The sequence below is a fragment of the Pseudomonas serbica genome (assembly GCF_028823535.1).
GTDB classification, from domain to species: Bacteria; Pseudomonadota; Gammaproteobacteria; order Pseudomonadales; family Pseudomonadaceae; genus Aquipseudomonas; species Aquipseudomonas serbica.
The window spans coordinates 173,015-229,878 of sequence record NZ_JAQIYM010000012.1 but is presented as its reverse complement, the minus strand read 5'-3'; the positions used below and the strand labels follow the sequence as shown (position 1 = coordinate 229,878).

At 61.7% G+C, this 56,864-nt stretch carries 52 protein-coding genes (1 of these 52 cut by a window edge); 24 read left to right on the top strand and 28 right to left on the bottom strand.

Annotation, left to right across the window (positions count from 1 at the left end):
• Positions 1–473, top strand: the 3' portion of a protein-coding gene (locus NQL71_RS21085; protein WP_046817413.1) for a TetR/AcrR family transcriptional regulator. 148 nt of this gene lie to the left of the window's left edge; the window shows 473 of its 621 coding nt (coding positions 149–621); its start codon lies beyond the left edge, outside the window; it ends in the stop codon at positions 471–473.
• 141 nt (positions 474–614) lie between these two features.
• Here NQL71_RS21085 and preA read toward each other — a convergent pair whose 3' ends face one another.
• The 3 genes from preA to hydA all read right to left on the bottom strand — a co-directional run bounded on the left by preA (position 615) and on the right by hydA (position 4,850).
• Entirely contained in the window at positions 615–1,889 is a 1,275-nt protein-coding gene (gene preA / locus NQL71_RS21080; protein WP_046817414.1) for an NAD-dependent dihydropyrimidine dehydrogenase subunit PreA, read from the bottom strand.
• A complete protein-coding gene (locus tag NQL71_RS21075; RefSeq protein WP_274643215.1) occupies positions 1,890–3,257 on the bottom strand; it encodes an NAD(P)-dependent oxidoreductase in 1,368 nt (455 codons plus the stop codon).
• A 153-nt stretch (positions 3,258–3,410) separates the two neighbouring features.
• Positions 3,411–4,850 (bottom strand): dihydropyrimidinase, encoded by a 1,440-nt coding sequence (hydA, locus tag NQL71_RS21070; protein WP_077183825.1) that lies wholly within the window; start codon positions 4,848–4,850, stop codon positions 3,411–3,413.
• Between the two features lie 541 nt (positions 4,851–5,391).
• On the opposite strand from hydA, the gene NQL71_RS21065 reads away from it, so the two are divergent.
• Entirely contained in the window at positions 5,392–6,876 is a 1,485-nt protein-coding gene (locus NQL71_RS21065) for an NCS1 family nucleobase:cation symporter-1 (RefSeq protein ID WP_046817417.1), read from the top strand.
• A 140-nt stretch (positions 6,877–7,016) separates the two neighbouring features.
• A complete protein-coding gene (locus NQL71_RS21060; RefSeq protein ID WP_274643214.1) occupies positions 7,017–8,300 on the top strand; it encodes a Zn-dependent hydrolase in 1,284 nt (427 codons plus the stop codon).
• Positions 8,301–8,345: 45 nt separating this feature from the next.
• On the opposite strand, the gene NQL71_RS21055 is transcribed toward NQL71_RS21060, so the two are convergent.
• The 9 genes from NQL71_RS21055 to NQL71_RS21015 form a co-directional block, all read right to left on the bottom strand.
• Entirely contained in the window at positions 8,346–9,497 is a 1,152-nt protein-coding gene (locus NQL71_RS21055; RefSeq protein WP_274643213.1) for an XdhC family protein, read from the bottom strand.
• 139 nt (positions 9,498–9,636) lie between these two features.
• On the bottom strand, positions 9,637–11,025 hold the full coding sequence (locus NQL71_RS21050; protein WP_274643212.1) for an amidohydrolase family protein: 1,389 nt from the start codon (positions 11,023–11,025) through the stop codon (positions 9,637–9,639).
• A 12-nt stretch (positions 11,026–11,037) separates the two neighbouring features.
• Positions 11,038–12,399 carry a nucleobase:cation symporter-2 family protein gene (locus tag NQL71_RS21045; protein WP_166622752.1) on the bottom strand — a complete coding sequence of 454 codons (1,362 nt, stop codon included), beginning with the start codon at positions 12,397–12,399 and terminating at the stop codon, positions 11,038–11,040.
• A gap of 249 nt (positions 12,400–12,648) precedes the next feature.
• Positions 12,649–13,695 carry a CobW family GTP-binding protein gene (locus NQL71_RS21040; protein WP_274643211.1) on the bottom strand — a complete coding sequence of 349 codons (1,047 nt, stop codon included), beginning with the start codon at positions 13,693–13,695 and terminating at the stop codon, positions 12,649–12,651.
• A 75-nt stretch (positions 13,696–13,770) separates the two neighbouring features.
• Positions 13,771–14,409, bottom strand: a complete 639-nt coding sequence (locus tag NQL71_RS21035; protein ID WP_274643210.1) for a UbiX family flavin prenyltransferase — start codon at positions 14,407–14,409, stop codon at positions 13,771–13,773.
• On the bottom strand, positions 14,406–15,791 hold the full coding sequence (locus NQL71_RS21030) for a UbiD family decarboxylase (protein WP_274643209.1): 1,386 nt from the start codon (positions 15,789–15,791) through the stop codon (positions 14,406–14,408). The genes NQL71_RS21035 and NQL71_RS21030 overlap by 4 nt, the downstream gene beginning before the upstream one ends.
• A gap of 125 nt (positions 15,792–15,916) precedes the next feature.
• Complete coding sequence (locus tag NQL71_RS21025; RefSeq protein ID WP_008059304.1) at positions 15,917–16,822, bottom strand: amidohydrolase family protein; 906 nt, start codon at positions 16,820–16,822, stop codon at positions 15,917–15,919.
• A gap of 4 nt (positions 16,823–16,826) precedes the next feature.
• Entirely contained in the window at positions 16,827–17,756 is a 930-nt protein-coding gene (locus NQL71_RS21020; RefSeq protein ID WP_046817425.1) for an amidohydrolase family protein, read from the bottom strand.
• Positions 17,757–18,065: 309 nt separating this feature from the next.
• Complete coding sequence (locus tag NQL71_RS21015; RefSeq protein WP_274643208.1) at positions 18,066–18,956, bottom strand: LysR substrate-binding domain-containing protein; 891 nt, start codon at positions 18,954–18,956, stop codon at positions 18,066–18,068.
• A 118-nt stretch (positions 18,957–19,074) separates the two neighbouring features.
• Between NQL71_RS21015 and NQL71_RS21010 the strand changes: the two genes are divergently transcribed.
• From NQL71_RS21010 to NQL71_RS20985, 6 genes are all read left to right on the top strand, one after another.
• Positions 19,075–19,539, top strand: coding sequence for a (2Fe-2S)-binding protein (locus NQL71_RS21010; RefSeq protein WP_077183816.1), 465 nt, complete (start codon positions 19,075–19,077; stop codon positions 19,537–19,539).
• Entirely contained in the window at positions 19,539–21,743 is a 2,205-nt protein-coding gene (locus NQL71_RS21005; RefSeq protein ID WP_274643207.1) for a xanthine dehydrogenase family protein molybdopterin-binding subunit, read from the top strand. Before NQL71_RS21010 ends, NQL71_RS21005 begins: the two co-directional genes overlap by 1 nt.
• A 5-nt stretch (positions 21,744–21,748) precedes the next feature.
• A complete protein-coding gene (locus NQL71_RS21000; RefSeq protein ID WP_274643206.1) occupies positions 21,749–22,642 on the top strand; it encodes a LysR substrate-binding domain-containing protein in 894 nt (297 codons plus the stop codon).
• A gap of 145 nt (positions 22,643–22,787) precedes the next feature.
• Positions 22,788–23,420, top strand: a complete 633-nt coding sequence (locus NQL71_RS20995) for an RHS repeat-associated core domain-containing protein (RefSeq protein ID WP_343228882.1) — start codon at positions 22,788–22,790, stop codon at positions 23,418–23,420.
• Positions 23,421–23,989: 569 nt separating this feature from the next.
• Positions 23,990–25,486 carry a helix-turn-helix transcriptional regulator gene (locus NQL71_RS20990; RefSeq protein WP_274643205.1) on the top strand — a complete coding sequence of 499 codons (1,497 nt, stop codon included), beginning with the start codon at positions 23,990–23,992 and terminating at the stop codon, positions 25,484–25,486.
• 180 nt (positions 25,487–25,666) lie between these two features.
• Positions 25,667–25,918, top strand: coding sequence for a DUF1652 domain-containing protein (locus tag NQL71_RS20985; RefSeq protein ID WP_046817431.1), 252 nt, complete (start codon positions 25,667–25,669; stop codon positions 25,916–25,918).
• A gap of 493 nt (positions 25,919–26,411) precedes the next feature.
• On the opposite strand, the gene NQL71_RS20980 is transcribed toward NQL71_RS20985, so the two are convergent.
• The 5 genes from NQL71_RS20980 to NQL71_RS20960 form a co-directional block, all read right to left on the bottom strand.
• Positions 26,412–27,179 (bottom strand): SDR family oxidoreductase, encoded by a 768-nt coding sequence (locus tag NQL71_RS20980; protein WP_007976320.1) that lies wholly within the window; start codon positions 27,177–27,179, stop codon positions 26,412–26,414.
• Positions 27,180–27,255: 76 nt separating this feature from the next.
• Complete coding sequence (locus NQL71_RS20975) at positions 27,256–28,323, bottom strand: phosphotransferase family protein (RefSeq protein ID WP_046817432.1); 1,068 nt, start codon at positions 28,321–28,323, stop codon at positions 27,256–27,258.
• A 143-nt stretch (positions 28,324–28,466) separates the two neighbouring features.
• The gene (locus NQL71_RS20970) at positions 28,467–29,432 is read right to left on the bottom strand and encodes a 2-hydroxyacid dehydrogenase (protein WP_046817433.1); all 966 of its coding nucleotides are present in this window, start codon (positions 29,430–29,432) and stop codon (positions 28,467–28,469) included.
• 137 nt (positions 29,433–29,569) lie between these two features.
• The gene (locus tag NQL71_RS20965) at positions 29,570–30,163 is read right to left on the bottom strand and encodes a TetR/AcrR family transcriptional regulator (protein WP_274643204.1); all 594 of its coding nucleotides are present in this window, start codon (positions 30,161–30,163) and stop codon (positions 29,570–29,572) included.
• A 28-nt stretch (positions 30,164–30,191) separates the two neighbouring features.
• The gene (locus NQL71_RS20960) at positions 30,192–30,575 is read right to left on the bottom strand and encodes a tautomerase family protein (RefSeq protein WP_046817435.1); all 384 of its coding nucleotides are present in this window, start codon (positions 30,573–30,575) and stop codon (positions 30,192–30,194) included.
• Positions 30,576–30,931: 356 nt separating this feature from the next.
• Between NQL71_RS20960 and NQL71_RS20955 the strand changes: the two genes are divergently transcribed.
• Entirely contained in the window at positions 30,932–32,212 is a 1,281-nt protein-coding gene (locus NQL71_RS20955) for a serine/threonine transporter (protein ID WP_046815632.1), read from the top strand.
• Between the two features lie 74 nt (positions 32,213–32,286).
• A complete protein-coding gene (locus NQL71_RS20950) occupies positions 32,287–33,939 on the top strand; it encodes a SulP family inorganic anion transporter (RefSeq protein ID WP_166620022.1) in 1,653 nt (550 codons plus the stop codon).
• Between the two features lie 173 nt (positions 33,940–34,112).
• Here the strand turns inward: NQL71_RS20950 and acnB are convergent, their stop codons facing one another.
• The gene (gene acnB, locus NQL71_RS20945; protein ID WP_046815634.1) at positions 34,113–36,713 is read right to left on the bottom strand and encodes a bifunctional aconitate hydratase 2/2-methylisocitrate dehydratase; all 2,601 of its coding nucleotides are present in this window, start codon (positions 36,711–36,713) and stop codon (positions 34,113–34,115) included.
• Between the two features lie 406 nt (positions 36,714–37,119).
• Between acnB and NQL71_RS20940 the strand changes: the two genes are divergently transcribed.
• The gene (locus NQL71_RS20940; RefSeq protein ID WP_046815635.1) at positions 37,120–37,590 is read left to right on the top strand and encodes a DUF1289 domain-containing protein; all 471 of its coding nucleotides are present in this window, start codon (positions 37,120–37,122) and stop codon (positions 37,588–37,590) included.
• 93 nt (positions 37,591–37,683) lie between these two features.
• Here the strand turns inward: NQL71_RS20940 and uspL are convergent, their stop codons facing one another.
• Positions 37,684–38,547: a universal stress protein UspL gene (uspL, locus tag NQL71_RS20935; protein ID WP_274643203.1), complete on the bottom strand. Its 864-nt coding sequence runs from the start codon at positions 38,545–38,547 to the stop codon at positions 37,684–37,686.
• 165 nt (positions 38,548–38,712) lie between these two features.
• Here uspL and NQL71_RS20930 point away from each other — a divergent pair, with 165 nt between their 5' ends.
• Positions 38,713–39,327: a MiaE family protein gene (locus NQL71_RS20930; RefSeq protein WP_166620023.1), complete on the top strand. Its 615-nt coding sequence runs from the start codon at positions 38,713–38,715 to the stop codon at positions 39,325–39,327.
• Here NQL71_RS20930 and NQL71_RS20925 read toward each other — a convergent pair.
• Positions 39,316–39,804, bottom strand: a complete 489-nt coding sequence (locus NQL71_RS20925; protein ID WP_274643202.1) for a GFA family protein — start codon at positions 39,802–39,804, stop codon at positions 39,316–39,318. The two genes, NQL71_RS20930 and NQL71_RS20925, sit on opposite strands and share 12 nt — an antisense overlap.
• A 46-nt stretch (positions 39,805–39,850) precedes the next feature.
• Positions 39,851–39,994, bottom strand: a complete 144-nt coding sequence (locus tag NQL71_RS20920) for a hotdog family protein (RefSeq protein ID WP_274643201.1) — start codon at positions 39,992–39,994, stop codon at positions 39,851–39,853.
• Between the two features lie 185 nt (positions 39,995–40,179).
• Between NQL71_RS20920 and NQL71_RS20915 the strand changes: the two genes are divergently transcribed.
• The 3 genes from NQL71_RS20915 to NQL71_RS20905 all read left to right on the top strand — a co-directional run bounded on the left by NQL71_RS20915 (position 40,180) and on the right by NQL71_RS20905 (position 43,374).
• Positions 40,180–41,064 carry a LysR substrate-binding domain-containing protein gene (locus NQL71_RS20915; RefSeq protein WP_274643200.1) on the top strand — a complete coding sequence of 295 codons (885 nt, stop codon included), beginning with the start codon at positions 40,180–40,182 and terminating at the stop codon, positions 41,062–41,064.
• Between the two features lie 100 nt (positions 41,065–41,164).
• On the top strand, positions 41,165–42,274 hold the full coding sequence (gene aguA / locus NQL71_RS20910; protein WP_274643199.1) for an agmatine deiminase: 1,110 nt from the start codon (positions 41,165–41,167) through the stop codon (positions 42,272–42,274).
• Between the two features lie 2 nt (positions 42,275–42,276).
• Positions 42,277–43,374, top strand: a complete 1,098-nt coding sequence (locus NQL71_RS20905; protein WP_274643198.1) for an extracellular solute-binding protein — start codon at positions 42,277–42,279, stop codon at positions 43,372–43,374.
• An 85-nt stretch (positions 43,375–43,459) separates the two neighbouring features.
• On the opposite strand, the gene NQL71_RS20900 is transcribed toward NQL71_RS20905, so the two are convergent.
• The 4 genes from NQL71_RS20900 to NQL71_RS20885 all read right to left on the bottom strand — a co-directional run bounded on the left by NQL71_RS20900 (position 43,460) and on the right by NQL71_RS20885 (position 47,005).
• Positions 43,460–44,077, bottom strand: coding sequence for a DNA-3-methyladenine glycosylase family protein (locus NQL71_RS20900; protein WP_274643197.1), 618 nt, complete (start codon positions 44,075–44,077; stop codon positions 43,460–43,462).
• Positions 44,078–44,114: 37 nt separating this feature from the next.
• A complete protein-coding gene (locus NQL71_RS20895; RefSeq protein WP_046815643.1) occupies positions 44,115–45,197 on the bottom strand; it encodes a bifunctional transcriptional activator/DNA repair enzyme AdaA in 1,083 nt (360 codons plus the stop codon).
• A gap of 200 nt (positions 45,198–45,397) precedes the next feature.
• Positions 45,398–46,018 (bottom strand): LysE family translocator, encoded by a 621-nt coding sequence (locus NQL71_RS20890; RefSeq protein WP_046815644.1) that lies wholly within the window; start codon positions 46,016–46,018, stop codon positions 45,398–45,400.
• A gap of 90 nt (positions 46,019–46,108) precedes the next feature.
• Complete coding sequence (locus NQL71_RS20885; RefSeq protein WP_077183803.1) at positions 46,109–47,005, bottom strand: DMT family transporter; 897 nt, start codon at positions 47,003–47,005, stop codon at positions 46,109–46,111.
• 89 nt (positions 47,006–47,094) lie between these two features.
• Between NQL71_RS20885 and NQL71_RS20880 the strand changes: the two genes are divergently transcribed.
• Together NQL71_RS20880 and NQL71_RS20875 are read left to right on the top strand one after the other, a co-directional pair.
• Positions 47,095–48,426, top strand: coding sequence for an aminotransferase-like domain-containing protein (locus NQL71_RS20880; protein ID WP_166620029.1), 1,332 nt, complete (start codon positions 47,095–47,097; stop codon positions 48,424–48,426).
• Positions 48,427–48,507: 81 nt separating this feature from the next.
• Complete coding sequence (locus tag NQL71_RS20875) at positions 48,508–49,095, top strand: LysE family translocator (protein ID WP_046815647.1); 588 nt, start codon at positions 48,508–48,510, stop codon at positions 49,093–49,095.
• A gap of 27 nt (positions 49,096–49,122) precedes the next feature.
• Here NQL71_RS20875 and NQL71_RS20870 read toward each other — a convergent pair whose 3' ends face one another.
• Both NQL71_RS20870 and NQL71_RS20865 read right to left on the bottom strand, forming a co-directional pair.
• Entirely contained in the window at positions 49,123–49,956 is an 834-nt protein-coding gene (locus tag NQL71_RS20870) for a helix-turn-helix transcriptional regulator (RefSeq protein ID WP_248687742.1), read from the bottom strand.
• Between the two features lie 31 nt (positions 49,957–49,987).
• The gene (locus NQL71_RS20865; protein WP_274643196.1) at positions 49,988–50,491 is read right to left on the bottom strand and encodes a VOC family protein; all 504 of its coding nucleotides are present in this window, start codon (positions 50,489–50,491) and stop codon (positions 49,988–49,990) included.
• Positions 50,492–50,756: 265 nt separating this feature from the next.
• On the opposite strand from NQL71_RS20865, the gene NQL71_RS20860 reads away from it, so the two are divergent.
• The 6 genes from NQL71_RS20860 (at position 50,757) to NQL71_RS20835 (ending at position 56,402) form a co-directional block, all read left to right on the top strand.
• Positions 50,757–51,005, top strand: coding sequence for a hypothetical protein (locus NQL71_RS20860; protein ID WP_046815650.1), 249 nt, complete (start codon positions 50,757–50,759; stop codon positions 51,003–51,005).
• Positions 51,005–52,159, top strand: coding sequence for an NnrS family protein (locus NQL71_RS20855; RefSeq protein ID WP_077183894.1), 1,155 nt, complete (start codon positions 51,005–51,007; stop codon positions 52,157–52,159). The genes NQL71_RS20860 and NQL71_RS20855 overlap by 1 nt, the downstream gene beginning before the upstream one ends.
• A 371-nt stretch (positions 52,160–52,530) precedes the next feature.
• Complete coding sequence (locus NQL71_RS20850) at positions 52,531–52,986, top strand: (2Fe-2S)-binding protein (RefSeq protein ID WP_166620175.1); 456 nt, start codon at positions 52,531–52,533, stop codon at positions 52,984–52,986.
• 5 nt (positions 52,987–52,991) lie between these two features.
• Positions 52,992–55,160 (top strand): xanthine dehydrogenase family protein molybdopterin-binding subunit, encoded by a 2,169-nt coding sequence (locus tag NQL71_RS20845; protein WP_274643195.1) that lies wholly within the window; start codon positions 52,992–52,994, stop codon positions 55,158–55,160.
• A 13-nt stretch (positions 55,161–55,173) separates the two neighbouring features.
• Positions 55,174–55,755 (top strand): hypothetical protein, encoded by a 582-nt coding sequence (locus NQL71_RS20840; RefSeq protein WP_274643194.1) that lies wholly within the window; start codon positions 55,174–55,176, stop codon positions 55,753–55,755.
• 74 nt (positions 55,756–55,829) lie between these two features.
• Entirely contained in the window at positions 55,830–56,402 is a 573-nt protein-coding gene (locus NQL71_RS20835) for a GGDEF domain-containing protein (RefSeq protein ID WP_274643193.1), read from the top strand.
• A 35-nt stretch (positions 56,403–56,437) separates the two neighbouring features.
• Here NQL71_RS20835 and NQL71_RS20830 read toward each other — a convergent pair whose 3' ends face one another.
• Entirely contained in the window at positions 56,438–56,863 is a 426-nt protein-coding gene (locus NQL71_RS20830) for a VOC family protein (protein WP_046818044.1), read from the bottom strand.
• Position 56,864 lies beyond the last annotated feature (1 nt).

Below are 56,864 nucleotides of genomic sequence, written 5' to 3'. Positions count from 1 at the left end.
ACTACTTCAGCACCAAGACCGAACTGTACAGCGCCGTGCTGTTCGACCTGCTGGAAGTGTGGAAGCAGGACGCGCTGTGCTTCGAGATGTTCGACGACCCGCGCGTGGTGCTCAGCAGTTACATCCGCGCCAAGATGAACCACTCGCGCAGCCGCCCCTACGGCTCGAAAGTCTGGGCCAACGAAATCATCCACGGCGCGCCGACCCTCGGCGAGAAGCTGGACGCGAGCCTGTACGACTGGGCCAAGATGAAAGAAGCGAAGATTCGCCAGTGGGTGGACGATGGCCGCATCCTGCCGGTGGAGCCTTCAAGCCTGCTCTACATGATCTGGGCCTCGACCCAGCACTACGCCGACTTCGATCACCAGGTGAACATTCTCAATGATCACCAGCCGCTGTCGGATATGCAGTTCGAGCGGGCGGTGCAGACGGTGACGAGTGTGATTTTGCGCGGGATCGGGTTGGAACCTTGAGATTTGTGTAGTGGCGCAGGGCATCTTCGCGAGCAGGCTCGCTCCCACGTTGATCCCTGGTGTACATCCAAGTCATGTACGACCGCAATCCACTGTGGGAGCGAGCCTGCTCGCGAAGGCGTTGCTCAGGCACCGAAAGCTTCAAGGACTGACGTGGTAGGGATTCCTAGGATCATGATTCCAGTCCAGAAACGGCTTGCCGTTCTCCATCGGCACCATCTCGATGCAATCCTGCACCGGGCACGTGATCTGGCACAGGTTGCAGCCTACGCACTCATCCTCGATCACCTGATACTTATGCGTGCCATCCGCCTGCTTGACGCTCGCCACCGCCTGGTGCGACGTGTCCTCACAAGCAATATGACAGCGCCCACACCCAATGCACGCCTCCTGGTCGATCTTCGCGATCACCTGGTAGTTGATGTCCAGGTACTTCCAGTCGGTGGTATTGCCTACCGCCCGCCCGGAAAATTCGGCGATGCTGGCGTAGCCTTGGCTGTCCATCCAGCGTGACAGGCCGTCCTTCATCTCCTCGACGATCCGGAAGCCATGCAGCATCGCCGCCGTGCACACCTGCACCGAACCACTGCCCAAGGCCATGAATTCGGCGGCGTCGCGCCAGTTGCCGATGCCGCCAATACCGCTGATTGGCAAGCCATGGGTCTGCGGGTCGCGGGCGATTTCGGCGACCATGTTCAAGGCGATCGGCTTGACCGCCGAGCCGCAATAGCCGCCATGGGTGCTTTGGTTGCCGACGATGGGATTGGCGACCATGCGCTCCAGGTTGACGCTGGTGATCGAGTTGATCGTATTGATCAACGACACCGCATCCGCGCCGCCACGGTGGGCCGCGCGGGCAGCCACGCGGATGTCGGTGATGTTCGGCGTCAGCTTGACGATCACCGGCAGCGAGCAATAGGTCTTGCACCAGCGTGTGACCTGCTCGACGTATTCCGGCACCTGGCCGACCGCCGCACCCATGCCGCGCTCCGGCATGCCGTGGGGGCAGCCGAAGTTGAGTTCGATGCCGTCGGCGCCGGTGGCTTCCACCAATGGCAGGATGTGTTTCCAGGACTCTTCGACGCAGGGCACCATCAGCGACACGATCAGCGCGCGGTCCGGCCAGTCCTTCTTGACCTGGGTGATTTCCCGCAGGTTGATCTCCAGCGAACGGTCGGTGATCAGTTCGATGTTGTTGAAGCCGAGGACCTCCCGGTTGGCCCCGAAGTGCGCCGAATAACGCGACGACACGTTGACCGCCGCCGGGTCTTCACCCAGGGTTTTCCAGACCACGCCGCCCCAGCCGGCCTCGAAGGCGCGGACCACGTTGTAGGCCTTGTCGGTCGGCGGTGCGGAGGCCAGCCAGAACGGGTTGGGGGACTTGATGCCAGCGAAGACAATCGACAGATCGGCCATTTATGCAGCCTCCACATTGAGCATCAGTTGAGCGTTCATCGCCTCGGCAGCGAGTTTGCCGTGCTGCACCGCCTGCACGGTCAGGTCCTGGTCAAGACTGGTGCAATCACCGCCGGCATACACCCCGGGGATGCTGGTGCACAGTTGTTCATCCACCAGGATCCGGTCGCCCTGGCGCTGCAGTTCACGGGCCAGCGGATCGGCGAGGGCGCGGCTGTCGAAGGCCTGGCCGATGGCCTTGAAAATCCCGTCGGCGGCCAGTTCGAAGGTTTCGCCGGTGGTTTGCAGGCGGCCTTCCACCAGATGGGTGCGGGCGAAGCGCATGCCGCGTACCTGGCCCTGGTCATCGAGCAAGACTTCCTCCGGTTGGGCCCAGGTCAACAGGCGCACCTGATTGGCCTTGGCGATGTCCTGTTCATGGTGGGTCGCCCCCATGTCATCAAAACCGCGACGATAGACCAGGTTGACGTCGCGGGCGCCCAGTCGGGCCATCTGCACCGCCATGTCGATGGCGGTGTTGCCGGCACCGAGGACGATGCAGCGGTTGGCCAGGGGTAACTGGCTCAGGTCATCAGCCTGGCGCAGTTCGCGGATGTAGTCGGTGGCCGCCACCAGGCCGGGCGCGTCTTCATGGGGTAGGCCCAGCTGCTTGCTGGCCGCCAGGCCGATGCCAAGGAACACGGCGTCGAATTGTTGATGCAGGTCGCTGAGGCTGAGGTTGTCGCCGAGTTTGTACCCGTGGCGGATTTCGATGCCGCCGATGTCCAGGAGGAAATCCAGTTCCTTCTGCGCGTAATCGTCCACCAGTTTGTATTTGGCGATTCCGTATTCGTTCAGGCCGCCGGCCTTTTCCCGCGCCTCGAATATCACCACGTCATGACCGTGCATCGCACTGCGGTGGGCACAGGACAAACCGGCGGGCCCGGCACCGACCACGGCAATGCGCTTGCCGGTGGCGGCGCTACGCGCGAACGGGTGCTCGGAGAAGTGCGCGTTGTCCACGGCGTAACGCTGCAACAGGCCGATCAGCACCGGCGCACATTCATGGGCGTTGTTGCGCACACAGGCTTGCTGGCAAAGAATCTCGGTCGGACAGACCCGGGCGCAACTGCCACCGAGGATGTTGGCCGAGAGGATCTTCTGCGCTGCACCCTGCACGTTGTCCTGGTGAATGTTGCGGATGAACGAGGGAATATCGATCTCACTCGGGCAGGCATTCACGCAGGGCGCGTCGTAGCAATACAGGCAACGCGAGGCTTCCAGGTGGGCCTGGCGATCGTTGAGTGGCGGCGCCAGGTCGGTGAAATGGCCGGCGAGGGCGGCCGCATTCTCAACGGGATGCGGGAGGTGAGTCAGGGTCTTGATCACGGTGTTGGCCTCACGGTAATTGAGGTGTTGCCTCTGTCGGGCATTGTTTTTGTGTTGACTGGGCCGGCCTCTTCGCTGGCAAGCCAGCTCCTACAGGGGAATGCATTTCAAACTGTAGGAGCTGGCTTGCCAGCGAAAGGCCGCAGGCCGCTATCAGCGTTTCACAGCAACCGGCTGATTCAACTCAGCCCGCTTGCTCAGCAAGTCGAACACCGCCGGGTACGGCGGCCGTTCGATGTACCGCCCGGCACCGCGCTCGGCGCGCAAGTCGCCATCGGCCCAGACCACGCGCCCCTGGCTGATGGTGTGGCTCGGTACGCCGCGCACGGTCTTGCCTTCGAAAATATTGAAGTCGACCTGCTGATGATGGGTCTTGGCAGAAATCGTCCGAGTACCTTGCGGGTCCCACAGCACCAGGTCGGCATCGGAACCGACGCGGATCGCGCCTTTGCGTGGGTAGAGGTTGAAGATCTTCGCGGTGTTGGTGGAAGTCAGGGCGACGAATTGCTGCATGGAAAAACGCCCGGTGTTGACGCCTTCCTCCCACAACACGGCCATGCGGTCCTCGATGCCGGCGGTGCCGTTGGGGATCTTGCTGAAGTCGTCCTTGCCCGCGGCTTTCTGCTCGGCGCAGAAGCAGCAGTGGTCGGTGGCGGTGGTGTGCAGGTTACCCGCCTGCAAACCGTGCCAGAGGGCTTCTTGATGACCACGAGGACGGAACGGTGGGCTCATCACATAACCGGCGGCGGTTTGCCAGTCCGGGTGCTGGTAGACGCTGTCGTCCAGCAGTAGATGCCCGGCGAGCACTTCGCCGTAGACCGGTTGGCCCTTGGCGCGGGCGTAGGTGATTTCGTCGAGGGCTTCCTTGGTCGAGACGTGCACCAGGTACAGGGGCGTGCCGAGGGTTTCGGCAATGCGGATGGCGCGGCTCGCGGCTTCGCCTTCCACCTGCGATGGGCGCGACAGTGGATGCGCTTCCGGCCCGGTCATGCCCTGGGCCATGAGCTTGCGTTGCAGGTGAAACACCAGCTCGCCGTTTTCCGCATGCACGGTCGGCACCGCGCCCAGTTCCAGGCAGCGTTCGAAACTCGCCACCAAGGTGTCATCGGCGGCCATGATCGCATTCTTGTAGGCCATGAAATGCTTGAAGCTGTTGACCCCGTGATGAATCACCAGCTCGGCCATTTCTTCGCGAACCTGTTCGCTCCACCAGGTGATGGCGACGTGGAAGCCGTAATCGGACGCCGACTTCTCGGCCCAACCACGCCACTGATGGAAGGCCTCCATCAACGACTGCTGCGGATTGGGGATGACGAAGTCGATGATCGAGGTGGTGCCACCGGCCAGACCCGCCGCCGTGCCGCTGAAAAAGTCTTCGCTGGCCACGGTGCCCATGAAGGGAAGCTGCATGTGGGTGTGGGGGTCGATGCCGCCGGGCATCAGGTATTGACCGCTGCCGTCGAGTATCTCGGCACCTGCGGGAACGTCAAGGTCTTCGCCAATGGCCTTGATCACGCCGTCTGCGCAATACACATCGGCGCGAAAACTTTCATCATGGGTAACAACGGTAGCGCCACGGATCAACAGAGACATTCCGAGTTCCTCGCAGGCAGTGACCGGCTGATGCCGGTTCTAGATGTTTTATAGACGCAAGCGGCAACCGGATTAATCCTGTCAACGCTGTCAGGAATAAAAGCTAGTCTGAGTTATAGGAATGAGCAAGAATATTTTTTATAAGCTTATTGCTGATTTAACTAATTGAAAAATAAGGAATTAATACATGAATCCGCATAATGGTGCGGCCTCTCACCATTTTGACGCACTTGACAGGAACCAAATATGGTCAAGATTTCTTATGTGAAATCAGCCGTTTGAGGATGGTCTATGGTTGAGGCGTGACGTTGAAAAAAAAAGGGCTGCACCAGATTGAGTCCTGACAGTTCGGACAACTTGCCTGGCATTCGGCCTGAGTGACATGGCAAGTCATCGAGGTGCCCTGATAAAACTGATACATATCATTTAGTTGCACAGTGTTTATGGAACTGCCCGATGCGCAAGCGGGGCACCCGGCACGTTTATTGATGCCGCCAGCCCTCGATGAGCAAAAAATAACTCAAAGAACAGTGGAGCGGCCATGCAACAGATCAGATCGCAAGTGACCGAGCGCGACGGCTTGTTTGAGCTGGAGGCCGGCAGCGATGTCCTCGACAGTCCCCGTTACAACCACGACATTGCACCGACCAAGGTGCGCGAACGAACCTGGAACAAATGGCACATCACGGCGTTATGGGTGGGCATGGCGATTTGCGTGCCGACCTATACCCTGGGTGGGGTGCTGACGGCGTATTTCGGACTGAGTGTCGGTGAAGCGCTGCTGGCCATTCTGTTTGCCAACATCATTGTGTTGATCCCGCTGACGCTCAATGCCTTCCCCGGCACCAAGTACGGCATTCCGTTTCCGGTGTTGCTGCGTTCGTCCTTTGGCATTATCGGTTCCAACATCCCATGCCTGATCCGCGCGCTGGTGGCCTGTGGCTGGTTCGGCATCCAGACGATGTTCGGCGGCCTGGCGATTCACCTGTTCCTGGGCTCGGTGTTCGAGGGCTGGAAGTCCCTGGGCGGCACTGGCGAGGTCATCGGCTTCATGGTGTTCTGGGCGCTGAACCTGTGGGTGGTGATTCGCGGCGCCGAGTCGATCAAATGGCTGGAAACCCTCTCGGCACCGCTGTTGGTGCTGGTGGGGGTAGGGTTGCTCGTGTGGGCGATGCCCAACGTGTCGATGACCGAACTGTTGGCAATCGCGCCCAAGCGTCCTGAAGGTGCGGGCGTGGCCAGCTACTTCGCCGCCGGACTGACCGCGATGGTCGGGTTCTGGGCCACGCTGTCGCTGAACATTCCCGACTTCAGCCGCTACGCGAAAAGCCAGAAAGACCAGATTGTCGGGCAGATCATCGGCCTGCCGCTGACCATGTTCCTGTTTGCCTCCCTGGGCGTGGTGATGACCGCCGCCTCGGTGAAACTGGTGGGTGTGACGGTGTCCGACCCGGTGACCCTGATCGGCCATATCCAGAGCCCGGTGTGGGTGGCGCTGGCCATGGCGCTGATCATCATTGCGACGCTCTCGACCAACACCGCGGCCAATATCGTATCGCCCACCAACGACTTCCAGAACATCGCCCCCAAGGCGATCAACCGGACCAAGGCGGTGATGCTTACCGGGCTGGTAGGGCTGGCGCTGATGGCCCATGAACTGCTGAAAAAACTCGGGCTGATCGTTTCCGATGTCAGCCTGGAAACTGTTTATTCCAACTGGTTGCTTGGCTATTCGAGCCTGCTGGGGCCAATAGCCGGGATCATGGTGGTGGACTATTTCCTGATCAAGAAACAGCGCCTGGACCTCGCTGGCCTGTATCGCGATGACGTTTATCCGGCGTGGAACTGGAGCGGATTCATCGCGTTTGGTGTGCCAGTGGTGCTGACGTTGTTGTCCCTGGGCAGCGATGCGTTCAGCTGGTTCTACAGCTATGGCTGGTTTACCGGATCGGCCCTTGGCGGGTTGATTTATTACGGGTTGTGCGCGATGCGTCCTAGTCCGTCGATCGCGAAATCTGCGGTGTGATCGAGGGCCCCTTCGCTGGCAAGCCAGCTCCTACAGGTGACCGCGATCCCTTGTAGGAGCTGGCTTGCCAGCGAAGGCGGCCTCAAGGACACCACCCAATTGCCTGAAGAAACACACAAGAACAGCCTGAGGAGATCCCCATGAACGCGGCCGTAGACGTTCTGCAATCCACCCATCAGCACATCAACCGCGACCGCCTGTGGCAGTCGCTCATGGAGCTGGCGAGGCTCGGCGCCACGGTCAAGGGCGGTGTGTGTCGCCTGGCCCTGACCGACCTCGATCGGCAGGCCCGGGACATTTTCGTGGCTTGGTGTGAAGAGGCCGGCTGCACCGTCAGCATCGATGCCGTGGGCAATATTTTCGCCCGTCGGCCCGGACGCAATCCGGATCTGCCACCGGTGATGACCGGGAGCCACATCGACACCCAGCCCACCGGTGGCAAGTTCGATGGTTGCTTCGGCGTGCTGGCCGGCGTCGAAGTACTGCGCACCCTCAATGACCTGGGCATCGAGACCGAAGCGCCGCTGGAAGTGGTGGTGTGGACCAACGAAGAAGGCTCGCGCTTTGCCCCGTGCATGATGGGTTCCGGCGTATTCGCCGAGAAGTTCACCCTAGAAGAAACCCTGGCCAAGGTCGACGCCGAGGGCGTGACAGTAGGCGAGGCGCTCAATGCGATTGGCTACGCGGGCACCCGCAAAGTCAGTGGCCATGCCGTGGGCGCTTATTTCGAAGCTCACATCGAGCAAGGCCCGATCCTGGAAGACGAACGCAAGACCATTGGCGTGGTCATGGGCGCCCTCGGACAGAAATGGTTCGACCTGAAACTGCGCGGCGTCGAAGCCCACGCCGGCCCGACGCCGATGCACCTGCGCAAGGACGCCCTGGTCGGGGCCGCGGTGATCGTCGGCGCGGTCAATCGCGCAGCCCTGGGTCATCAGCCACACGCTTGCGGCACTGTCGGTTGCCTGCAGGCCTATCCCGGCTCGCGCAACGTCATCCCGGGCGAGGTGCGCATGACCCTGGACTTCCGCCACCTGGAACCGGCACGACTGGACTCGATGATCGCCGAAGTACGCGAAGTCATCGAAACCACCTGCGAAGAACACGGCCTGACCTATGAACTGACCCCCACTGCCGACTTCCCGCCGCTGTATTTCGACAAGGGCTGCGTCGAAGCGGTACGCGGCGCGGCGCAAGGGCTTGGCCTGTCGCACATGGACATTGTCAGCGGCGCCGGGCACGACGCGATCTTCCTCGCCGAACTCGGTCCGGCCGGGATGATCTTCGTGCCGTGCGAAGGCGGCATCAGCCACAACGAAATCGAGAATGCCGCGCCGGATGACTTGGCGGCCGGGTGTGCGGTGTTGTTGCGGGCGATGTTGGCGGCGTCGGCAGCGGTAGCCAAGGGGGCGCAGGCTGCTTGAAACGAGGAAGATCGCAGCCTGCGGCAGGCTGCGATTTGATGATCTTCAAACGGTTGCCGAACACTCGAGCTTTGCACTGACCACAAGATCGACCTGATGAATCGGTTTGCTCCGATGCCGGAGCATCCCGCCCTGGCGCTGGTTCATTACCGCCGTCATCTCGGCGAGTATTGCCAGCGCCACACTCTGCGGGGTATCGCCACCCAGGTCGAGGCCCATGGGGTAGTGCAGCGCCGAGCTGCCCGGGCCGATGGCGGCCAGCAGGCGTTCGGTGCGCTCCCTGGGGCCGAGTTGGCCGAGGTAGGCGGGTGAGGCCTGCAGCGCCAGCCCAAGCCAATGGCGGTCCTGGCGGTAGCTGTGGGTCATCACCGCGACCGCGGCGCCGTCGATCAGCGGGGACAGGTCGAACGGGTTGTCGAGGCTGGCGAAGACGACTGCGTCGGCTTGCGGGAATCGTTCGGCGCGGGCGAAGTGGCTGCGGCTGTCGACCACGCTGACATGCCAGTTCAGCAGTTTGGCCATGCGTACCAACGGTTGTGCGTCGTGGCCGGCGCCGAATATCACCAGGCGCGGCGGCGGGTCGAGGTATTCGATAAACACCTCGACCTCTCCACGGGCGTCAGTGTAGAGGCGTTTCGAGGACTTTTTCTGCGCCAGTGCCTTGTGCAGGTCATGGCGAATCGCATCGGTCAGGTGCGGGCTGCGCAGGCTTCCCTCGGTGTCGGACAGCAAGCGCTCGCCGACCCGGACGCAGGCATTGCGCGAGGTGCCGATCACCGTGGCCATGGCAGCCGGTTGTTGACGGTCGCGCACCCGGCGCAGCAGTTCGATGGCCGGTGCAGGGGATTTTGCGCGCAGGCGTTCGAGCAAGACGAAAACCGTGCCGTTGCAACCCAGGCCAAAGGTCAGGGCGCTTTGCTCGTCGTCTTCGTCTTCGTCCTCGGTGGCGCCGGTGCTGTAGCGGCGCACCAGCGGTTCGCCGGAATCGGTCAGCCACCAGGCTTTTTTTGCCAGGTCCTGCTCCAGGCAACCGCCACTGACGGTGCCAACGGTGCGGCCGTGCAACGGGATGAGCATTCGCGCACCGGGACGGCGGTAGGCCGAGCCTTCCACCTTGACCACGGTGGCGAGAATGGTTTCTTCGCCGGCCTGGGCGGCGGCGTCGATGGCGTGCAAGAGTTCGTTGAGGCCGGACATGTAATCACTCCAGAAAATGACGGCGATCCTTGCAGGCGCTGGCTTGCCAGCGAAGAGGGCGCCAAACCCAGCGCAGATATGGGCCTGACACACCGCTTTCGCTGGCAAGCCAGCTCCTACAGGAAGGTGGGGTGGTGGGTCAGTCGTCTACCTTCATCAACTGTCGCACCCCCTCCCAGGCCTCGGTCCGCATCCGCTGCACATCCAGCCCCGGTATCACGCCGTCATCCACCACCACCCGGCCGCCGACCAGGCTGTACTTCACCGCAATCGGCTCGCCCGCCACCACTGGTGCCACGGCGATGTCGTGGAAACCGAAGAAGCGCGGATGATCGAGTCCATAGATCACCAAGTCCGCCGCCTGGCCGATTTCCAGGGTGCCCACCGCGCCCAGCCCCAGTACCTGCGCACCGCCAGCCGTGCCCCAGTGGATGACATCTTCGGCGGTGGTCGCCGATGCGCCTTGCTCCGCCCGGTGAATCAGCCACGCGGTGTTCGCTTCGCCGACCATGCTCCCTGATTCGTTGGACGCCACGCCATCCACGCCAAGGGAAATCGCCACCCCGGCTTCGAACATCTGCGGCACCGGTGCCACGCCGCTGCCCAGGCGCGCATTGCTCACCGGGCAGTGGGAAATGCCGGTTCCGGTTTGCGCGAGCATGCGTATTTCGCCGGGTTGCAGGTGCACCGCGTGGGCGAACCACACATCCGGGCCGAGCCATTCGTGTTCGGCGACGAATTCCACTGGAAGGCAGTTGTATTTCTCGCGGCAGAAATTCACGTAGTTCTGCGTTTCCGACAGGTGCGTGTGAAGCCGCAAACCGAGGCCGCGAGCGGTGTGGGCCAGTTCCCGCAGCAGCGTCGGTGGCAGGGAAAAAGTCGGCGTGGTCGGCGCGACCACCACCCGGCGCAAGGCGTCCGGGGTGTCCTGGTGATAGCGCGACTTGAGCCGTTCGATGTCACCGACCATCTGGTCGAGGGTTTCTGGTTGCAGCGCGGTTTTCGAGAACCCCGGGTGGGCACTGGCCGACTCCAGCGCGCCGCCCCGGCACAGGACGAAACGCAGGCCGAATGTCTCGGCCATGTCGAACAGCAGGTCACCGGTCTCGGTGGTGCCGTTGGCATGGTAGAGGTAATGGTGATCGGCGCAGGTCGTCACCCCTGACAGCAGCAGTTCGGCCATGCCCAGTTGGGCGGCGATCCGCGCCAGTTGCGGGGTGAAGCGGTTGAGGCGCGGGTAGGGCACGCTGGCCAGCCAGCCTTGCAGGTCCTGGTTCAGGCCTTCGGGCACGGCTTTGAGCAGGTTCTGGAACAAGTGATGGTGGGTGTTGATCCACCCCGGATACACCACGCAGTGGCGCGCATCGATCACCCGCTCACCGGGTTGCGCTTGAAGGCCTGCGGCCATTTCGGCGATGCGCCCGTTGACGATGCGGATGTCCACGGCACCAGCCCTGGCTCGCGGGCCACGCAGGCCGGTCATCACCGCCACCGGGTTCTTGATCAGGATGTTTTGCAGTTGAGTCATGGTCGGCTCCAGTCAGAGGCTATGGGTAGCGGATTTGCTGGCGGCGGCATCGGGCACACTGACACCGTTAAGGGTGGCGTTGAGCAGCACCGCCACCAGGCAGGCGATGACCACGCTGCTGTGCAGGAATGGCTGGCTCCACTCGGGCAATTGCTTGAACAGCGCCGGCGCCAGCACCGGCACCAGGGCGGCGGCGATGGTGAAACCGACGATCAGCACGTTGTAGCGATTGTGTTCATAGTCGACCTTGGCCAGGGTCTGGATCCCTGCTGCCGCGACCACGCCGAACATCGCGATGCCCGCACCGCCAAGGGCCGCGGTCGGCATGGAGGCGATGATCGCCCCGGCCTTGGGCACCAGCGCCACCGAGCACATCAGCAAACCGCTGACGGCGACGACCCAGCGACTGCGCACGCCGGTGAGGATCACCAGTCCGACGTTTTCCATGAAGGCAATGAACGGAAACGCCGCGAACATGCCGGCGATGGTGCTCGCCAGGCCATTGGCCCGCAGGCCGTTGATGACCTGTTTTTCTTCCACCGGTTTGTCGACGATGTCGCCGATGGCCACGAACAACCCCATCGATTCGACCATTTGCACGATCATCACCACCACCATGGTGGCGATGGGGATCAGGCTGAAGGTCGGCATACCGAAGTAGAACGGGTAGGGCACGGTGAGCCAGGGCGACTCCTGCACACTGTGAAAACTGCCCATGCCCAGCCCGTAGGCCAACGCCGCGCCCACCAGCATGCCCACCAGCACCGCCATGTTGCGCAGCATCGGGCTGCCGTAGCGGCTGACCAAGAGGATGCTGAGCAACACCACGGCGGCGACTGCCAGGTACGCTGGCGCGCCGAAATCACTGGCGTGGCGGCCACCACCGACCCACTCGTAGGCGATCGGAAACAGCTGCAGGCCGATCACCGTGACGATGCAGCCGGTCACCACCGGCGGAAAGAACCGGCGTAATCGACCCACGAATGGCGCGATCAACATGGTGAAGATACCGGCTCCGATCACGGCCCCGCAGACTCCGGCGAAACCGACTTGCGGGTTGGTGCCGATGGCGATCACCGGCCCCACGCTACTGAACGCAACGCCCTGCAGGATCGGCAGGCGCACGCCGAATTTCCAGAAGCCGACGGTTTGCAGCAAGGTGGCGATGCCCGAGCAGAACAGTGTGGTGCTGATCAGCACCACCGTGTCGGCCTGGGACATTTTAAGGGCGCTGGCGACAATCAACGGCACGGCGATGGCGCCGATGTACGAGACGGCCATGTGTTGCAGGCCGAGGGTGAGCATTTGTCGGACCGGCAGAATCCGGTCGACGGGGTGGAGGGTGGATGTAGCGGGGGTATTGGCTGACGACATGGGGAATCACCTCTAGCTGTTGTTATTCGGTACAGAGGGGTATTCGTTCTGATGCCCGTTCAGGGACGCCTCATCCCTTGTGTAGGAGCTGGCTAGCCAGCGAAGGCGGCATATCAGTCGACATCCATGCCAACAGGCGCACCGCTTTCGCTGGCAAGCCAGCTCCTACAGGGTTTGTGTTGTCCTGAAAAATGGGCATCAGTTGTTCATGTGCCCGGAACCGCCATCCACCGGCTCCGATGCCTTTTTTCAGCCTGCCAGGCAGGCGGCGAAGCCCTGGTTCAGCGCCGCGCGGTCCAGGTCGCGGCCGATGAACACGATCTTGCTGGAGCGCGGTTCGCTGCCCCACAAGGTTGACGCACGGAACTCGACCAGGCTGTGCACCCCCTGCAACACGTAGCGCTGGTCCTGATCCGCCACCGCCAGCACGCCCTTCATGCGGTACAGGTTGTCGGCCTGTTCGGTGCGTAGGCGGGTGATCCAGCGGTGGAAGTCGCCCAGGTTGACCGCGCCGTCCACGGCAATGCCCACCGACGTCACGCTCGGGTCGTGCTCATGGTCGGGTTCGTCGTGGACGTGGTGATGCTCGTCAGCGTGGTGATCGTGCTCGGCACCGATTTCCATGAGTTTTTGCGTGGACTCGAAGGCGCCGATGCCGAGGATTTTCGACAGGTCGATTTCGGCATAGCTGGAAGTCACTAGATCCGCCGTGGCATTGAGCCCGCGGATTTTCTCGCTCAGGGCCGCCACTTCGGCGTCACTGACCAGGTCGACCTTGTTGATGACGATGCGGTCGGCGCAGACGATCTGGTCCACGGCCTGATTGTCCACGCCATCGAGTTGCAGGTCTTCCAGGTGCTGGGCGATGTGTTTGGCGTCGACCATGGTGACGATGGCGTCGAGCTCTACTTCATCGGCAATCGGGTCGTTGATGAAGAAGCTCTGGGCCACCGGGTACGGGTCGGCCAGGCCACTGGTCTCGATCAGGATATGATCGAGTCGCACCGGCCGCGCCACCAGCTCGCGGACGATGCGCACCAGGTCCTCGCGAACCTCGGCGGTGCAACACACGCAGCCGTTGACCATCTCGTAGATTTCTTCGGTTTCCGAGCTGAGCACCAAATCGCCGTCGATGCCGACCTCGCCGAACTCGTTCTCGATCACGGCGATCTTGCGCCCGTGGTTCTCCTTGAGGATGTAGTTGAGCAGGGTGGTCTTGCCGGCGCCGAGGAAGCCGGTGAGGATGGTCACCGGGATCTTGGTGTTGGGGGTTGGGGCGTTGAAGGTCGTGTTCATGTGATGCTCCTTGATTAACGAAAGGCTCGCAGTGCTTGCAACTGTGGGAGCGGGCTGGCTCGCGAATGCGGTGTGTCATTCAGCGAAAGTGGCGACTGATTCACCGCTTTCGCGAGCAGGCTCGCCCCCACAGGGGGGTTGTGTGATTGATGGTTCTCGCCAGCGCGTTGCCGTGCCGGCATCGAGGCCGAACAGATCGAGGACGCGGCCGAGGCTGTGATCGACCATTTGCGCCAGGTCTTGCGGGCGGGCGTAGAAGGCCGGGACGGGCGGCGCGATGATGCCGCCCATCTCGGTGACCGCCGTCATGTTGCGCAAGTGGGCGAGGGTCAGCGGGGTTTCCCGGGCCATCAGCACCAGGGTGCGACGTTCCTTGAGGGTGACGTCGGCGGCGCGGCCGATCAGGCCCGATGAGGTGCCGGTGGCGATCTCCGCCAGGGTGCGCATGGAACAGGGGGCGACCACCATGCCCAGGCAGCGGAACGAACCGCTGGCGATCCCGGCGGCCACGTCGTCGGCGCGGTGGTAATGGCTGGCCAGCGCGGTGACGTCAGCCAGTTTGTAGTCGGTTTCATGGGCCATGGTCAGCAGCGCGGCGCGGCTGATGACCAGGTGGCTTTCGATGTCGAGTTCGGCGAGCAGTTGCAGCAGGCGCACGCCGTAGATGAACCCCGACGCACCGCTGATGCCGACCACCATGCGCTGGCGATTCATGATTGCAGGCCTGCGAGCAGTTGGTGGGCGCGCTCGACCACCTCCAGGTCAAGCTGCGCCTTGATCCCGTCGAATCCCGAACCGCGCGTGGCGTCCAGGCCCATGCGCGAGGTGGTACCGTTGACCGAGGACGACGGGTCCAGCGGGCTGCCGGGCAGGCCATCGATGACGAAAATGTCCTGGTGCGGCTGGAAGTGCGTGGCCAGTGCCCATAGCACCTGGCTGTCGTCACTGATGTCGATGTCGCTGTCCACCGCGATCACGGTTTTCAGGTAAGGGTCCCAGCCGAGCAGGGCGAGCATGATCTGCCGTGCCTCGCCGTCGCGGCTCTGCTCCAGGGCGACGTAGCAATGAAAATGGGTGCCGGAGTTGGGGTAGTGCACGGCGGTGACGGCGGGGAAGCGCGCCTTGAGTTTCTCGCTCATCTCCGCTTCCCGGGGCAGCCGCGCCAGGGTCAGGTGTTCGGCGTAGCGACCACCGACCACGTCCACCAGCCAGGCGTCCTTGCGCCGCATCAGGGTGTCGACCCGCAGCACGTTGTTGGTCGAGCGATCCGAGGAGTAACCGCTGAACTCACCGAACGGGCCTTCTTCGGCATAGGCCGTCGGATCGATCGCACCTTCGAGCACAAATTCGGCGAAGGCGGGCACGCCGATGCCATAACGAGGTGTCTTGACCAGCTGCAGCGGCTCGCCAAACAGACCGCCGGCCACCGCGCGTTCATCGCTGCCGAAGGGCAGGCGTGCGGCGGCCGCGAGCATGAACAGCGGGTGCGCACCCACCACCATGGCCACGCGCAGTTCTTCGCCACGTTCGCGAGCGGTTTGCAGCATGCGCCACAGATGGCCACGCGAATGCAGGCTGGTGGCCAGGGTCTGCCGGGCATGGCGCATTGAGCGGTGGTAGCTCATGTTGACGATACCGCTAACCGGGTCTTCGGCAATGATGATCGCGTTGGTGATGTAGGGGCCGCGGTCGCTGGCGAAATGCTTGAGCATCGGCAGCAATGCGAGGTCGACCGCTTCGCCTTCGAAGATTTCATCCAGCACAGGGCCGGTCTCGACATAGCACGGGGCGATGGGATGGTTGGCGCGCTGTTGGAACGTCTCGTGCAATTGCGCCGGGGCGACGCCGAAGATCCGGGCGATGCGGGTGCGGGAGGCGAACAGGTTGGTGACCACCGGCGCACCGAAGTTGCCGACTTTTTCGCAGATCAGCAGCGGGTCGCGACCCTGGCTGGCGAGGGCATCGACCAGGGCGGTGACGTCCTGGTCGGCGCTGAGGGATTGCTGGACGGCGAGGACATCGTCCGGGTATTGCCGGCGATAGGCGTCGAGAAAATCGTGAAAATCCTGGGTATCGCCGAGCGTCGAGAGGGTCATGGTTTCACCTCGTGAAAAACGATGCGGTTTTTTGTAGGAGCCGGCTTGCCGGCGAAGGCGTCCGTAAAAGCCGCACACGACTCACGGGCCTCTTTGCTGGCAAGCCAGCTCCTACAAGGTTGGCGCTAGAGGTAGGTAGTGGTCAGACGAATGTCCGCCTCGGCCAGGTCCTTGGGTGGCGGCGTCGGTTCGATGCCGCACAACCGGGCGATGTTGTTGCCCAGGTAGTCCTCCAGGTGATCCTCATCAATGCCCAGGCCTTGCGGCGCCGGCGAGCACAGCACCTCCAGCTCGCGCAGCCACATGCCCGGCTCGTTCGGCGGTGAGTCGGTGCCGAACACGATCTTGTTGCGCGGCAGGTCCTTGGCGAACTCGACGATCCGCGATTGGAAGCACCAGCCGGATTCGCAGTACACGTTCGGCGTGTCCATGGCCATCCAGAACGCCTCGAACGAGTAGTTGCCGCCGGTCTGGATGCCGAAGTGACCGATGATGAAATTGACCATCGGGAACTCGCGGATGATCGGGTAGAACATGGTCGGGATGGTGTACGGGCCGTCGCCGGTGTGGATCAGCACGACGATGTTGTACTTGGCGCAGACTTTCATTGCCGGACGCAGCCAGTCCAGCGCCCGGTCCGGGCGATAACCGTGCATGTTGGCGTGCAGCTTGAGCATCTTGAAGCCGTATTCCTTGATGTGGAATTCCAGCTCTGCCGCACCATTTTCCGGTCCCCAGCGCGGGTTGAAGTTGAAGTTGCCGATGAAGCGGTCGGGGTACTTCACGCACAGTTCGGCGACGTAGGACATGTAGTCGCGCACGCCTTCACGGCCGCGGCGGTTGCCGTCGCGGTAGCCGGTGTTGCCCGGTGGTGGCTGGATGAAACCCATGTCGATGCGGCGCGGCTTGCCATTGATCATGTACGGGCCGTCCATCAGCTTGAGCATGCGCTCGCCGGTGAAGGGTTCGCCGGTATGGCGCCAGGCCTCGTCGACCAGATTGGTGGGGTGCAGATGGGTGTCGATGATCATCGGTTCAGCTCCTGGCCAGTTGAGTGGTGACGGGGCGCTTGAGTTGCGCCTCTGCTTCGGCAACGGAACGTGGCGGCGGGGTTGGTTCGAGGCCGATCATCCGGGCGGTGTTGTTGCCCAGGTATTCCTCCAGGGTGTCCTCGTCGAGGTTCAGGCCTTGCGGCGGTTCGTGGCACAGCACTTCGAGCAGGCGCAGCCACATGCCTGGTTCGTTCGGCGGAGTGTCGGTGCCGAAGAGGATCTTGTGGGTCGGCAGGACCTTGGCGAACTCGACGATCCGCGATTGCAGGCACCAGCCGGATTCGCAGTAGACGTTCGGCAGCTCCATCGCCCATTGCATCGGTTCGAACACGTAGACGCCGCCGGTCTGCACGCCGAAGTGCGCCATGATGAAATCGACGTTGGGGAATTCCTTGATCATCGGCACCCATTCCGACGGGATGCTGTAGGGCCCGTCGCCGGTGTGCAGCTTGACCGGGATGCCCAGCTCGGCGCATTTCTCGAAGGCCGGACGCACCCAATCCAGGGCGCGGTCGGGACGGTAGGCGTGCATGTTGGCCTGCATCTGCACCATCTTGAAACCGTGTTCCTTGACGTAGCGCTCGATCGCCTCGACACCGTTTTCCACGCCGCAGCGCGGGTTGTAGACGAAGCAACCGATGAAGCGATCCGGGTAGGTCTGGACCATTTTCAGGGTGTAGGCCATGTAGGCGTCGATGGACTCGCGACCGGTCAGGTCGCCATCGGTCCAGGTGTAGATGGTGTTGCCCTGGGGCGGCTGGATGAAGGCTTTGTCGATGCGGCGAGGTTTGCCGTTGACCATGTACGGGCCATCCATCATCTCCAGCAGACGCTCGCCGGTGAACGGGTCACCGTCATGCCTCCAGGCGAGGTCCACCAGATCGGTGGGATAGCAGCTGATATCGATGATCATTGAAGTCGATCTCCTGATAGCGGGAAGGGAACCTTGCGGTTCACAAGCAGCCACGTCCGGGCAATCGGCCATTTCTATGCGTGAAGGCTCACGCATTCCCTCGCCTGGTCGCATCCGGCTCGGGACGCTGGCTGCTTGGGGAGGAGTATTGGAAGGGGGGGTGGGGTTCGTACAATATTAATTGGGCGGGGGTTTGATATGCGTTCGATATGGGGAGATGGGTGGCGGATGCGCCGGCCGCTTCGCTGGCAAGCCAGCTCCTACAAATGATCGCGATCCCCTGTAGGCGCTGGCTTGCCAGCGAAGGCGTCAGGATTGTGTACGCAAAGCCAACTCTTTGATCGCCTCAACCACCGGCGCCACCCGCTCACCGTGCCCCGGCGGCCATACGGCGTAAAGGTTGTAATGCGCCGCAATCCGCGCCTCGTTCAACACCACCAGCCGCCCGCTGCGCAAGGCGTCCGCCGCCAGCAACCCACGCACCAACCCTGCGCCAACGCCGGCTTCTGCAGCGGCAATCAGGTTCGCTGCGTTATCGAACACCACCCGTGCCGGTGGCTCTACGGGTGGCATTCCCGCCGCATCCAGCCATGGAATCCACGACCGTCGCGTGTAGCCCAATAACGGTAATTCAAGGATCTGCTCCGGACTCAACGGTCGTTGCACACCCTGGCGTTCCAGCAGCTCAGGCGACGCCACCGCCATCACCCGATCCCCGCAAATCTGCGTCATCTCGCAGTCTTCCCAATCGCCATAGCCGTAGCGCAAGGACAGGTCCACGCGTTCGAACGCACTGCGATCCGATCGCGGCATCGACAGCATCACCACCTCATGCCCGGGCAACAGATCCAGCAGCTGCGGCAGGCGCGGATTGAGCCAGCTCTGGGCCAGTTCGCTGTCGACATCCAGGGTCAGCCGCTGCGCCACGCTACGGTTCTTCACCGAAGACAGCGCCCGGTCGATCTGTGCCAGGCCGTCGGACAGCACGCTGGCGAAGAGTTGCCCGGCGTCGGTCAGGTTGCTGCCGCCGCCTTCGCGCACGAACAGCGGCTGGCCGATGAAGTCTTCCAGGGCGCGGATCTGCTGGCTGATGGCGCTGTGGGTGAGGTCGAGTTTGCGCGCGGCACTGGAGAAACTGCCGCTACGGGCCGCCTGGATGAAGGCACTCATGGACTGCACCGACGGGTATCGCTTGTACATGCTGTTAGTCCTACTTACACAGGATGGCAGAAATCGTCGCTGGCCCGATTTTCCCAAGGCTCCCAATAATCGAGCACCAGGCCTGCACAAAGACGGGCCGCTCTCTTGGAGCCTGACAATGATCGAATTCACGGTAAACGGCGAACGACGCGAGCTGGTAGAGACATCGCCCTCCATGCCCTTGTTATGGGTGTTGCGTGACCACTTGAAACTCACCGGCACCAAGTTCGGTTGCGGCATGGGCCTGTGCGGTGCCTGCACCGTGCACCTGGACGGTGTCGCGGTGCGTTCCTGCCAGGTGCCGGTCGCCGCCGTGGCGGGGCACCGCATCACCACCATCGAAGGCTTGTCGCCCACCGAACAGCATCCGCTGCAACTGGCCTGGGTTGCCGAAGATGTGCCGCAATGCGGCTACTGTCAATCCGGTCAGATCATGTCCGCGGCCGCATTGCTCAACACCGGGGTGACGGTCACCGACGATGCGATCCGCAATGCCATGTCCGGCAACCTGTGCCGCTGTGGCACTTACGGTCGGATCAACAAGGCCATCAAGCGTGCGGCGTCTGCGCCGAAGGAGGCGTGATGACGATGTCCCCGATGAATCTTTCGCGGCGCATGTTTCTGCAGCGAACCGCAACCGTTACCGGCGGTCTGGCCATTGCGTTTTACCTGCCTGCGGGCCTGGCTGCGACTGACCCGAAAGTCCCAGCGCCTGTCGGCGAGTTCGAACCCAACGCCTGGGTGCGAATCCTGCCCGACGGTACGGTCAAGCTGGTGGTGCACAAACACGATTCCGGCACCGGCACGCACACTGCGTTGGCCGCGTGCGTCGCCGAGGAACTGGACGTCGACCCGATGACCGTGCAGGTGATCTCGCCGGAAGATCCGTTCTTCGAGACCTACATTCATCCGATCTGGAAAGTCTTCTCCACCGGCGGCAGCACCAGCGTATCGCTGGAGTACGAGCGTCTGCGCATGGCTGGCGCCACCGCCCGGGCGCTGCTGGTCACGGCGGCTGCCAGGCAATGGAAAGTCAGCCCCGACGGCTGCACCACCGACGAAGGCCGTGTGGTTCATGCAGCGAGTAAACGCAGCCTCGGCTACGGTGAACTGGTGAACGTCGCCGCGCATCTGCCGGCACCGGCCACGGTCGCGCTCAAGGACCCGGCGCAGTTCAAGTACATCGGCAAACTGCGGCACAAGCGCGACGCCCGGGCCAAGGTCTGCGGCCGCTTCAAGTACAGCATCGACGTGGTGTTGCCGGACATGCTGGTGGCGGTGATTGAACGGGCTCCCGTGGTGGGGGCGAACGTTGTGTCGGTGGACAGCGCGGCTGCGTTGCAAGTGCCGGGCGTGCGCAAGGTGATCAAGGTGCCGGGGCGTCCCGATGTCCTTGGCGGCAACGTCGAAGGCGTGGCGGTGTTGGCGGATAGCTACTGGGCCGCGCATCAGGGCCGTGAATTGCTCGAGGTGAAGTGGAGTGGCTCTGCGTTGGAGGGTTTTGACAGTGATGAACTGGCCAAGGCCCAGGCTGCGGCGCTGGATGACCAAGGCGCGCAGCGGGTGACCGCGATGGCTGCGGGTGATGTGAACGGACAATGGCCGGTCGCTGCAAAGCTGCTCGAAGCCGATTACCGCATGCCCTACAAAGTGCAGAATCCGCTGGAGCCGATCTGCATCACCGCGCAGGTCAAGGATAACGCCATCACTTACTGGGGCGGTGTGCAGGTGCCTTCATCGGCGCTGGAAGCCGCGCAAATGGTGTGCAAGATCGCCAAGGACAAAGTCACTATCAACGAGCTGGTGTCCGGTGGCAGTTTCGGTGCGCGGGAGGCCAAATACTGGTTGTTCGAAGTCGCCTACCTGGCGCAGCAGGCCAAGGTGCCGGTGAAACTGATGAACAGTCGCGAAGACGAAATGCGCTCGCTGTTCATGCACCCGGCCACTTTGCACCGGGCCAAAGGCGCGCTGGACGCCCAGGGACGCCTGACCGCGCTACAGCTCAACGCGGTGTCGCCGGCCTCGCCGGAGCAGTGGGAGCCGGGCTATTTTGAGCGCCCGGACAAGATGGACTACAGCACCACCGAAGCCATCACTGCATGGGACTTCGCCTATCGTCCGCCCCATCTGGATCTGGTCTGGGTCAAGCACGAAAGCGCCGTGCCGAGCGGCTGGTATCGCTCGGTGAGCTTCATTCCCAACGTGTTCGCCGTGGAGAGCTTCATGGATGAACTGGCCCACGGCGCAGGCCAGGACCCCTTGGCGTTTCGCCTGGCCAACATGCAAGACCGACCGCGCCATGTGGCAGTGCTCAAAAGCGCCGCCGAGCGTGCCGGTTGGGGCCAGCCACTACCGCCAGGGACGGCGCTGGGGATCGCCACCAACCAGGGCTACACCAGTTTCATTGCGGTGGTCGCCCGGGTGGCGCGCAAGGACGGCGAGACCAAAGTCGAGAAGCTCACCTGCGTGGTCGATTGCGGCCTGGCCGTTTCACCCGGCGGCGTCGAAGAGCAGATCTATGGCGGCCTGATGTGGGGCCTCGGCCATGCCTTGTTCGACCGCATGGATATCAAGCAAGGCAGGGTGGTGCAGAGCAACTTCCATGACTACCGCGTGACACGCATGTCGGACATGCCGGAGGTTGACATCCTGTTGGTCGAAGGTGAGCCATCCAAGCCAGGAGGTGTCGGCGAACTGGGCAGCCCATCGGTAGCCCCGGCCATCGCCAATGCCCTGTTCAGCCTGACCGGCGTGCGCCAGCGCTCGACGCCACTGACACTGGGGTAGCCACCATGGACTTGCGATTGCTGCGCTACTTCATGGCGCTGGCCGAGGAACTGCATTTCGGCCGGGCCGCCACGCGGCTGCACATCTGCCAACCGCCACTGAGCCAGCAGATTCGTTTGCTGGAAGAAGAGTTGGGCACGCCGCTGTTCGAACGCAGCCACCACCGGGTCGAACTGACAGCCGCCGGGCAGATGCTCAAGGAGCAGGCGCCACTGGTGTTCGAGCAGCTCAACCGTGCCCTGGACCTGACGCGTCAGACCGGTCGTGGTCAGTTGGGCGAGCTGGAAATCGGCATGATCAGTTCGGTGATGGTGGGGGTGCTACCACGGGCCTTGCACCTGTTTCGCGAGCGTTACCCTCAGGTGAACTGGCGCTTGCATGAAATGACCCCCGCCGCGCAGGTCAAGGCGCTCAAGGAAAAGCGCATCGATGCCTGCGTGTTCCGGGTCGGCTATGACGATCCGCAACTGCGCAACGAGCTGCTGATCTACGAGCCGATCCGGGTTGTGATGCCAATGGACCACCCCTTGGCCCGACGCGACAGCCTGGCACCCGCTGACCTTGCCCAGGAGCCGTTCGTGGCGCTGGAACTGAAGCAGTCGCGGTTTGCCGACTTTCTTTACCAGTGCTGCATCCAGGCCGGGTTCACACCGCAGATCCGCCAGCAGGTGATTGAAGTGCAAACCCTGCTCAGCCTCGTGCGCGCCGGTTTCGGCGTGGCACTGCTGCCTGCGTCCATCGAGCAGTTGGCGCCGGCCGGCCTGGTATTCCGGCGCCTGACCCCGGCCTTGCCGGAAGTGCCGTTGTACGCCACCTACCGTGCGGACGATGATTCTCCGGTGCTCAAGCTGTTTCTCGATACGTTGCGTGAACTGGTGATGCAAGACCGAATGGCTTGACACAGAACCTGTGGGGGCGAAGACGTCGAAGACAACGTTGAAATTTCCGACGGTTCGTTCACTAGCAGTTCTGATAGTAGGCAAAAGTTGAAAAAACTCCGACGCTAGATGTCCTGCTTTATGGACCTTGCACGGAGCTCCGTTGATGCCAACTTCACACCGCGAAACCGTACTGTGTCGCTACCGCTACGATCCCCTTGATCGACAAGACACATGCACGCCATATGAGCAGGCCAACATCCAACGGTTTTACTGCAAAAGCCGCTTGGCCACCGAAATTCAGGACACCGTGAGGCATTGCATTTTCCAGTACGACGATCACCTGTTGGCGCAACAGCAATCTCAGGGCGCCATTTTCAACACCACCTTGATGGCAACCGACCATCAACGTTCGATATTGAATGCGCACGACGGGAATCGACCTGATCCCATCGCCTATACACCCTACGGACATCGAACTTCGGAAAATGGCTTGCTCAGCCTGCTCGGGTTCAACGGCGAGCGGCGGGATTCCTTGACGGGTCATTATCATTTGGGCAATGGCTATCGGCAGTTCAATCCGGTGTTGATGCGGTTCAACAGTCCGGACAGGTGGAGTCCGTTTGAGGAAGGAGGATTAAACGCGTACGCGTATTGCGAGGGCGATCCGAGGAATCGGGTGGATCCGACGGGGCACGCTCCGATACCCAAAGTTGGGGTGCATATCAACAAGACGTTAGGGGGAGTAAGCAAGAAATCCCAAGCAATCTCAAGGCCAATGGCAGCCAGCGATGACTAACGGAAGGTGCCAGTTCGTCATCCCAGGTAATGAGTAAGCAGCAGTTACGGAGATTGAAACGAAGTGAAAATTCACGAAGAAATTACCACAAGAATAAGAATCTATTAGGCGTAATAAAAGACAATGAAGCCTTGCAGCCAAACCAGGGTCATTACAATGTCAGTGATGATTTACGCGATTTAGACTTGAGTAACCAAGCATATGAAACTGCGAAAAGTTCATACGGTTTTAAGCGATTCCCTGACCCAAAACAACCACATTATTGGACAGACCCCCAAGGCAACACCCTTTTGGACGTTGCTCATTTCGACGCGACAATTTCTCACTTTAGAAATATGGCAAACCGAGGCGTCAGCAGCCGTTCATATGCGTCGGTTTACCGACTGAAAATTTCTCGCGCACAGTACATTCAAAATTTTACACCTATCGATTTGATGGCTATTCGAAGGTAAAAGGCCTTCTTTGTGAGCAGGCCCAAATCGGGATGTGGCCTGCACTATCCCAACCCCATGCGGTCGACATATTCACAGGCAGGCGCACGCGCGCGCCGTCGCACCCTTGGAGGACCAATGAGCCAGGACGTCCTGACCACCGAAACCAACCGCCGGCAATTGCAGCAGATCATCGCCGGTCTGTCCGACGGGGTGATTGTGCTCGATCCCGACCAGAGCATCCTCTGGGCCAATGAGGCGGCGCTGGCCATGCACGGTGTCGAACGGGTCAGCGACCTCGGCGCCGATGCCAGGGCGTACGCCAAACGCTTCGCCTTGCGTTATCGCAACCATCACCCGGTGCCGGTCGACAGCTACCCGATCAGCCGGGTGGCGCGGGGCGAAACGTTCAGCGATGTACTGGTCGAGGTCACGTCCGTTGCAGACGAAGAGCGCACCTGGGTCCATCGCGTACGCAGCATGGTGTTGGCCGACAGCCACGATGAGCCGGAATCGCTGGTGTTGATCATGGACGACGTCACTGACTGGGCCAGTGCCGAGCAACGCTTCGAGAAAACCTTCGCCGCCAACCCGGCACCGGCCGTCATCTGCCGTCTCAGTGACTTGCGCTACATCAAGGTCAATCCCGGGTTTCTCGAAATGACCGGTTACTCCCGAGACCAGGTGATTGGTACTTCGACCTATGAACTGGATGTTCTGGAGCAGGCGCAAAACAAGGAGCTGGCCAAGCAGCGCCTGCGCGAAGGCGCGACCATTCCGCAGATGCAGGCCGAGTTGCGATTGGCCGACGGTGGCAACAAGCAAGTCATCGTGGCCGGCCAGCCGCTGGAGCTCAATGACGAAGCCTGCATGTTGTTTTCCTTTGTCGACATGGAGCCCCGGCACAAGGCCGAGGTTGCCCTGCGCCAGAGTGAGGAACGCTTTGCCAAGGCTTTTCGCCTGAGCCCGGTGCCGATCATGGTGTGCAGCGCCAGCGATCAAGTGGTGATGGATGTGAATGAGGCGTTTCTGGTTACCCTCGCGTACGCCAACGAAGAAGTGCTCGGCAAAACCATCGCCGATATCGACGTCTTCCATGACAAGGGCGCCCGGACACGGCTCTTCACTGCCCTGGAGAAAACCGGAAGTCTGGACCGCATTGACGTACGCGTGCGCAGGAAAGACGACGAACTGATCGATTGCGTCGTCTGTGCCGATACCGTGAATATCCAGGACAGCCCTTGCTACCTGCTGGTGTTGATGGACATCACCGAGCGCAAACACACCGAGCTCGAGATGCTGTCGGCCATTGAAGAGGTGATGAAAGACGCCTCCTGGTTCAGCCGGATGCTGATCGAAAAACTCGCCAACGTGAAACACGTCAAATCGCCGCAGCTGCCCAGCGTGGCTTTTACCGACCTGACGGCCAGGGAACGCGACGTGCTGGAACTGATCTGTGAGGGCCTGGCGGACAAGGAGATCGCCGCGCGCTTGAAACTGGCGCCTAACACCGTGCGCAACCACGTCGCGACGGTGTATTCCAAACTCGATGTGCACAGCCGCAGCGAAGCGATTGTCTGGGCGCGCGAGCGCGGGTTGTTTTCCAGTCAATGGGGCACGAAGGGCCAGCGGTAAGGTGCAAATGCACTAGTGTGTGGGGTGCAAATTTACGTTCTGAGTGGCTTTGCCAAGCAGTAGCCTAAGAGCGGGTGGATGACAGTTCTGGATCATTCCCCGTTTCTCGGATGCTAAAGGAACAGCCATGCACGACGAACGCCCCACCAGCGCATTTGATTGCAACACCGGGTTATCGCAATGATTCAGGTGTCCCAGTTGCGCACGCAAATTGAACGGACCTTTTCGCCCTTGGCTTGTGAGTGCAATGTCTCCGGCGATCATTCGTTGACCATCAAGCTTTACGACCCGGTGTCCGGACAAGTCGATCTGGTGGTCAGTGGGTTGAACGTGGCCAGGCTTCAGTCACCCGAATCGGTGGCGGCACTGCTCGAAGAATTGCGCTACGAACTGCAAAGCAACAGCCTGCAACGCCCGGACCCGGTAGTGTAGGAATTGCCAGGTTAGCCATGCCAGGACGGCTGAATGCGCGATAAAAAAGTACAAAAGTGATATTTCTGCGACCCCCCGTGAACTTTCCGGCGGGGTTCTGTTGTCACACAAATGTGTACATCCCTTATCGCGGGTCAACCTATGAAAAGTCTTGGGAAACGCGTTTTTGCACCCCTGTCGCTCTGCGCAATCATTCTCGGCGGCTGCGCCAGTCCGCCACCGCCACCGCCTGCCGCACCACCGCCACCGCCTGAAAAGACCTGCCAGACCTCCGATAGCACCCAAGTAATGGGCGATGTGCGGGCGGAAGGGCAGGTGACGCGCGAAACCACCGTGACGCGGTGCGTCACACAGTAAACAAAGCGCCAAGTTTGTGCAGGAGCGAGCCTGCTCGCGAAAAACGGCAACGATGACGCAGGGTGCCTGACACCCCGCGGCGCTCTGACGTCCATCGCGAGCAGTCTCGCTCATACATTGACAGGGTCGTATCAGGTCAGGACAGGAAGCCACCGTCCACGTTCAGCGAAACGCCGGTGGTGTAGCTCGAGGCATCGCTCGCCAGGTACAGCACCGCACCGGCCATCTCGCTCGGATCGGCTACGCGCTTGAGCGGGATTTGTTGCAGCGCGGTATTCAGGATGGCCTCGTTTTTCACCAGCGCCGAAGCGAATTTGGTGTCGGTCAGGCCCGGCAGCAGCGCGTTGCAACGGATGCCGAACTGCGCGCACTCCTTGGCGAACACCTTGGTCATGTTGATCACCGCCGCCTTGGTCACCGAGTAGATGCCCTGGAATATGCCCGGCGACACGCCGTTGATCGACGCGACGTTGATGATGCTGCCGCCGCCGTTCTCGCGCATCAGCTTGCCGGCTTCCACCGACATGAAGAAATAGCCGCGGATATTGACGTCGACGGTTTTCTGGAAGGCGCTGAGGTCGGTGTCCAGCACGTTGCAGAATTGCGGGTTGGTCGCGGCGTTGTTGACCAGGATGTCCAGGCGCCCGAACTGTTCCTTGATGCCGGCGAAGACCTGGCTGATCTGCTCCATTTCGCCGATGTGGCAGGCGATGGCGGTGGCTTTGCCACCGGCGGCGATGATCGCGTCGGCGACGTGTTGGCAGCCTTCAAGCTTGCGGCTCGAGACAATCACGTGGGCGCCTTGCTGCGCCAGCAGTTTGGCGATGGCTTCACCGATGCCACGGCTGGCGCCGGAGACGAAAGCGATCTTGCCGTCGAGGTCGAACAACTGAGTCTTGGACATGGTTTTTCCTTGTTATGGAGCCGAATCGCTGTTCGTAGGAGCCGGCAAGCCGGGCTCCTACAAGGGCTGTGTTGTATCAGAGGCTGGATTTGTGGATGACCTGCAGGCTCATCTGCTCCAGTAATTTGTTCATGTGAATGAACTGCGCGAAGCGTTTGTCCTGGGTCTGGCCATGGTAGAAGCGGTAGTAGATCTGCTGCACGATGCCGGCCAGGCGGAACAGGCCGTAGGTGTAGTAGAAGTCGAAGTTGTCGATCTCGATGCCGGAACGCTCGGCGTAGTAGTCGACGAATTCGCGGCGGGTCAGCATGCCCGGAGCGTGGCTGGGCTGGCGGCGCATCAGCTGTACCGGCGCCGGGTCACTGGCTTCGATCCAGTAGGCGAGGGTGTTGCCCAGGTCCATCAGCGGGTCGCCCAGGGTGGTCAGTTCCCAGTCGAGCACGCCGATGATCTGCATCGGGTTGTTCGGGTCGAGGATGACGTTGTCAAAGCGGTAGTCGTTGTGCACGATGCTGGAGGTCGGGTGATCGGCCGGCATCTTGTCGTTGAGCCAGGCTTTCACCGCTTCCCAGTGCGGCGCGTCGGGGGTCAGGGCTTTCTCGTAGCGCTCGCTCCAGCCTTTGATCTGCCGTGCCACGTAGCCTTGCGGCTTGCCCAGGTCACCCAGGCCATAGGCGTTGTAGTCGACACGGTGCAGCTCGACGAACTTGTCGATGAAGCTCTTGCACAGGGTTTCGGTTTTTGCCGAGTCCAGCCCCAGTTCCGGCGGCAGTTCGGAGCGCAGGATAATGCCGTTGACCCGCTCCATCACATAGAATTCGGCGCCGATCACCGCTTCGTCGGTGCAGTGCACGTAGGCCTTGGGGCAATACGGGAAGCCGTCGCGCAATTGGTTGAGGATGCGGAATTCGCGGCCCATGTCATGGGCGGACTTGGCCTTGTGACCGAATGGCGGGCGACGCAGGACGAATTCTTGCTCGGGGTATTCGAGCAAATAGGTGAGGTTCGACGCACCGCCCGGGAACTGGCTGATGCGTGGCAGGCCGCTCAGGCCTGGAATGTGGGCCTTGAGGTATGGATCGATCAGGCTGGCGTCGAGCTCTTCGCCGGTGCGGGTGCGGGTGGATTGGTCAGTAAGCGCCATGCTTATCCCTTCTGCTTATTCTGGTGGCCTGAAACTATTGGCTAATCTAATGCGCGCACCCGGTACCCACAACCTCCGCCGACCCTTATAGGTGAGCGTGTTGCCGGGCAATCATTGTTTTTGATACATCTGTTTGAATTGTCTTACTGGACGGCCTGGGTCACGCCCTTTGGCAGCTCGATGGGGGTCAGCACCGGCTGGCCGGAAAAAAACGCCACGAGATTGCGGCCCACCAGTTCCACGGTGCCTTGGGTGGCCTCGGGGGACAGCCCGGCCACATGCGGGCTGAGAATGACATTCGCCAGGACCTTGAGGGCATCCGGTACCTTGGGCTCGGCGTCGAAGACATCCAGCGCGGCACCGGCAATCCGCCGTTGCTCCAGCGCGCTGATCAGGTCGGCGGTGACCACTACGCTGGCGCGGGCGATGTTGACGAAAAAACCGTTGGGTCCGAGGGCTTCGAGCACCTGTTTGTTGATCAGGTGCTTGGTGCCCAGGCCGCCCGGAGTGGCGACGATCAGGAAGTCCGAGGCGCGCGCCAGTTCGGTGGGGGTCGAGCAGAACTTGTAGGGCACATCACTGCGGTGCTGGCGGTTGTGGTAGCTCACGCTCATGTCGAAGCCGGCGCCGGCGCGTTTGGCGATGGCCATGCCAACCGCGCCGAGGCCAAGAATGCCCAGGCGCTTGCCGGCCAGGGAAGGGCGCATGATTTTCGGCCATTCTCCCCGGCGTACGGCGGCATCGCAGCGGGGGATGTCGCGCACCAGCGACAACAGCAGCGCCATGGCATGGTCCGCCACCGAGGAGGCGTTGACCCCGGCGCCATTGGTGACGGTGAGGCCGCGGTCGGCGGCGGCTTGCAGGTCGACCTGCTCATAACCTGCGCCAATCACGCAGATGATCTTGAGGTTGGGCAGGGCGGCGATTTCGTCGGCATAGAGGCCGAGCGGGCCACGGGTCAGGACGGCGTCGATCTGGCCGCTGTGCCGGCTGATGGCCTCGGCGCGCTCGGCAGGCGTGGGCGCCAGGATCAGGTGAAAGCCCTGGCGTTCGAGAATGGGCAGGTAATCATTGATGGTTTCAACCAGTACCAGAACGGTTGCAGGCATGCTTTGCTCCTGTGGGCGCGGATCGTCGGGCTCGAACGTCGGTTGAGAGTGCTGGCAGCGGGGCAGATTGGCAACAGCCATGCTCCTAAGTGTAGGAGCTGGCGCAGCCTGCGAGCTTTTTTGATCGCAGCGAATTTTCAGGCCAAGGAAGGGGGGGCTGTCAGGAAGGACTGCGCCGCCTCGAGGATTTCCTCCGACAGCGGATCACCCCGGGTGGCCCGGGCCAGTGTCAACGCGCCTACCATCAGCGAATATTGCACCAGCGCCTGCTGCCGGTTTGCCGCGGGATCGTGCGAGTCCATCAATTGACTGAAGGCCTCGAGCAGGCGATTCAAGCCGGCCATGAAGGGTTCGCGCAAGGCGCTGTCGGTGGGCTCGTGGCACATGTCGCCGGCAAAGGCCACCACCGGGCAGCTTTCACCGGGATTGTCGCGGCTGTAGGTCGACAGGTAAGGCTCGATCAAGGCTCGCCGTGCCTGCGCTTTGTCTTCGCCGGTGATCCGTTCGCGCCATTTCGCCCCCACCTCCTTGAATGCCCGTTCACTGGCCTCCCTGGCCAGCGCTTCCTTGGATTCGAAGTGGCCATAGAAACCGCCATGGGTCAGGCCCGCAGCGGCCATGACGTCGACGACGCTGATCCCGTGCAGGCCGCGCTCGCGAAACAGCCGGGTGGCGGCCTCGACGATGATTTCGCGGTTAAGGTCGGCTTGTTTGCGGGAAACGCGGGGCATGGCTGGCTCACAGGTCAATAGGTGGTTGTCAGAGGGCGTATTGGGCAATCCCGTTGCCGAACGACCAGTTCTCTTTCTTCACTTCCACCAGGTTAATGAAAACATCTTCCAGGCGCACGGCCAGTTGGGTATTGAGGTTTTCGACGATGGTTTTATACAGCAGCTTTTTCTGCTCCAGGGTCCGGCCTTCGCTCAGGGTGATCTGGATGACCACCAGGCCGTCACTGCGCTGGATGCCCAGGTATTGGGGATCGAAGATGAAATGCTGTTCGTCGTGTTCGGCGAGGATCTGGAAGTTATCGTTTTCCGGCACGCCGATGGCGCTGCGCAGGGCGGCGTAGATCTGTTGGCCGATACGCTTGGCGTAGGTGGGGTCTTGCTGTTTCTTGAGGTCGACGCGAACCAGTGGCATGGGAAGACTCCGGAAGGTGGGCAGGTTTAGTTAAAATACATGATGGATAACCTTTATCAAGTAGGGAGTGATGAGATGCAGCTCTTCATTGTGGGAGCGAGCCTGCTCGCGATAGCGGTGTTTCAGTCACTTTGAATGCTGGATGTGCCACCGCTATCGCGAGCAGGCTCGCTCCCACAGGGGAATTTGGTGTTCACGCGATCTCAAATTGGTACCGCCGTTCCTCACCTAAGTCTTTGCTTCTGTTCACTAATCCTCCAGAATCGCGCCCCTGTTTCGGCCAGGGCGCTGCCTGTCGGGTATTCCGACGCGTTCTGGCCGGGTGGCAAGTGACCGGAATGTGGAGATCCCACCGGATGAATGATCAGGCCAATAGCGTTAACGAACGCTTTGTAGCAGCGACACCCGCAACCCTTTCGAGCTGGAACCGCCAGGACACCACCTGGATGCTGGGCCTGTTTGGCACGGCGATTGGTGCGGGAACCCTGTTTTTACCGATCAACGCGGGCCTGGGTGGCTTCTGGCCGCTGCTGGTGCTGGCAGTGCTGGCATTCCCGATGACGTTCTATGCACACCGCGGCTTGACCCGCTTTGTGCTGTCCGGTCGCGAAGGCGCGGACATCACCGAAGTGGTGGAAGAGCATTTCGGTCTCAAGGCCGGTGCCTTGATCACCTTGCTGTACTTCTTCGCGATCTTCCCGATCCTGTTGATCTACAGCGTGGCCCTGACCAATACCGTGGGCAGCTTTCTCGAACACCAGCTGCACATCATGCCGCCTCCGCGGGCGGTGCTGTCGTTCGTGCTGATCCTCGGCCTGCTGGCCGTGGTGCGCTGCGGCGAGCAAGTCATCGTCAAGGCCATGAGCCTGATGGTCTACCCGTTCATCGTCGCACTGCTGTTTCTGGCGGTGTTCCTGATTCCGCACTGGAATGGCGGCATCCTGAGCACGGCCAGCACGCTGCCCGAGCCGTCCGCGTTGCTGCACACCCTGTGGCTGGCGATTCCGGTGATGGTGTTCTCGTTCAACCATTCGCCGATCATCTCGGCGTTCGCCGTGGACCAGAAGCGCCGTTACGGCGAGCACGCCGAAGAACGTAGCTCGCAGATCCTGTCCCGGGCTCACGCCTTGATGGTGGTGATGGTGTTGTTCTTCGTGTTCAGCTGCGTGCTGACCCTGTCGCCGGCGCAACTGGCCGAGGCGAAAGCGCAGAACCTGTCGATCCTGTCGTACCTGGCCAACCACTTCAGCAACCCGACCATCGCCTTCGCGGCGCCGTTGATTGCCTTCGTGGCCATTTCCAAGTCGTTCCTGGGGCACTACATCGGCGCCAGCGAGGGTCTGAAAGGCCTGATCGTCAAGAGCGGCAAGCGTCCGGCGGCCAAGACCCTGGACCGTATTGTCGCGGCGTTCATGCTGGTGGTGTGCTGGATCGTCGCCACCCTGAACCCGAGCATCCTCGGCATGATCGAAACCCTGGGGGGGCCGGTGATTGCGGCGATCCTGTTCCTGATGCCGATGTACGCCATCCGCAAGGTACCGGCCATGGCGCGTTATCGCGGCCAGGCGTCAAACGTATTTGTGGTGGCGGTCGGCCTGGTGGCGATTTCAGCGTTGATCTACTCGCTGACCGCGTAATTCAAGGATTTTCAGCTACAGTGGCCGCTGCGCGTAAAACGTGCAGCGGTTTTTTTTTGCCTGGAGACACTGGATTGTCGAACGCCCCAAAGGCTTATCCCACCGAGCAACCCAACCGCTGGCAGGACCTGTTGGCCGGCTTGTCGATTGCCGGCCTGTTGCTGCCCGAAGCGGTCGCCTATTCAAGCATCGCCGCACTGGCACCCCAGGCCGGGGTGATCGCCTTGTTTGCCGGGTTACTGTGTTATGGCCTGTTCGGCACCAGCCGCTTTGCGATTGTCTCGGCCACTTCATCCTCCGCCGCCGTACTGGCTGCGGCGACCGCCACCCTGGCCAATGGCGACCCCGGGCTTCGTTCGACCCTGGCCTTCGGCCTGGTGCTGGTGACCGGGGCGTTTTTCTTGCTGGCCGGGTTGTTCAAGCTCGGCAGTGTGACCTCGTTCATTGCCAAACCGGTGCTGCGTGGTTTTGCCTTTGGCCTGGCGCTGACCATCATCCTCAAGCAGGTCGCCAGCGTGGTCGGCGTGCATTTGATTGATGCCAACCTGGTGCGCTTCCTGCCGCAACTGCTGGAGCAACTGCCGCAATGGAACTGGGTGGCAGCTGGCGTCGGCGCCGTGGCATTGGTCTTGTTATGGCTGTTTGCACGGTTTCGGCGCTTGCCGGGTGGTTTGTTAGTGGTGGTGATCGGCATTGCGGCAGGACAGTGGCTGGACCTGCCGGCCTATGGCGTGAAGCTGATCGGCGTGATCGACCTGAGCCTGGAGGTGCCGAAGCTGCCGGTACTGCCGTTTGCCGACTGGCTGCGTTTGGGCGAACTGGGGTTTGCCATGGTCATGATCCTGTACGCGGAGACCTACGGCTCGATCAGTGCCAACGCGCTTAAACACGGTGACCGCGTCAGGTCGAACCGGGATTTGCTGGCGCTGGGGGCCTCCAATCTGCTCTCAGGGCTGTTTCATGGCATGCCGGCGGGGGCAGGGTACTCGGCGACATCGGCCAACGAGGCAGCGGGCGCCACTTCGCGCCTGGCCGGCATCGTAGCGGCGCTGGTGGTGCTGGTGATTGTCCTGACGGTGCTGCCTTACATCGCCCTGACCCCGGAACCGATCCTCGCCGCCATCGTCATCCATGCCCTGGGGCGGGGCTTGAGCCTGCAGCCGCTGGGACGCTATTTCGTCTGGCGCCGAGACCGCTTGCTGGTGATCTGCGCCGTGGGCGCGGTGCTGGTGCTGGGGGTGCTGGACGGCTTGCTGGTCGCCGTGGCGATCAGTGTGCTGCTGATGCTCAAGCAGATGTCGGCCGCGGATATCCAGATCCTGGGGCGCATCGATGGCGGTCACGACTTTGTCGACCTGCAGCGCCATCCAACGGCGCAAACGGTGCCGGGCGTGTTGATTGTGCGGCCGGGTGAGGCGTTGTTCTTTGCCAACGTCGAGCGGATTCTTGGCGGTGCCTTGCACTTGATCCGGCATTCGCAAACGCCGGTTCATGCGGTGATCCTCAGTCTTGAGGAATCGCCAGATCTGGACGGTACCAGCATCGAGGCATTGCAGGAGTTTTTTGTGCGGGTGCATCAGGAAGGCAAACGGCTGATTCTGGCGCGTCTGAAGGACGATGCACAGACGGCTTTGGCGATGTTGCCAGAGGTTGAGGCCAATGGGGTGATGCTGAGCGGGTTGAGTGTGGATGGGGCGGTGCAGCAGGCGCTCAAGCCGTACGCATAACCCAATGTGGGGGCGAGCCTGCTCGCGAAGACGGTGGGTCAGCCAGCATCAATGTTGAATGTGCTGACGCTTTCGCGAGCAGGCTCGCTCCCACAGGGGCGGTGTTCAAATTGAAGGCATAAAAAAACGCCGCCCCTCTCACGATGGGCGGCGTTTTTCATTGCGTTGCAGCGTTAGGCTTGAACGACCGGGATGTTGGCGTTCGCAGCAGCTTCACGGAACTCGGCAATCTGGTCGAAGGACAGGTAGCGGTAGACATCGGCCGCCATGCTGTCGATCTTGCCAGCGTATTCCATGTACTCCTCGACGGTCGGCAGGCGACCCAGGATGGAAGCCACGGACGCCAGCTCGGCCGAAGCCAGGTAGACGTTCGCGCCGTCACCCAGACGGTTCGGGAAGTTACGGGTCGAAGTCGACACGACAGTCGAGTTCGGCTCTACACGCGCCTGGTTACCCATGCACAGCGAGCAGCCCGGCATTTCCATGCGTGCGCCGGCCTTGCCGTAGATGCCGTAGTAGCCTTCTTCGGTCAGCTGGTGAGCGTCCATCTTGGTCGGCGGCGACAGCCACAGACGGGTTGGCAACTGACCCTTGACCTGTTCCAGCAACTTGCCGGCAGCGCGGAAGTGACCGATGTTGGTCATGCACGAACCGATGAACACTTCGTCGATCTTCTCGCCAGCAACGCTGGAGAGCAGGCGAGCGTCGTCCGGGTCGTTCGGAGCGCAGAGTACCGGCTCCTTGATGTCGGCCAGGTCGATCTCGATGACTTCGGCGTATTCAGCGTCTTTGTCCGCTTCCAGCAGCTCAGGGTTGGCCAGCCAGGCTTCCATTGCTTGGGCGCGACGTTCCAGGGTACGTGCATCGCCGTAGCCTTCGCCGATCATCCAGCGCAGCAAGGTGATGTTCGACTGCAGGTATTCAGCGATCGACTCTTTGGACAGCTGGATGGTGCAACCGGCCGCCGAACGTTCAGCCGAGGCGTCGGACAGTTCGAACGCTTGCTCGACGGTCAGCTTAGGCAGGCCTTCGATCTCCAGGATGCGACCGGAGAAGGCGTTTTTCTTGCCTTTCTTCTCTACGGTCAACAGGCCAGCCTGGATCGCGTAGTAAGGAATGGCGTGAACCAGGTCACGCAGGGTGACGCCTGGTTGCAGTTCGCCCTTGAAGCGAACCAGGATCGACTCAGGCATGTCCAGCGGCATGACGCCGGTGGCTGCGGCGAACGCAACCAGACCGGAACCGGCCGGGAAGGAGATACCGATCGGGAAACGGGTGTGGGAGTCACCACCGGTACCGACGGTGTCTGGCAGCAGCATGCGGTTCAGCCACGAGTGGATGATGCCGTCGCCCGGACGCAGGGAAACGCCGCCGCGGGTCATGATGAAGTCAGGCAGGGTGTGGTGGGTGGTCACGTCGATCGGCTTTGGATAAGCCGCGGTGTGGCAGAAGGACTGCATCACCAGGTCGGTCGAGAAGCCCAGGCACGCCAGGTCTTTGAGTTCGTCACGGGTCATTGGACCGGTGGTGTCCTGGGAACCCACGGTGGTCATCTTCGGTTCGCAGTAGGTGCCCGGACGAACGCCGGTCACGCCGCAAGCCTTGCCGACCATTTTCTGCGCCAGGGTGAAACCCTTGGTGCTTTCAGCCGGTGCTTCAGGCTTCTTGAACAGTTCCGAAGGTGGCAGACCCAGCTCGGCGCGAGCCTTCTCGGTCAGGCCACGGCCGATGATCAGTGGAATACGGCCGCCAGCGCGAACTTCGTCCAACAGCACCGGCGTCTTCATTTCGAAGGTGGTCAGGACTTCGTCGGTGCCGTGCTTGCAGACTTTGCCAGCATGAGGGTACAGGTCGATCACGTCGCCCATGTTCATGTTGGAAACGTCGAATTCGATTGGCAGTGCGCCAGCATCTTCCATGGTGTTGTAGAAGATAGGAGCGATCTTGCTGCCGAAGCAGAAACCGCCGGCACGCTTGTTCGGCACGTAAGGAACGTCGTCGCCGAAGAACCACAGAACCGAGTTGGTCGCCGATTTACGCGAAGAACCGGTACCGACCACGTCGCCCACGTAGGCGATCGGGAAGCCGGCATTGCGCATTTCTTCGATCTGCTTCATCGGACCGGTGACGCCTTGTGCGTCCGGCACGATGCCGTCGCGAGCCATTTTCAGCATGGCCAGGGCGTGCAGCGGGATGTCAGGACGGGACCAGGCATCCGGAGCAGGGGACAGGTCGTCGGTGTTGGTTTCGCCAGGAACCTTGAACACGCGCAGGCTGATCTTGTCGGCCAGCACCGGGCGCTTCACGAACCACTCGCCGTCAGCCCAGGATTGCAGCACGCCTTTAGCGTGTACATTGCCGTTCTTGGCTTTTTCAGCGACGTCGTGGAAGGCATCGAACATCAGCAGGGTGTGCTTGAGTTCTTCGGCAGCTACTGGTGCCAGTTCGGCGTCGTCCAGCAGGTTCACCAGGGTCACGATGTTGTAGCCGCCCTGCATGGTGCCGAGCAGTTCAACAGCGCGCTTCTTGTCGATCAGGGGAGAGGTGGCTTCGCCTTTGGCGATGGCGGACAGGAAGCCGGCCTTGACATAGGCTGCTTCGTCCACTCCAGGCGGAACGCGATTGGTGATCAGGTCAACGAGGAATGCTTCTTCGCCAGCCGGGGGATTCTTCAGCAGCTCGACCAGGCCTGCAGTTTGTTCGGCGTTTAGCGGCTGGGGAACGATACCCAGTGCTGCGCGCTCTTCGATATGTTTGCGGTAGGCTTCAAGCACAGTATTACCCTCATCAGTGGTCCCAAATGGGTGTCCGGGACGCTCATCCCGAAATTGCCGTACTCATGCGCTGCATGGCGTTGTGGGCCACTTAGCCAGAATTACCGACAATTCCTTACAGAAGCTGCTTTCAAAGTTTTACGCCTGCAGAACGGGAGCTGATGAGGGTTGGCGCCGGGTTTTTCCCCGCTGGAAAAACCCTTCGCCAACACCGCTCTGAAGGAACGACTGTGCTCGTGACGCTTTGAAAACAGCTTCTAACGGACATTGGCGCCTAAAAAGGCAGGCTGATTCTACGGCAAAAAAATATTAAAGGTAAGTTGGCTCATGAAACTTTGAGGGGTGATCAATGTTAGACAAAGGGCTAACATGCCGTCCTGTTTTGCTTTTCGCGTTCTGCCTACCTATGCCCAATCAGACCATCAAGACCCCCTGCGTCGGCCTTTGCTCCACTGTTTACGGTGATCTGGTCTGCCGTGGCTGCAAGCGTTTCCACCACGAAGTGATCCACTGGAACGGCTACAACGAGGAAGAAAAACGCGCGGTATGGCTACGTCTTGAGCAGCTGTTGTCCCAGGTGATGGCTGCCAAGGTGGAAATTTTCGACCCGTTGCTGCTCAGAATGCAGCTGGAGCAGCGCAAGATCCGCTTCGTGCCCCATCAGTCGGAATATTGCTGGGCCTACCAGCTGATCGCCCGGGGCGCCCGGGTGATCAACAATCTGGAAGCCTACGGGATGGTGTTGTTGCCGGAATTTCGCGACTGGAACCTGCCGGAACTGCGTGATGCCATCGATCGGGAATTTTTCCTGCTCTCCGAGGCGCATTACCAGCGTTACATTGCGCCTGGATTCCTCAAAGACGCCTTCGGCGCGTAAAAGCATCGCGAGCAGGCTCGCTCCCACAGGTGAATACCTTTCGAGGTGGGAGCGAGCCTGCTCGCGATGGCGTCCTGAAAGGCGCGGAAAATCTCAATGCTTGACCGCCAGCTCCTCCAGGTGATCCTCAACCTCCCGGGGCTTGAGCACCAGCACATCGCTTTCCACCGCATCGAGCACCACTTCGGCGGTGTTGCCGATCAAGGTCCCTGACAACCCGCTGCGCGCCACCGTGCCGATCACCGTCACCGCCGCCTGCAGCTTGTGCACCATGAACGGAATCAATACATCCGCCGGGCCTTCGGCGATGTGCAGGTGATCGTTGTCAATGTCGAACTCGGCCTGGAACGCCCTGCACTGTTCGCGATAGCGCGCCTCGATGGTTTCGCTCAGTTGCAACGTCGGGTCTGCTGCCGACAGCATGGGCGACGGATGCGCACTGATCACATGCAGGTGCGCCTTGGCCAGGCTGGCGATGTCATAGCCGTAATCGATGATGGTGTTGTGCAAATGGCGGTGCTCACTTTCCATATTGCCCACGTCGACGGCGGCCAGGATGACTTTGTCCTTCCAGGAACCGGCGGTTTTAACCAGCAGCACCGGGGTAGGGCAGGCGCGCAGCAGTTTCCAGTCCACCGGTGTCAGCAGGGCCTTTTTCAGCGAGCTGTCGGGGAAATGCTGTTTGATCACCAGCCCGCAGCCTTCCGCCTGCTGCACCTCGACGATGGTTTCGTGCAGGCTCTGGTTCCAGGCCTGCTCGGTGGTGACGCTGTAACCGTCTTCCAGCAACGCCGCCTTGAGCACGCTGAGCATGGCGCTGTGATCGTGCTTGGGATCACAGACCAGCAGGTGCAGGTGCGCCTGGGTCACGCCGGCGATCAATTTCGCCCGTTTGAGCGCCAGGCTTTCCGAATGTTCGGGGTCGATGACCACCAGGATGCTGCGAATGGCTTGCATGATCGGGATCTCCTGAAAATGAAAAAGCATGGCGTTGCACAACTATAGTTGCTGCGCGGCAGTCGGCGACTTGATGCATATCAACGGTAGTGGCTGGTGGTCTCTGGGCAGGCCGGTATAATCGGCGCCCTTCGTTTTATACCTATTTATTTTTCCGTGAGCCCCATGATCCTTCCCGAAATTCACGAGTTCCTTGGCTGCCGCACTCCCGACGGCTGGGTTCAAGCCGCGCTGGCCGACCAGGAAACGCTGCTGATCGACCACAAGAACTGCGAATTCAAGGCCGCCAGCACGGCATTGAGCCTGATTGCCAAGTATCACTCCCATGTCGATTTGATCAACATGATGTCGCGCCTGGCCCGGGAAGAACTGGTGCACCACGAGCAGGTCATGCGCTTGATGAAAAAACGCAAGATCGGCTTGCGCCAGCTGTCCGCCGGCCGTTACGCCTCGGGGCTGCGCAAGGTGGTGCGCAGTCACGAGCCGGTCAAGCTGGTGGATACGCTGGTCGTCGGCGCGTTCATCGAGGCCCGCAGTTGTGAGCGTTTCGAGGCTTTGGTACCGCATCTGGACGAAGAACTGGGCAAGTTCTATTTCGGCCTGCTCAAAAGCGAGGCCCGGCACTTCCAGGGTTACCTGAAGCTGGCGTACCAATACGGCGACGCCAAGGACATCGCCCAAGTGATCGACAAGGTCCGCGCGGCCGAGCAGGAGCTGATCGAATCGCCGGATGTGGAGTTTCGCTTCCACAGTGGTGTGCCCGTAGCGTCAGCGGCTTAAACCCAGCCGCTCATGCCAGTCGGCGATGGACTCCTCGGGATAAACATCAAACTGTTTATCCTTTGGCCGTACCTCGGCTTCCACCCAAGGCGCCCTGGAACTTAGCATCAAGTGCGTATGCTCCGGCGGCACCGGCAGCGGTGTGTCGATGGCCGACGCAAACGGATGGATCAACTCCGGCCACTCCGGGCTGAACAGCCATAACCCCGAGCCGCACAGCGAACAGAAATGCCGCTCGGCGCTGCTGCGATGGGCGCGTTTCTCGCCTTCGCCCTTGAGCAGGGCATGGTAGATCGCGATGTTCTTGCGCCCGCGTACCTTGAGGCTGTTGGCATCGCCGGCAATGTTGATCGCATAACCGCCACCGCCCTGGGTCTTGCGGCAGATCGAGCAGTAGCAGCGTTGATAAGGATAGGGATGGGCGCTGGTCAGGCTGAACGACACCGCGCCGCAATGGCAGGAACCTTCGAGTTGCATGAGAACCTCCGGCTGTCTTGAGCGAGCTTCAAGACAGCCTAGACCGTCAGCGCTCCTCGACCGGCACCCGTTTCAGTTGATCGCCGGTTTGCGCGAACAACTCGGCATGGGTAAATACCTGCTTCTTGCGGGCCTTCACCACGCGACCCCGGGCGATGAACACTTCACCGACCGCGGGCGCCATCAGCATGGGTGATGGGCAGTCGGGGGCGCGGTGAATGGACTGAAGTCTTCGCTAGCAAGCCCGCTCCCACAGGGAACACCGCAGACCAACTGTGGGAGCGAGCCTGCTCGCGAAAAACGATAACGCGGTCCGACTGGACGCCCACGATCTACCGGGTCAGCATGAGCGCCTCGAACCCCGGACCCGACCCGATGCGACGACTACCTTCCCTGGCCGCCCTGCGAACCTTCGAATGCGCCGCCCGTCACGCCCATTTCGGCCGGGCGGCGGCGGAGCTGTGCGTCACCGACAGCGCCGTCAGCCATCAGATCCGCCAGCTGGAAGAACAGCTTGGGGTATCGCTGTTTGTGCGCGAAGGCCGGCAAATTCGCCCGACCATGGCTGCTGGACGGCTGATGCAAAGCTTGCAGCAGGCCTTCGAGCTGATCGGCGATGCCTGTGACGAACTGCGCGACCCATCGTCCCTGGCGGTGTTGCGCCTGGCGGTGACCGCCGAACTGGCGCAGAAGTGGTTGATGAGTCGTCTTTCGGATTTCTATGCGCGCTATCCGCACATCACCTTGCACCTCTATGAACAACCGATCGACGCCACGGCCCCGGGCGAGGACATCGACTTGGCGATCACCTATGGCACCGGTCCCGTGGACAGCAGTGCCTATTTCGTCCGGCCCTTGCCGGCGTTGCAGTTTTTTCCGGTGTGCAGTCCCGGGCTGTTCAACCAGGGCACCTTGAAAACCCCTAGAGACCTGGCCCGACACTGCCTGTTGCACGACGATCAGGACGGCAAGACCTGGACGGCTTGGCTCACCAGCCATGCCGGTGACCAGCGCCCCGAACGGCAACTGTATTTCGCCCACGCTGGATTGGCCCTGGAAGCCGCGGCCCAGGGGCAGGGCGTGGCCATGGGCGATAACCTGACAGCCCAGGAAGATCTGCTCAACGGTCGCCTGGTGCGTCCGTTCACTTCCAGCATGACGGCATTGGGGCAATACGCGCTGGTGTGCGAACGGGTCCGGCTGGAGAGGCCTGCGGTGGCGCAGATGCTCGAGTGGTTCAACGATCAGCTGATTGATTGATGAGTTCAATTCAAGTGTTCCGAAATAATCATCGTTGGCGAGGAGGGCGTGCGCAACCTTAGCCTGTGGTCATTCCAATCCCGGCTGATGAGGTTTGCCCATGGCACGTTTGCTCGATTCCACCCCCAAACTCGACGGTTTCCGTTTGCCTGGGGAATTCGAAACCAAGTCCGGATGCTGGCTCGGCTGGCCGGAGCGCACCGACGTGTGGCGCAATGGCGCAAAACCTGCTCAGAAAGTCTGGGTGCAGATCGTCACCGCCATCTCCCAAAGCGAACCGGTCACCGTCTGCGCCTCGGCCGCGCAATTCGCCACTGCGCGCCGGCAGTTGCCGCCGCAGGTGCGGGTGGTGGAAATGACCTGCAACGACACCTGGTTCCGCGACAGCGGTCCGTGTTTTGTGGTCAACGACCAGAGCGGTGAAGTGCGCGGCGTCGACTTCGAGTTCAACGCCTACGGCGGCCTCGACGGCGGCTTGTACTACCCCTGGGACAAGGACGACCAGATCGCCAGCAAAATCCTCGAGATCGAGCGCTTCGACCGCTATCGCGCGCCGTTGATCGCCGAACTCGGCGGCATCCAGAGCGACGGCCAGGGCAGCATCCTCACCACCGAACAATGTTTGCTCAACCGTAACCGCAACCAGCACCTGGGCAAGGACGAAGTCACTCGCCGCTTGACCGATTACCTCGGTGCCGAGCAGGTCATCTGGCTGCCGCGGGGGTGCAAGTTCGACGAAACCGACGGCCACGTCGACGACCTTGCGTGCTTCGTGCGCCCCGGTGAAGTGGTGTTGCAATGGACCGACAATCGCGACGACCCGCAGTGGGAAATTTATCAGGAGGCCTACGACATCCTGCGCAGCACCCGTGACAGCCGTGGTCGCGAATTGATCGTGCACAAGCTGCCGCAACCGGATGTGCTGGAATGGACCTCGGAGGAGGCCGAGGGCCTGGACCAGCAGGACAGCACCCATACCCGTCAGGCGGGTACGAAAATCTGCGCGTCCTACATCAACTACTACGCCGGTAACGCTTCGATCGTGGTGCCGCTGTTTGGCGATCGCAATGATCAGGTCGCGCTGGCGACCCTGGCCGAACTGTTCCCGCAGCACAAGATCGTCGGCATCGAAAACTCCCGGGAAATCCTCCTCGGTGGCGGCAACGTCGCCTGCATCACCATGCCGCAGTACGCTGGCAAAGGAGTATAAAAATGGGCCTGCACAAACTGACCCAAGCCTTGATGCTGGTGCTTGCACCCCTGTGTGTGCAGGCCGCCGACACCGCCAAACCGGTGGTGAATCTCTACATCTGGGGCGAGTACCTGGCCCCGGACACGCTGACCAACTTCGAGAAAAAAACCGGCATTCATGTCGTCGCCGATCACTTCGACTCGCTGGAAACCGTCGAGACCAAACTGCTCACCGGTCGCAGCGGTTACGACCTGGTGCTGACGGCGGGACAGCATCTGTCCCGGGCGATCCAGAGCGGCGCGATCCAGGCCGTGGACAAGCAGCAGATACCGCACTTTGCCGGTGTCGGCGAAGAGTTTCGCCAGCACATGGCGGTGTTCGATCCGGGCAACCGTTATGCCGGGTTCTATGCCTGGGGCACCACCGGCGTGGGGTATCAGGAAGGGGCGGTCAAGCAGCGCCTGGCCGATGCGCCAACGGACAGCTGGGCCATGTTGTTCGACCCGGCGGTGGTGGCGAAATTCGCCGATTGCGGGGTCAGCCTGCTTAACGACCCCAATGAAGTGTTCGCCGCGGTCATGAAGTACATGGGCCTGGACATCAACCGCCAGAGCCTTGATGACCTGAAGCTGGCCGAACAGCAACTGGCGAAGATCCGCCCGTATATTCGCTACTTCGACAACGACCTGAATATCAGCGACCTGGCCAACGGCAATACCTGCGTGGCGATGTCGTGGAACGGTAACGTGGCCATTGCGGCTGGACAGGCAGAGGCGGCGAAAAAGCCGTTTTCGTTGAAGTACAGGATACCCAGGGAGGGCACGCTGATCTGGTTCGATGCCATGGTCATCCCCAAGGACGCCCCGCATCCGGAGGCGGGGTTGGCATTGATGGATTACCTGATGACGCCTGAAGTGATCGCGCCGATCACCGACACCATCCACTACGCCAACGCGATCACGGCGGCGGACAGCTTGATCGACCCGGCGATTCGCAATGACCCGGGGACCTATCCGGCGCAGGCGGTGCGGGCGTCGTTGTACAGCAAGAATGACAATGGCAAGGCGTTCAACCGGGCGTTGATTCGGGCGTTCAGTCGGTTGAAATCCGGGTTGTGATGACTGACGCTTTCGTGAGCACAAATGTTGTGCTCACTGAGAACGTTGTGGGAGCGGGCTTGCTCGCGAAGGACGATAACGCGGCCTACCTGTTGGACACCCGCCACAAATACCAGGCCGCCACGGTGCGATACGGGCGCCACGCCAGCCCGATGTCGATCATCTGCTTGCGCGTCGGCTGTACTTCAAGCCCCTTGAGCCGGCGATAGCCCTCGCGCACGCCAAAGTCATCGGCCGGCAAAATGTCCGGCCGTTCCAGGCTGTAGATCAATAGCATTTCCACGGTCCAGCGACCTACGCCGCGCAGGGCGATCAGGCGCTCGATCAGCGCTTCATCGTCCATGGCCAGCGCCGTGGCGTAATCCGGTACCACGCCATCGAGCGTCGCCTGGGCTATGCCCTGGATGGTTGCGATCTTGCTGGCGGAAAAACCGCAGCTGCGCAGTCGATCAAAGTCCGTCGCCACAATTTGCTCGGGCCGCGGAAACGACACCGAGGGGTACAGTGCCAGCAACCGGCCGACAATCGCATCCCCGGCCTTGGCGTGCAGTTGCTGATAGGCAATCGCCCGCACCAGCGACTCATAGGGATCGCGGGCGGCATGGGGTTGATGCAGGCAGGGGCCGACGGCGTCGATGTGGCGACGCCAGTCATCATCCAGGTTCGCCAGCCATTGGCTGGCCAGCCGGTAGGGGTCAGGCATGAAGCTTCCTTGGCAGGCTGCCGAATGCAGCCTGTGATCAAAAGGCCAATTGCTCGGTGATCTGCACCGCCGCGTTTTCCAACCTGAGCAGGAATGCCTTGCGCGGCTGGCCTCCAGCGTAACCGGTCAGCGAGCCATCGGCACCGATCACCCGATGGCAGGGCACGACAATCGAGAGGCGGTTGTGACCGTTGGCCAGGCCGACGGCGCGGCTGGCGCCGGGTTTGCCCAAGGTGGCGGCAAGCGCGCCGTAGGTGGTGGTCCGGCCGTAGGGGATGTGTGCCAGCTCGGCCCAGACCTGGCGGGAAAACTCGCTGCCGGGCATGTGCAGGGGGACGCTGAATTGCGTGCGCTCGCCAGCGAAATACTCGGCCAGCTGTGTCTCGATGTGCTGCAAATGCCCATTGTGTCCTGGCGCCACGGCATACCCATGGCGGTTTTGCAGGGTCTGCACCTCGCGGGTCAGCGAAGGCTGGTCGAGAAACTCCAGAAGCACCAGCCCACGACGCTCGGCCATGGCGATCATCGGCCCCAGCGGCGTCGTCAACCGGGTGAACAGCAGTGGCTCACTGTTGGCGGCGCGTCCCGGTGTGATGTGGAAAGACTTTTGAAACGCATCGCGAAAGCCGCTCAGGGATTCGTAGCCGGAATCGAACGCTGCACTGTCGATCGACTCGCCCTGTTTGATGCCGCCCAATGCCATGCCCAGGCGTCGGGTGCGCAGCCAGGCATGGAAGGTCATGCCGAAATGCTGTTTGAACCAGCGGCGCAGTTTCAGTGGTTCGATGCCTTTGGCCTGCAATTGGGCGTCGCTCCAGCGAATGTCCGGTTCAAGCTCTACTGATTTCAGCAGTTTCTGTACCCAGTCCGGTGCAATCGCGGCGGCATCCAAAGGCTTGCATCGCAGGCAGGCTCGGTAGCCCGCCGCCAGGCATTCGTCGGCGTGGGCGAAGAACTCGACGTTCTCGGGTTTCGGGCTGCGTGCGGTGCAACCCGGGCGGCAGAAGATCCCGGTGGTCTTGACCGCGGTAAAGAACACCCCTTCGTAAGTGGTGTCTCGTTCGAGCATGGCGCGGACCATCTCGGCGTGGGGCGGAAGCAGCGTGTGTTGTAGGTTCATGGACGCAGCATAGAACGGCACAGGGACCGTCTCCACCGAAAAATGAACAGAGAATTCCGCTCCCGGCGCTGACCCGCGGCAGCTCCTGCAAGGCCTTGCGATCCGTCAGCTGTTCCAGCATATCCGCCGGGAATTGTCCGGCGTTCCTCGGGGCCGAACTCGCGGCGGGGCGCGGGTGGCCGAACATGAGCGGTCGTTAATCAGGCCCGACGGGCCATCAGCAACACTGAAGCCGCCGCCGACAACAAGCCCGCGCAGCAGCGATTGAACAACCGCTTGCCCGAAGGCTTGGCAAACCAGCGGCGCATGTGCAGGCCCATGTAAGCGTAGGCGCCGATGGCAATCCATTCCAGGATCAGGAACAGTGCGCCCAACACGGCGAATTGTGGCGTGATCGCGCGGGTCGGATCGACGAATTGCGGCAGGAACGCGGTGAAGATCAGGATCGCCTTCGGGTTGCCCGCCGCCACCAGGAACTCCTGCCGGGCCAACGCCAGCATGCCCGCCGGCGGGGTGGTCACCGCGGTTTCTGCGCCGGGGTTGGCACGCCACAGTTGCCAGGCGAGATAAAACAGGTACGCCGCACCGACGATCTTGATCCCGTAGAACAGCAGTTCCGAAGTTTGCAGCACCACCGCCAGACCCGCCGAGGCGAGGGCGATCATCCCGGCGAACGCCAGCAGGCGACCGACGCCGGCCAGGCACGCGGTGCGGTAGCCATAGCGGGTCGAGTTACTGACCGACAGCAGGTTGTTCGGGCCCGGCGCCATGTTCAGGGCGAAGCAGGCCGGAAGGAAAAGGGTGAGGGTGGTGAGGTCCATGATCGGCTCCAGCAGCAGGAGCGATATTTCTATCACAGCTGCCGGTGGGCTTGACCCGTACAGTCATGGACGCAGGCGGCAGAGCAGTGCCTAGCGCGCGAACTTTTTCGCCCCGGCCACACACAGGATCACGGCCAGCGTGACGCCGAGCATGCCCAGGCTGACGTGTTCATGCAGCAAGGTAGCGGCCAGTGCCAGGCCAAAAAATGGCTGCAGCAGTTGCAGCTGCCCGACCGCGGCGATCCCGCCCTGGGCCAGCCCGCGATACCAGAACACAAAACCGATCAGCATGCTGAACAGCGACACATACGCCAGGCTGAACCAGGCCGGTGTGCTGATGTTGGCGAACGAGGCCGGCAGTCGCCAAAGGGTCAATGCAGCCATGACCGGCAGGGCCAGCACCAGCGCCCAGCAAATCACCTGCCAGCCACCCAGTGTACGGGACAACTTCGCGCCCTCGGCATAACCTAGCCCGCAGGCCAGGATCGCCAGCAGCATCAGGATGTCACCCTGGGGTGAAGCCGTCAGGCCCTGGGCGACGGCGAACCCAACCACCAACAGGCTGCCCAGCACCGAGAAGAACCAGAACACCGGCCGTGGGCGCTCACCACCGCGCAAGACGCCAAACACTGCGGTCGCGAGCGGCAGCAGGCCGACGAACACGATGGAGTGCGCGGACGTGACGTATTGCAGCGCCAGCGCGGTTAACAGCGGAAAGCCCACCACCACGCCCAGCGCCACGATCAACAAGGGCACGAGCTGGTTACGCGCGGGGCGTTTTTCCTTGAACAGCAACAGCAGGCACAGGCCCAGGGTCGCCGCGAGGGTGGCGCGGGCTACCGTCAGGAATACCGGGTCGAATTCCAGCACGGCCACCCGCGTCGCAGGCAGCGAACCACTGAAAATCACCACGCCGATCAGGCCATTGATCCAGCCGCGGGTGCTGCTTTCCAGCGCCGTGTCTTGCAAGTTAGAAGTCCGTTCCATTTGGCTCATGCTCATTGTCTGGTTGCACTGAAGCCATCGTATGGTCGACTATCGGGACAATCAAAAAATTGTCATGGATACATCTCGACATGCCTCGTTCCCGCTACAAGACGCTGGTGGATGCATTTGCCGCCGATATCCGCACCGGGCGTTTGTTGCCTGGTACGCGCCTGCCGACTCACCGCCAGCTTGCTACAGAGAACGGATTGGCCTTGGTCACGGCCAGCCGGGTGTATGCCGAGCTCGAGGGGATGGGGCTGGTCAGTGGCGAAACCGGGCGCGGGACTTTTGTCCGGGAAACATCGCTGCCGCCGGGCCAGGGCATTTCGCAGTCGGTGGTGGCGGCGGGGATGATCGACCTCAACTTCAACTACCCGTCGTTGCCAGGTCAGGCTGACCTGTTGCGCAATGCCTTGCGCCAACTCGCGTTGTCCGGCGACCTTGAGGCACTCCTGCGTTACCAGCCCCATGCCGGGCGCCTGCATGAGCGGGCTGCGTTCGCGCGTCATCTGGCCGAGCGCGGCCTGAATCTGCCGGCCGAGCAGGTGTTGATCGTCAGTGGTGCCCAGCATGGCCTGGCGGTGGTGATGATGACCCTGCTCAAACCCGGCGATGTGATTGCCGCGGACGCCTTGACCTATCCGGGTTTCAAGACGCTGGCCGAAACCCTGCATCTTGAGGTCCTGCCCATTCCCGTCACGGACAAGGGGCCTGATTTGCCAGCCCTGGAGAAACTGTGCCGGCTTCGCCCGGTGCGAGCCGTCTACTCGATGCCGACCTTGCACAATCCGTTGGGCTGGGTGCTGGACGCCGATCAGCGCCAGCAATTGGTGGCGATTGCACGCCGCCATGACCTGACGATCATCGAGGACGCGGCCTACGCTTTCCTGGCCGAAAATGCACCGCCACCTTTGGCTGAAATGGCGCCGGAAAGAACCGTGTACGTCAGCGGTTTATCCAAGAATGTCGCCACCGGCTTGCGCGTCGGCTTTGTTGCCGCCCCGACGCAATGGATGGCCGGATTCGAGCGGACGATCATGGCAACCACCTGGAACACTCCCGGGGTGATGACGGCCATTGCCACGGCCTGGCTTGACGATGGCACTGTCAGCAAGCTCGAGGCGCAAAAACGCGTGGATGCCCAATCTCGGCAAGCCTTGGCCCGTGAGGTGCTGGTGGGGCTCAAGACCATCAGCCATCCTTCATCGTATTTCATCTGGCTGCCCTTGGCCGAAGACGCGCGGGCCGACCAGATCGCCATGGCGTTGATGCGCGAGCAGGTGTCGGTGTCGCCTGCCGAACCCTTTGCGATCACCCATCATGTCCCCCACGCGATACGCCTGGCGCTGGGCTCGGTGGACATGGTCGCACTGCGCCAGGCGTTGGTGAAGGTGAAGAAGGTGGTCGAGTATTACTCATAGCCCAGGGCAGTTTTCTTCAATACGTGCAGCCCGGGGTTCCTTACATTGGCGCCTGGTTCAATTGACTGAGCAGGTGTGCAAATGAGTTTGATCATGTCCATGGCGGCGTTTGCGTTGGCCGCTTCCATCACGCCGGGGCCGGTGAATATCGTGGCCCTGGGTTCCGGAGCACGCTTCGGATTTCGCGCCAGTCAGCGCCATGTGGCCGGGGCGACGTTGGGGTTCGTGTTACTGCTTGTGCTGATGGGGCTGGGGTTGCATGAGCTGTTGCTGCTGTGGCCGGCAATGACCCAGGTGGTGCAGTGGGCGGGGGTGGCGTTCCTGTTGTACATGGCGTTCAAGCTGGCCGCTGACGATGGGCAACTGCAGGCAAAGGACGCGGAGCGCGCACCGTCGATGCTCTACGGCGCGGTGATGCAATGGCTCAACCCGAAAGCCTGGCTGGCCTGCGTGGCCGGCATGGGCGCGTTCGTCGCCGACGGCGAGGCCCGCCTGGTATGGCAGTTCGCGGCGGTGTACCTGGTGATCTGCTACCTGTCGGTGGGTTGCTGGGCCTACGCCGGCACGTTCTTGCGCGGCTACCTGAACAACCCGGCGGGCATGCGCTGGTTCAATCGGGGCATGGCGTCGCTGCTGGCGGTGAGTGCGGTGTATTTGTTGGTGCCGTAGGAGCCGGCCGGAAGATAGCAGTGTGGCTTAACCGCGATACTGCCCTGGCGTTGCCGCCAGATGCTGCTTGAACGCCCGTTGAAAATGCGCCTGATCGGCAAACCCCGCTTCCAGCGCCACGTCGGCGATCAGCTTGCCATTGCGCAATTGATCCCGGGCGAACTGGATGCGCCGGTTGACCAGGAAGGCGTGGGGCGTCATGCCGTAATGCTGCTTGAAGGCGCGGATCAGGTAGGACGACGACAACTGCGCTGCTTCGCAGATGTCTTCGAGCTTGAGCATTTGCGTGCAGTGCTCGCGGATGAAATCGGCGGCGCGCTCGAGCTTGAAGTTGGGCTCGCGAAGCGGTTGTTCGGCCGGGTTCAGTCCAAGCTGCACCTCGGTGAAAAACTCCACCGCGGCGCTCTGCTTGTGCAATACGTCTTGCTGCCCATCGACCAGCACCTGATACAACGCCTTCAAGCCAACGAACAGATCAGGGGCCGCGGTATGGGTGACCGCGAACCGGCGAAACGCCAGGTCGTTACTGAACCCGAGCTGATGCTGCAAGTCGGTGAGCCAGGCGGTGTCGACATACAGCATCAGGTACGACCAGGGCTGATCGTCGATCGGATTGCAGGCGTGGACATCACCGGGGTTCATCAGCACCACCGTGCCGGCACACACCTCGAAGTGCGAGTGCTCATGGACATAGGTGCTGCGCCCGGCGGTGATCGCACCGATGGAAAAGTGCTCGTGGGCATGCCGGGTGTAACAGACCTCGCGCCCGTCGGCGATGGAGCGGGCTTCGATGAAAGGCAGGGCGTCATCGCGCCAGAAGCGCGGGGCCTTGTCGGTGTCCCTGGGCGTTGCGAACTTCATGGTCAATCCTTGGCTGGTCAGCCACAGTGTATTAGCTCTCGCCGTTGAAGGCTCGTTGCAGTTCGGCGATATCAAGTTTTTTCATGTGCATCATCGCCAGCATGGCGCGCTGGGATTTTATCGTGTCGGGGTCCTTGATCATCTCCATCATCGCTACCGGGACGATTTGCCAGGACACGCCGAATTTATCCTTCAACCAGCCGCATTGCTGGGCCTCGACCGGCCCGCCGGCGGACAGGCGTCCCCAGAAGTGGTCGACTTCTTCCTGGGTCTGGCAGTTGACCTGGAACGAGATCGCTTCGTTGAAGGTGAAGTTCGGGCCACCGTTAAGACCCGTGAACGTCTGCCCATCGAGTTCGAAACTGACCGTCATGACCGAACCGACTTCCCGGCCGTGGAACTCCTTCCCGGCATCGCCGTAGTGAGTGATGGCGGTGATTTTCGCGTGATCGAAGATCGCACAGTAAAACTTTGCGGCCTCTTCGGCCTGACCATCGAACCAGAGGCAAGGTGTGAGTTTTTGCATATGTAGCATGGCGGGTCTCCTTGGCAGGTTTTGGCATGCTGGACTATCAGCGTAGCTAGCCTGAGGCAGTCTGGCCGTGCCGTAGATCGCCGAGTGTGTAAGGATTTCCTGCAGGGTGTTGTCGAAGTGACTGCCTTGTGGGTCATATTGACTCTGTTGGGTGCGAGTCGTTATGACCCGTACAGGCTCAGATGGCTGATTTGCAAGGGGCAAATATCTGGCACGACACTTGATACAGCCAACGTACAACTGAACTGCTTCAGGAGTACGGGAAATGTTCCACTTCTTCTGCAATCCCCAGAAAGTCTTGCACCTTTCCACTCGCGTGCTCGGCGTTGGCCTGGCGATGTTGCTCGCAGGCATCTACGGCGCCTACCTGTATGCCGGTTATCTGTCGATCATGGCGCTGGTGTCGTTGCACGCCATGACCATCGTCGGGCCGACCCTGTTGAAGATCGGCTACGTCATGCGCCTGCTGGCCCAGCACCGGTTGAGTAAACCTCAACGTGTGGCGCTGGCATGATGCGCAAACTGGCTGCTGCTCCGGTCTTCAGTCTCGGCTTTCGCCCGTTCTTTCTCGCGGGTGCCGCGTTTGCCGCTGTGGCGGTGGCGATCTGGGCCCTGTGGTTATACGGCCGCTTGCCCGGCGCGCATCCGGTGGGCGGCATGCTCGCCTGGCACCGGCACGAAATGCCGTTCGGGTTCGCCGCGGCCATCATCGCCGGCTTCCTGCTGACGGCGGTGCCGAACTGGACCGCTCGCCCGGGGCTCAAGGGCTGGCCGCTGATCGGGCTGGTGCTGGTCTGGCTGCTCGCGCGACTGGCCTGGGTGCTGCCGATAGCTCCTGCAGGGTTGCTGCTTGTGCAGTTGCCTTTTTTGCCGTTGCTGGCCTGGGCGCTGGGGCGTGACCTGGTGGCCGCTGGCAAGCGCGACAACTATCCGATCCTGCTGATGATCACCTTGCTGGCCGGCTGCCAGGTCATGACGTTGTGGGGACTCTGGGCCGATGACGCGGGTTTGCAGCGGCGTGGTGTGTTGGCGGCCTTGTGGCTGGTCGGCGCGCTGATGAGCGTGATTGGCGGGCGAGTAATCCCGTTCTTCATCCAGCGCGGCTTGAATCGTTCCGCAACGCCTGCGGCCAATCCATTGCCCACCCGGGTGCTGCTGGTGAGCGGGTTGCTGGCCGCGCTGACGTTTGCCGCCGGTTTGAATGACCAGCCCAGACCCTGGCTGGCGGCGTTGTTTGTGTTGATCGGCAGTCTGCACCTGCTACGCCTCTGGCGCTGGCATGACCGCGGCCTCTGGCGCGTGCCGCTGTTGTGGTCGCTTTATCTGTCGTATACCTGGCTGGTGGTGGCGGTGTTTGCCATGGCGCTGTGGCACGCCGGCCTGATGCCACAACAGAGCCTGGCCACCCACTCGCTGGCGGTGGGCGGCATTGGCGGGTTGATTCTGGCGATGATCGCCCGGGTGAGTCTTGGGCATACCGGTCGGGTGCTGCAGCCGTCGAAAGCCATCGTCACGGGGTTTGCCCTGGTGTTGATCGCAGGGGGGGCGCGGGTGTTGCTGGTGCCGTTCTCCGGATTGGGGGTGGGGGTGTCGGCGTTGTTTTGGTGTGTTGCGTTTGGGTTGTTTCTGGTGGGCTACACCTCAATTTTGCTAAGGCCCCGGGTGTAGGAGCCCGCGGCCCCATTGTCGGAACGCCGCCCGCAGCAAGCCGGCTCCTACACTATGTTGCGCAGGGCGTTGAACCCGTGGTCGCCTCGGACCTGTAGGAGCCGGCTTGCCGGCGAAGGCGTCCTCGAATATTGCACCGGGCTTTCTGGCCTCTTCGCTGGCAAGCCAGCTCCTACAGTGGATCGGGGGCGGCGGCGAGAGATGGACGCCTTTATCGGCAAATCGGGCGGGTTTAGTGACCGGTGGTCGATACACCCCGGCCTGCCTGGCAATTTGCGCTTAGCTGTAGGGATAACCCCAAGGCGCGCGTAGGTTCTTGATCGCCACAGCGGCGCCCACTTCAGGACCCCGTGCGTCTGAGGACCTTCGCAATGCTGACCCTGAACATCAATGGCAAGGACCAGGAGCTGGATGTCCCCGCGGACATGCCGCTGCTCTGGGTCCTGCGCGATGTCGCGCACCTGACCGGCACCAAGTTTGGCTGTGGCATGGCCCAGTGCGGTGCCTGCACTGTGCACATCGACGGCACGCCTTCGCGCTCCTGTATCACGCCCGCCACGGCCGTGGCCCATGGGCAGAAAATCCTCACCATCGAAGGCCTGTCTACCGATGGTTCGCACCCGGTGCAGCAGGCCTGGGCCGAACTCGACGTGGTGCAGTGCGGTTACTGCCAGTCCGGGCAGATCATGTCGGCGGCGGCCTTGTTGGCGAAGATTCCGCAACCGACCGACAGCGATATCGACCAGGCGCTGTCAGGCAATATCTGTCGTTGCGGCACCTATCCAAGAATCCGCGCCGCGGTCAAGCGCGCGGCCCAACTGGGTTGATGGCCATGAACAGCATCGATCCGCTGTCGCGTCGTGGTTTTCTCAAGGGCAGTGCCGTGCTGGGCGGCGGGCTGGTGGTGGCGTTTGTCATCCCCGGGGCCCATCGTTTTGCCCTGGGCGCGGAGAACCAGGGCAATGTGTTCGCCCCCAATGCCTTCCTGCGCATCGGCAATGACAACAGCGTCACGGTGTTGCTCGGCCATTCGGAAATGGGCCAGGGCATCTGGACCGGCTTGACCATGCTGATCGCCGAAGAACTGGACGCCGACTGGTCGAAAATCCGCGTCGAACACGCACCGGCGTCGGCCACCGATTACGGCCTGGCGGGCTTCGGCGGCATGCAGATCACCGGTGGCTCGACCTCGACCTGGATGGAGTTCGACCGTTATCGCCAGGCCGGTGCAGCGGCACGCTTGCTGCTGGTCGAGGCCGCGGCCAAGCGCTTCAACGTCGCGCCCTCGGCGATTCGCACCGAGTCGGGGGTGGTGATTGCCGGCGACCAGCACGCCACCTATGGCGAACTGGCCGATGACGCCGGCAAGCTGCCAGTGCCGGACCCGGCGTCGATCAAGCTCAAGGAAGCCAAGGACTGGAAGATCATCGGCAAACCCACCAAGCGCCTGGATACCCCGGAGAAAATCACCGGTCGCGCCAAATTCGGCATGGACGTGCAGTTCGACGGCCTGATGACCGCGATGGTCGCTCGCTCGCCCGTGTTCGGCGGCAGCGTCAAATCCTTTGAAGGCGCCGAGGCGCTGGCGATACCCGGCGTGCACAAAGTGGTGCAGGTGCCGACCGGCGTGGCGGTGATCGCCGATCACTATTGGGCGGCGAAACTGGGGCGCGATGCGCTGCACGTCGAGTGGGACCTGGGGCCGAACAGCGGGCTCGACAGTGAGCAATTGCTCGAGGAATTTCGCAAGCTCGCCGCCACGCCCGGGCTGCCCGCCAGCCAGGCCGGCGATGCCCAGGCTGCGCTGGCCAAGGCGACCAGGACAATCGACGTCGAGTACAGCGTGCCTTACCTGGCCCATGCGCCAATGGAACCGCTCAACTGCACCGTGAGCATCACCCAGGACAAATGCGAGATCTGGACCGGTACGCAGTTTCAGACCCTGGACCAGATGATCGCCGGCAAGATCACCGGGCTCAAACCCGAGCAGGTGCAGATCCATACCGAGTTCCTCGGCGGCGGTTTCGGCCGGCGAGCCAACCCGACTTCAGACTTCGTCGCCGAAGCGGTGCAGGTCGCCAAAGCCGCGGGCGGGCCGGTGAAAACCGTGTGGGCACGGGAGGATGACATCCGTGGCGGCTATTACCGCTCGGCGTTCCTGCACCAGGCGCGAGTCGGCCTGGGCGCTGATGGCCTGCCGCTGGCGTGGAAGCACGTGCTGGTCGGACAATCGATCATGGCCGGCACCTCGCTCGAAGCCGCCATGGTCAAGAACGGCATCGACAAGACGTCCGTGGAGGGCGTAGCGGACAGTCCCTATCTGCAGGGAATGGCCAATCATCAGGTGGAACTGCATTCGCCCAAGACCGGGATCAGCGTGTTGTGGCTGCGTTCGGTGGGGCATACCCACACCGCCTTCGTCATGGAATCGCTGATCGACGAGCTGGCCGCGGCGGCAGGCAAGGACCCGGTGGAATATCGACGGACCTTGCTCAAGGCGCATCCGCGGCATCTTGGCGTGTTGAACCTGGCGGTCGAGAAGGCTAACTGGAAAGCGCCATTGCCGGACGGCCATGCCCTGGGCGTGGCGGTGCATGAGTCATTTGGCAGCTATGTGGCGCAGGTCGCCGAAGTTTCCCAGGACAACCTGGCGATCCGTGTGCATCGGGTGGTGTGTGCGGTGGACTGCGGGATTGCGGTCAATCCGCAGAGCATCGCGGCGCAAATGGAGTCGTGCATCACCTTCGGCCTGGGCTTCACCTTGCACAGCAAACTGACGATCAAGGACGGCAGGGTGGTGCAATCCAACTACCACGATTACCAGGTGCTGCGGCTCAACGAGATGCCGTTGGTTGAAGTGCATATCCTGCCCAGCAGCGAGAAACCCGGCGGCATCGGTGAGGTGGGCGTGCCGCCTACGGCGCCGGCAGTGGCCAACGCGGTGTACGCCCTGACCGGCCAGCGTCTGCGTGAGCTGCCGCTGCAATTGTCGGGGGTGTGAGATGAAAAGCGAGATGAGGCGACATCATTGGGTGCTCGGTTCAGTCCTGCTGATCTGCCTGTTCATCTATGCGACAGAGCTCTTCGCCGAAGACCGGGAAGCCTTGAAGGCGTTCGATACTGTTCAGAAAGTCTTCCAGAGCCCGCGTTGCCAGAATTGCCACATTCCCGGCGACGCGCCGTTGCAGTTCAATGCCGGCATACCCCACGCGATGAACGTCGTGCGTGGCATGGACGGCAAGGGCGCGGCGGGTCTGCCTTGCGCCAGTTGCCATGCCGAGGCCAACCCTCCGGCCAGTTACGGCGCCAATGCGCCGCCGGGTGCTCCCCATTGGGGCCTGCCACCGGCGGCGCACAAAATGGCCTGGATCGGCCTGCCACCGGACATGTTGTGCAGCATGATCAAGGATCGTGCGGGCAATGGCGACCGCGATTTCGCCGCGCTGATCAAGCATGTCAGCGAGGACAAGCTGGTGCTGTGGGGCTGGAATCCGGGCGGTAATCGCGCACCGGTGCCGGTTCCCCACGACATTTTTGTAACCCAATTCAAGCTCTGGGCGGACGCCGGTGGGCCGTGCCCGGTGGCGGGTAGCTGACCAACGGCCCGTAAACAGGGAGTCAAACCCGGTATCGAGGACTCTAAACAACATACCCACCCATGGAGTATGTGATGCTGATTTCAGGCAAACCGCACAAACCAGGTGTACGTGCAGGGACGCCACAACAGGAGCGCGAGCTGCTGCGCGATCTCGCCCGCAAGGCCGAGCAGGAGCTGATCGGGGTGCAGATGGCGAGCATGGACGAGATGACGCTGCTGCCCAACCGGCACGGTTTCATCGCCCTGGCTCAATTGGGCCTGGAGGCCTGCAATGATCTGGGCAGACCGGCGACGCTGCTGTTCTTCAATCTCGACGAGTTCAAGCGCATCAATTACCTTTTTGGTCGCACCGAAGGTGACAAGGCACTGAAAACCTTTGCCGACGTGCTGCGTATTGGTTTTCGGGAAAGCGATGTGATCGGGCGGCTGGAGGGTGCAACCTTCGTGGCCTTGCTCACAGGCTCTGGCGGCGTGGACATCGCGACGGTCAAGGCGCGGCTTGAGGAAATGCTCGATGAACGCATGGCCACTGCGCATCGCGGGTATGAGATTCGTTTCAGTATCGGGCAGATCGAGCATGACCCGACAGTTCATGGTTCGGCTGAAGAGCTGCTGGTTGAGGTTGAAAAAGCGCTGGGTCATTAGTTCAGCGTTGATTGACGGGCCTATTGAGTCGCCACTCATTTGGCAAACAGCTGCCCAATATCCTTGAACGCCTTGAATTCCAGCGCATTCCCGCACGGATCGAACAGAAACATCGTCGCCTGTTCACCCACCAGCCCCTGAAAGCGAATCCCCGGCTCGATCACAAAACGCGTCTCCAATGCCTTCAGCCGCTCGGCCAACGCTTCCCACTCCGCCATCCCCAACACCACGCCGAAATGCGGCACAGGCACGTCATGACCGTCGACAGCGTTGGTGTGTGCCGCTTCTTGAGAGGCGTTTTTCGGCGCCAGGTGAATGACCAGCTGATGGCCGAAAAAGTTGAAATCGACCCAATGATCGCTGGAGCGACCTTCTTCGAGGCCGAACACATGGCCATAGAAATTCCGAGCGGCCGTCAGGTCGTAGACCGGGATGGCCAAGTGAAAAGGAGAGAGTTGCATC

Bases quoted from the DNA above. Each gene is read 5' to 3' on its own strand.
- NQL71_RS20855 (WP_077183894.1), top strand. From the start codon at position 51,005: ATGCGCAAACTGGCTGCTGCTCCGGTCTTCAGTCTCGGCTTTCGCCCG.
- NQL71_RS21000 (WP_274643206.1), top strand. From the start codon at position 21,749: ATGGACTTGCGATTGCTGCGCTACTTCATGGCGCTGGCCGAGGAACTG.
- NQL71_RS20875 (WP_046815647.1), top strand. From the start codon at position 48,508: ATGAGTTTGATCATGTCCATGGCGGCGTTTGCGTTGGCCGCTTCCATC.
- NQL71_RS21040 (WP_274643211.1), bottom strand. From the start codon at position 13,695: ATGAACACGACCTTCAACGCCCCAACCCCCAACACCAAGATCCCGGTG.
- NQL71_RS20970 (WP_046817433.1), bottom strand. From the start codon at position 29,432: ATGCCTGCAACCGTTCTGGTACTGGTTGAAACCATCAATGATTACCTG.
- NQL71_RS21045 (WP_166622752.1), bottom strand. From the start codon at position 12,399: ATGTCGTCAGCCAATACCCCCGCTACATCCACCCTCCACCCCGTCGAC.
- NQL71_RS21035 (WP_274643210.1), bottom strand. From the start codon at position 14,409: ATGAATCGCCAGCGCATGGTGGTCGGCATCAGCGGTGCGTCGGGGTTC.
- NQL71_RS20990 (WP_274643205.1), top strand. From the start codon at position 23,990: ATGAGCCAGGACGTCCTGACCACCGAAACCAACCGCCGGCAATTGCAG.
- NQL71_RS20840 (WP_274643194.1), top strand. From the start codon at position 55,174: ATGAGGCGACATCATTGGGTGCTCGGTTCAGTCCTGCTGATCTGCCTG.
- NQL71_RS21015 (WP_274643208.1), bottom strand. From the start codon at position 18,956: ATGTACAAGCGATACCCGTCGGTGCAGTCCATGAGTGCCTTCATCCAG.
- aguA (WP_274643199.1), top strand. From the start codon at position 41,165: ATGGCACGTTTGCTCGATTCCACCCCCAAACTCGACGGTTTCCGTTTG.
- NQL71_RS21060 (WP_274643214.1), top strand. From the start codon at position 7,017: ATGAACGCGGCCGTAGACGTTCTGCAATCCACCCATCAGCACATCAAC.
- NQL71_RS20905 (WP_274643198.1), top strand. From the start codon at position 42,277: ATGGGCCTGCACAAACTGACCCAAGCCTTGATGCTGGTGCTTGCACCC.
- NQL71_RS20980 (WP_007976320.1), bottom strand. From the start codon at position 27,179: ATGTCCAAGACTCAGTTGTTCGACCTCGACGGCAAGATCGCTTTCGTC.
- NQL71_RS20890 (WP_046815644.1), bottom strand. From the start codon at position 46,018: ATGGACCTCACCACCCTCACCCTTTTCCTTCCGGCCTGCTTCGCCCTG.
- NQL71_RS20955 (WP_046815632.1), top strand. From the start codon at position 30,932: ATGAATGATCAGGCCAATAGCGTTAACGAACGCTTTGTAGCAGCGACA.
- NQL71_RS21050 (WP_274643212.1), bottom strand. From the start codon at position 11,025: ATGACTCAACTGCAAAACATCCTGATCAAGAACCCGGTGGCGGTGATG.
- NQL71_RS20870 (WP_248687742.1), bottom strand. From the start codon at position 49,956: ATGAAGTTCGCAACGCCCAGGGACACCGACAAGGCCCCGCGCTTCTGG.
- NQL71_RS21020 (WP_046817425.1), bottom strand. From the start codon at position 17,756: ATGATCATCGATATCAGCTGCTATCCCACCGATCTGGTGGACCTCGCC.
- hydA (WP_077183825.1), bottom strand. From the start codon at position 4,850: ATGTCTCTGTTGATCCGTGGCGCTACCGTTGTTACCCATGATGAAAGT.
- NQL71_RS20995 (WP_343228882.1), top strand. From the start codon at position 22,788: ATGCCAACTTCACACCGCGAAACCGTACTGTGTCGCTACCGCTACGAT.
- NQL71_RS20900 (WP_274643197.1), bottom strand. From the start codon at position 44,077: ATGCCTGACCCCTACCGGCTGGCCAGCCAATGGCTGGCGAACCTGGAT.
- NQL71_RS20885 (WP_077183803.1), bottom strand. From the start codon at position 47,005: ATGGAACGGACTTCTAACTTGCAAGACACGGCGCTGGAAAGCAGCACC.
- NQL71_RS20830 (WP_046818044.1), bottom strand. From the start codon at position 56,863: ATGCAACTCTCTCCTTTTCACTTGGCCATCCCGGTCTACGACCTGACG.
- NQL71_RS20985 (WP_046817431.1), top strand. From the start codon at position 25,667: ATGATTCAGGTGTCCCAGTTGCGCACGCAAATTGAACGGACCTTTTCG.
- preA (WP_046817414.1), bottom strand. From the start codon at position 1,889: ATGGCCGATCTGTCGATTGTCTTCGCTGGCATCAAGTCCCCCAACCCG.
- NQL71_RS20930 (WP_166620023.1), top strand. From the start codon at position 38,713: ATGATCCTTCCCGAAATTCACGAGTTCCTTGGCTGCCGCACTCCCGAC.
- NQL71_RS21005 (WP_274643207.1), top strand. From the start codon at position 19,539: ATGACGATGTCCCCGATGAATCTTTCGCGGCGCATGTTTCTGCAGCGA.
- uspL (WP_274643203.1), bottom strand. From the start codon at position 38,547: ATGCAAGCCATTCGCAGCATCCTGGTGGTCATCGACCCCGAACATTCG.
- NQL71_RS20960 (WP_046817435.1), bottom strand. From the start codon at position 30,575: ATGCCACTGGTTCGCGTCGACCTCAAGAAACAGCAAGACCCCACCTAC.
- NQL71_RS20850 (WP_166620175.1), top strand. From the start codon at position 52,531: ATGCTGACCCTGAACATCAATGGCAAGGACCAGGAGCTGGATGTCCCC.
- NQL71_RS20865 (WP_274643196.1), bottom strand. From the start codon at position 50,491: ATGCTACATATGCAAAAACTCACACCTTGCCTCTGGTTCGATGGTCAG.
- NQL71_RS20940 (WP_046815635.1), top strand. From the start codon at position 37,120: ATGCCCAATCAGACCATCAAGACCCCCTGCGTCGGCCTTTGCTCCACT.
- NQL71_RS21025 (WP_008059304.1), bottom strand. From the start codon at position 16,822: ATGATCATCGACACCCATCTGCACCCCACCAATCTGGTCGACGAGGCC.
- NQL71_RS20880 (WP_166620029.1), top strand. From the start codon at position 47,095: ATGCCTCGTTCCCGCTACAAGACGCTGGTGGATGCATTTGCCGCCGAT.
- NQL71_RS20845 (WP_274643195.1), top strand. From the start codon at position 52,992: ATGAACAGCATCGATCCGCTGTCGCGTCGTGGTTTTCTCAAGGGCAGT.
- NQL71_RS20975 (WP_046817432.1), bottom strand. From the start codon at position 28,323: ATGGCGCTTACTGACCAATCCACCCGCACCCGCACCGGCGAAGAGCTC.
- NQL71_RS21055 (WP_274643213.1), bottom strand. From the start codon at position 9,497: ATGTCCGGCCTCAACGAACTCTTGCACGCCATCGACGCCGCCGCCCAG.
- NQL71_RS20835 (WP_274643193.1), top strand. From the start codon at position 55,830: ATGCTGATTTCAGGCAAACCGCACAAACCAGGTGTACGTGCAGGGACG.
- NQL71_RS20860 (WP_046815650.1), top strand. From the start codon at position 50,757: ATGTTCCACTTCTTCTGCAATCCCCAGAAAGTCTTGCACCTTTCCACT.
- NQL71_RS21010 (WP_077183816.1), top strand. From the start codon at position 19,075: ATGATCGAATTCACGGTAAACGGCGAACGACGCGAGCTGGTAGAGACA.
- NQL71_RS20965 (WP_274643204.1), bottom strand. From the start codon at position 30,163: ATGCCCCGCGTTTCCCGCAAACAAGCCGACCTTAACCGCGAAATCATC.
- NQL71_RS20915 (WP_274643200.1), top strand. From the start codon at position 40,180: ATGCGACGACTACCTTCCCTGGCCGCCCTGCGAACCTTCGAATGCGCC.
- NQL71_RS21030 (WP_274643209.1), bottom strand. From the start codon at position 15,791: ATGACCCTCTCGACGCTCGGCGATACCCAGGATTTTCACGATTTTCTC.
- NQL71_RS20925 (WP_274643202.1), bottom strand. From the start codon at position 39,804: ATGCAACTCGAAGGTTCCTGCCATTGCGGCGCGGTGTCGTTCAGCCTG.
- NQL71_RS20895 (WP_046815643.1), bottom strand. From the start codon at position 45,197: ATGAACCTACAACACACGCTGCTTCCGCCCCACGCCGAGATGGTCCGC.
- NQL71_RS20920 (WP_274643201.1), bottom strand. From the start codon at position 39,994: ATGCTGATGGCGCCCGCGGTCGGTGAAGTGTTCATCGCCCGGGGTCGC.
- NQL71_RS21065 (WP_046817417.1), top strand. From the start codon at position 5,392: ATGCAACAGATCAGATCGCAAGTGACCGAGCGCGACGGCTTGTTTGAG.